The organism is Streptomyces sp. NPDC059454 (assembly GCF_042749965.1).
Taxonomy (GTDB): domain Bacteria; phylum Actinomycetota; class Actinomycetes; order Streptomycetales; family Streptomycetaceae; genus Streptomyces.
Window position 1 is genome coordinate 110,098 of sequence record NZ_JBHYVC010000008.1, and the last position, 57,671, is coordinate 167,768.

Here is a 57,671-nt window from a genome sequence, read left to right on the forward strand (position 1 = left end):
ATCCAGCTGGGAGGCGGCCTCGCCGATCGTCATTTCGGTCATGCCCGCACGATTCCACACGGCGGGCCGTGTCCTCAGCTCTTCCGGTGACCTATCAGCCGGGGCTTCGGCTCCAGCCCGTCCAACCCGTGCCACGCCAGGTTGACCAGGTGGGCCGCCACCTCCGCCTTCTTCGGCTTGCGGACGTCCAGCCACCACTGACCCGTCAGCGCCACCATCCCGACCAGGGCCTGCGCGTACAGCGGGGCCAGCTTCGGGTCGAAGCCGCGGGACTTGAACTCGCGGACCAGGATGTACTCCACCTGGGTGGCGATGTCCGAGATCAGCGAGGCGAAGGTGCCCGTCGACTGGGGGATGGGGGAGTCGCGGACCAGGATGCGGAAACCGTCCGTGTACTCCTCGATGTAGTCGAGGAGCGCGAACGCGGCCTGCTCGCACAGTTCGCGGGGATGGCCGGCCGTCAGCGAGCTCGTCACCATGTCCAGCAGGCGCCGCATCTCGCGGTCCACCACCACCGCGTACAGCCCCTCCTTGCCGCCGAAGTGCTCGTACACCACCGGCTTGGAGACCCCGGCCTTCGCCGCGATCTCCTCCACCGACGTGCCCTCGAAGCCCTTCGCCGCGAACAGGGTGCGGCCGATCTCCAGCAGCTGCTGGCGGCGCTCCACACCGGTCATCCGGGTGCGACGCGCACGCCGCGGCTTGTCATTGCTCGGGGTGCTGCTGGAGTCGGTCGCCACGGCGACCATCATGCCGCCTCGGCGGCTTCCTTCCCCCGCCGGGCGTCGCCTTCCGAGGTGTTACGGCGCGAATCGATACGCGAGCGTGACGGCCACCGCACGTCGTACGCCCAGCCCAACTGCTCGAACCAGCGGATCAGCCGGGCGGACGAGTCCAACTGCCCGCGCTCCACACCGTGCCGCGCGGACGTCGGGTCGGCGTGGTGCAGGTTGTGCCAGGACTCACCGCAGGACAGGACCGCCAGCCACCACACGTTGCCCGAACGGTCCCGTGACTTGAAGGGACGCCTGCCGACCGCGTGGCAGATCGAGTTGATCGACCACGTCACGTGGTGCAGCAGCGCCACCCGCACGAGCGACCCCCAGAAGAACCCGGTGAACGCGCCCCACCAGGACATCGTGACCAGGCCGCCGATCAGCGCCGGCAGGGCCAGGGACAGCGCCGTCCACAGAATGAACTGGCGGGAGATCGCACGGAGCGCCGGGTCTTTGATCAGGTCCGGCGCGTACTTGTCCTGCGGCGTCTGCTCCTCGTCGAACATCCAGCCGATGTGCGCCCACCACAGGCCCTTCATCAGCGCCGGGACCGTCTCCCCGTACTTCCACGGCGAATGCGGGTCGCCCTCGGCGTCGGAGAACTTGTGGTGCTTGCGGTGATCGGCCACCCACCGCACCAGCGGGCCCTCCACCGCCATCGACCCGGCGACCGCCAGCGCGATCTTCAGCGGCCGCTTCGCCTTGAACGAACCGTGCGTGAAGTGCCGGTGGAAACCGATGGTGATGCCGTGGCAGCCGAGGTAGTAGAAGAAGACCAGCAGACCGAGGTCCAGCCAGCTCACCCCCCACCCCCACGCCAGCGGCACCGCCGCCACCAGGGCCAGGAAGGGGACGATGATGAAGAGCAGCAGCGTGATCTGCTCGATGGAGCGCTTGCGCTCGCCGCCCATCGTGGCGGAGGGCACCGCGTCGCCGGACCCGGGTTGTTTCGGAGCTTCGTGCAGCACATCGGAGCCTGAGGTCATGCGTGTTCCCTGTGGGGTATGTGGACGGGGAGCGGGTGCCCGGCCTCCGGAAACGCACTGCGTACCTACGCCTCCGTAACCTACGGCAACGTAAGTATGACAGTGCGTCACCCGGCGGCAAGAGCCCGTGAGCCTGCGCGTCCGGGTCGACACCTATCCTTGAAGTCGGTCGGACAGCGCGGTCCGCTCTGAATTTCTTCCCGGACGTCCGGCCCGCAAGCGGCGCACGCCGCGCGAGACACCGTCCGGGTTCCCTCCCAGACGAGCTTCAACACTGCAAGGAGCCGCACCTGTGAGCAGTGCCGACGACCAGACCACCACGACGAGCAGCGAGCTGCGCGCCGACATCCGCCGACTGGGCGACCTCCTGGGAGAGACCCTGGTCCGGCAGGAGGGCCCGGAACTGCTCGACCTCGTCGAGAAGGTCCGCCGACTCACCCGTGAGGACGGCGAGGCCGCCGCCGAGCTGTTGCGGGGCACCGAACTGCAGACCGCGGCCAAGCTGGTCCGCGCGTTCTCCACCTACTTCCACCTGGCCAACGTCACCGAGCAGGTCCACCGCGGCCGGGAACTGCGCGCCCGCCGCGCCGCCGAGGGCGGGCTGCTCTCCCGCACCGCCGACCGCCTCAAGGACGCCGACCCCGAGCACCTGCGCGAGACGGTCCGCAACCTCAACATCCGGCCCGTCTTCACCGCGCACCCCACCGAGGCCGCCCGCCGCTCCGTCCTCAACAAGCTCCGCCGGATCGCCGCCCTCCTCGACACCCCGGTCATCGCCTCCGACCGGCGCCGCCTGGACACCCGGCTCGCCGAGAACATCGACCTCGTCTGGCAGACCGACGAACTGCGCGTGGTCCGCCCCGAGCCCGCCGACGAGGCCCGCAACGCCATCTACTACCTCGACGAGCTGCACGCCGGCGCGGTCGGCGACGTCCTGGAGGACCTCACCGCCGAGCTGGAGCGCGTCGGCGTCCACCTCCCCGACGACACCCGCCCCCTCACCTTCGGCACCTGGATCGGCGGCGACCGCGACGGCAACCCCAACGTCACCCCCCAGGTCACCTGGGACGTCCTCATCCTCCAGCACGAACACGGCATCAACGACGCCCTGGAGATGATCGACGAACTGCGCGGCTTCCTCTCCAACTCCATCCGCTACGCGGGTGCGACGGAGGAACTGCTGGCCTCCCTCCAGGCCGACCTCGACGCCCTCCCCGAGATCAGCCCCCGCTACAAGCGGCTCAACGCCGAGGAGCCCTACCGGCTCAAGGCCACCTGCATCCGCCAGAAGCTGGAGAACACCAAGCTCCGCCTCGCCAAGGGCACCCCCCACGAGCCCGGCCGCGACTACCTCGGCACCGGCCAGCTCCTCGCCGACCTGCGCATCATCCAGGCCTCCCTGCGCGAACACCGCGGCGGCCTCTTCGCCGACGGCCGCCTCGCCCGTACGATCCGCACCCTGGCCGCCTTCGGCCTCCAGCTCGCCACCATGGACGTACGCGAACACGCCGACGCCCACCACCACGCCCTCGGCCAGCTGTTCGACCGGCTCGGCGAGGAGTCGTGGCGGTACGCCGACATGCCCCGCGAGTACCGCTCCAAGCTCCTCGCCAAGGAGCTGCGCAGCAGGAGGCCGCTCGCCCCCACCCCGGCGCCCGTCGACGCCGCCGGCGAGAAGACCCTCGGCGTCTTCCAGACCGTCAGGCGCGCCCTGGAGGTCTTCGGACCCGAGGTCGTCGAGTCGTACATCATCTCCATGTGCCAGGGCGCCGACGACGTCTTCGCCGCCGCCGTACTGGCGCGTGAGGCCGGGCTCATCGACCTGCACGCCGGGTGGGCGAAGATCGGCATCGTGCCGCTCCTTGAGACCACCGACGAGCTCAAGGCCGCCGACACCATCCTCGAGGACATGCTCGCCGACCCCTCCTACCGGCGCCTCGTCGCGCTCAGGGGCGACGTCCAGGAGGTCATGCTCGGCTACTCCGACTCCTCCAAGTTCGGCGGCATCACCACCAGCCAGTGGGAGATCCACCGCGCGCAGCGGCGGCTGCGCGACGTCGCCCACCGCTACGGGGTGCGCCTGCGGCTGTTCCACGGCCGCGGCGGCACCGTCGGCCGCGGCGGCGGCCCCACCCACGACGCCATCCTCGCCCAGCCCTGGGGCACCCTCGAGGGCGAGATCAAGGTGACCGAACAGGGCGAGGTCATCTCCGACAAGTACCTCATCCCGGCCCTCGCCCGGGAGAACCTGGAGCTGTCCGTCGCCGCCACCCTCCAGGCGTCCGCCCTGCACACCGCACCCCGCCAGTCCGACGAGGCCCTCGCCCGCTGGGACGCCGCCATGGACGTCGTCTCCGACGCCGCCCACACGGCCTACCGGAAGCTCGTCGAGGACCCCGACCTGCCGACGTACTTCCTTGCCTCCACGCCCGTCGACCAGCTCGCCGACCTGCATCTGGGCTCGCGGCCCTCCCGCCGCCCCGGCTCGGGCGTCTCGCTCGACGGACTGCGCGCCATCCCGTGGGTGTTCGGCTGGACCCAGTCCCGGCAGATCGTCCCCGGCTGGTACGGCGTCGGTTCCGGCCTCAAGGCACTGCGCGAGGCCGGTCTGGACACCGTCCTGGACGAGATGCACCAGCAGTGGCACTTCTTTCGCAACTTCATCTCCAACGTGGAGATGACCCTCGCCAAGACCGACCTGCGCATCGCCCAGCACTACGTCGACACCCTCGTCCCCGACGAGCTCAAGCACGTCTTCGACGCCATCAAGGCCGAGCACGAGCTCACCGTCGCCGAGGTCCTGCGCGTCACCGGCGAACAGGAACTCCTGGACGCCGACCCGGTCCTCAAGCAGACCTTCACCATCCGCGACGCCTACCTGGACCCGATCTCCTACCTCCAGGTGGCCCTCCTCAAGCGTCAGCGCGACGCCGCCGGCGCCGACGAACAGCCCGACCCGCTGCTCGCCCGCGCCCTGCTGCTCACCGTCAACGGCGTCGCGGCCGGCCTGCGCAACACCGGCTGACCCGGCGCGACGAAGGGTGCCCCCGGCCTCGTACGGTTGGGGGCACCCCTCGTTTCGGGCGGCTTGTTCCGGACGGCTCGCTTCAGGCAGCCTGTCTCGGGCGGCTCGCTTCGGACGGCTCGCTTCAGACGGCCAGGAAAGCCGCCGTGAGCAGCGCTGCCCCCGACAGGGCCAGCACCCACGCCGCCCGCGTCCGCAGCAGACCGCCGGCCACGACGACAGACGCGAGCAGCAGCGCGCCGCCCAGCGGAACCCACGCGTAGAGAACCCCGGCGGGACCCGAGCGGACGGCGTCCGTGCCGCCCGGCTTCAGCACCACCGTGTACGTCCGCCCCTCCGCCACGGCCACCGAGTTCTCCAGCACGACCTCCGCACGCGGCTGCGACCCCTGCGACAGCGGCGTGTACGGCCCCGCACACGTCTTCGCGCCGCACCGCGTCACCTCCACCGTGCCGCGCTCGCGCCCCTTCGTCAGCATCGCGTGCTGCGCCGTACCCCATGACGCCCACACACCCGCGACCAGGATCAGCGCGGTGACCGTGCCCATCGCCGCGAACCGGCCGAACCGCAGGGCGGAAGAGCCACGGGAGGAGCGGACCGCAGGAGCCATGGCCGAGATCCTTGGCCATGACCTTGCGCTCGGTCAACTCCGGTGGGTCCCGGCGGGCTCCCGCAGAAGGACAAGTCAACCGATGTACCCATCAGCACGTCACGAGTTGTACGTCCCCTGCGCCCGCTCCAGCCCTTCGATCACCAGACACTCCACCGCGTCCGCCGCCCGGTCCACGAAGTAGTCCAGCTCCTTGCGCTCCGCCGACGAGAAGTCCTTCAGCACGAAGTCCGCCACCTGCATCCGCCCCGGCGGCCGCCCGATCCCGAACCGCACCCGGTGGTAATCCCGCCCGAACGCCTTCGTCATCGACTTCAGCCCGTTGTGACCGTTGTCCCCGCCACCCAGCTTCAGCCGCAGCGTCCCGTACTCGATGTCCAGCTCGTCATGGACCGCCACCACGTTCGCCGCCGGCACCTTGTAGAACTCCCGCAGCGCGTTCACCGGCCCGCCCGACAGATTCATGTACGACATCGGCTTCGCCAGGATCACCCGCCGGTTGTCCGGCCCCGGCGGACCGATCCGCCCCTCCACCACCTGCGCCTGAGCCTTGCCGGCCCGCTTGAACCGGCCCCCGATCCGCTCCGCCAGCAGATCCGCCACCATGAACCCCACGTTGTGCCGGTTCATCGCGTACTCGGGCCCCGGATTGCCCAGCCCCGCGATCAGCCACGGGGCACCGGCGTCGGTCGTCACCTGCATGTCTCCCTCGATACGCGCCAGCCGCTGCCCCCGACGGGAAGCAGCGGCTGACGAAAACGGCGTCGGTGCGGATCAGGCCTCGGTGGCGCCCTCGGTGGCCTCCTCGCCCTCCGCGGCCTCCTCCGCCTGCGCGGCCAGCACCTGGATGACGACCGCGTCCCCGTCGACGGCCAGCTTGGCACCCTTCGGGAGGGTGATGTCCTTGGCGAGGACGGAGGCACCGGCCGCCAGACCCTCGACGGACACCGTGACGGCCTCGGGGATGTGGGTGGCCTCGGCCTCGACCGTCAGGGTGCCCAGCACGTGCTCCAGCAGGTTGCCGCCCGCGGCCAGCTCGCCCTCGGTGAGGACCGGGATCTCCACCGTGACGGTCTCGCCGCGCTGCACCAGCTGCAGGTCGACGTGCTCCAGGAAGCCCTTGATCGGGTCACGCTGCACCGACTTCGGGATCGCCAACTCGTTCGACGTGCCGTCGATGTCCAGCGCGATCAGCACGTTCGGCGTACGCAGCGCGAGCAGCAGCTCGTGGCCCGGAAGGGTCAGGTGCAGCGGGTCGGAACCGTGCCCGTACAGCACACCCGGAACCTTGCTGTCACGACGGATACGGCGCGCGGCACCCTTGCCGAACTCGGTGCGCGTCGCGGCGGAGATCTTCACCTCGGACATAATCACTCCTCGAAGTCAGAAACGGACGTGGTCACCCGGCCACGAACGGCCTGCTACGAAGAGCGCGTCGATAACGGACAGCCGAACGCCTCGTGAAAAGCGGAACGGCCTCCCTCGCCGAGCAACTTCAGCAGTCTACTCGGACCAGGAGGCCGCACCCAAAACGATCAACGGGAGACCCCGTGCAGAACCCTTACTGCACGGGTCCGCCGCTCAGGCCTACTGCTCGTCGAACAGGCTCGTCACCGAACCGTCCCGGAACACCTCACGCGCCGCACGCGCGATCGTCGGCGCGATCGACAACACCTTGATCTTGTCGAGGGACTCACTCAACTCGCCCGGCGTCGGCAGCGTATTGGTGAACACGAACTCACTCACCCGCGAGTTCTTCAACCGGTCCGCCGCCGGACCCGACAGCACACCGTGCGTCGCCGTCACGATGACGTCCTCCGCACCGTGCGCGAACAACGCGTCCGCCGCGGCACAGATCGTGCCACCCGTGTCGATCATGTCATCGACCAGGACGCAGATCCGGCCCTCCACGTCACCCACGACCTCGTGCACCGTGACCTGGTTCGCCACGTCCTTGTCCCGGCGCTTGTGCACGATCGCCAGCGGCGCACCCAGCCGGTCGCACCAACGGTCCGCCACCCGCACACGGCCCGCGTCCGGAGACACCACCGTCAGCTTCGAACGGTCCACCTTCGCACCCACGTAGTCCGCGAGGAGCGGCAGCGCGAACAAGTGATCCACCGGACCGTCGAAGAAGCCCTGGATCTGATCCGTGTGCAGATCCACCGCCAGCAGCCGGTCCGCACCCGCCGTCTTCATCAGGTCCGCGATCAGACGCGCCGAAATCGGTTCACGACCCCGGTGCTTCTTGTCCTGCCGCGCGTAACCGTAGAACGGCACGATGACCGTGATGGACCTGGCCGACGCACGCTTCAACGCGTCGATCATGATCAACTGCTCCATGATCCACTTGTTGATCGGAGCGGTGTGGCTCTGGATCAGGAAGCAGTCGGCGCCACGAGCCGACTCCTGATACCGCACATAGATCTCGCCATTGGCGAAGTCGAAGGCCTTCGTCGGCACGACCCCGACATCCAGCTGTTGGGCGACCTCCTCGGCAAGCTCGGGGTGGGCGCGGCCGGAGAAGAACATCATCTTCTTCTCGCCGGTCGTCTTGATCCCGGTCACAGCACAGTCTCCTCAGAGGTGTCGCAGCTGATGGCGGTGCGGAAGTGCACTTATCACGGTACGCCCTGTCCGACAGGGCCGAATCCGGTCAGTCCTCGCCCGCCGGCTCCCGCGAAGCCGCCTCCGCCGCCTTCGCGGCAGCACTCCCCGGACGCTTACGAGCCACCCAACCCTCGATATTCCGCTGCTGGCCACGGGCCACAGCCAGCGAACCCGGCGGCACATCCTTCGTGATCACCGAACCGGCAGCCGTGTAAGCGCCGTCCCCGACCGTGACAGGTGCCACAAACATGTTGTCCGAACCGGTCCGGCAGTGCGATCCGACCGTCGTGTGATGTTTGTCCTGCCCGTCGTAATTGACGAACACACTCGCCGCACCGATGTTCGAAAACTCGCCGATCGTCGCATCCCCCACATACGACAGATGCGGAACCTTCGTCCCCTCACCGATCGACGCGTTCTTCGTCTCGACGTACGTACCCACCTTGGCCTTACGCGCCAACCGCGACCCCGGACGCAGATACGCGTACGGCCCCACACTCGCCTCAGGACCCACCTCGGCACCCACCGCCACCGCGTTGTCCACCCGCGCCCCCGCACCCACCCGCGTATCCGTCAACCGCGAGTTCGGCCCGACCTCACACCCCTCACCGAGATGCGTCGCCCCGTGCAACTGCGTCCCCGGATGAACGACCACGTCCTGCTCGAACGACACGGTCACATCGACCCACGTCGTCGCAGGATCGACCACGGTGACACCCGACAACATGGCAGCGGCCAGCAACCGGTCGTTGAGAATCCGCCGCGCCTCCGACAACTGCACCCGGTTGTTGATCCCCGCGATCTCCCGGTGATCCCCCGCCGCCGACGCACCCACCCGGTGCCCCGCCCCACGCAGGATCCCGAGCACATCCGTCAGATACTCCTCACCCTGACTGTTGTCCGTCCGCACCCTCTTCAACGCGTCCGCCAACAACGCCCCGTCGAACGCGAACACACCCGAGTTGATCTCCCGGATCGCCCGCTGCGCGGCGGACGCGTCCTTGTGCTCCACGATCCCCGTCACGGCACCGCTGTCGTCCCGCACGATCCGCCCGTAACCCGTCGCGTCCGGCACCTCGGCCGTCAGCACCGTCACCGCGTTGCCGTCGGAGGCGTGCGTGGCCGACAACCGCCGCAGCGTCTCACCCGTCAGCAGCGGAGTGTCACCGCACACGACGACGACCGTCCCGTCCACGGAACCGCCCAGCTCCTCCAGCCCCATCCGCACGGCGTGCCCGGTGCCGTTCTGCTCCGCCTGCACGGCGGTACGGACGGACGGGGCGATCTCCGCGAGATGCGCGGTCACCTTCTCGCGGGCGTGACCCACGACGACGACCAGGTTCTCCGGCTCCAGCTCACCGGCCGCGGCGAGCACATGACCCACCAGGGAACGGCCACAGATGTCGTGCAGGACCTTCGGTGTGGCCGACTTCATACGGGTGCCCTCACCCGCTGCGAGAACGACGACGGCTGCCGGGCGACTGGTGCTCACGGGATGCCCTTCGGCTGAATCGGGGAGGGGGGTGGACATCCGCAGGATACCGGGGCGTTTGTGGGGGAAGCATGAGAGCGGGCCCTGACGGAAATGTCAGGGCCCGGACAGAGCAGCTCCCCCATCAGGATTTGAACCTGAACTTAAGGGACCAAAACCCTCAGTGCTGCCTGATTACACCATGGGGGATGAAACTCGACTAAACCGGACATTCGGTTAGGTCGCCGAGTCGGCACCCAACACTATGCCGTACCAAGAGCCTTCGATGCGACGGTACAGGTCGGCACCCTTCAAGACTTTGATCACCAAGCAGCCCCGGTACGAGTCACCCACGTTCTTTCTCACCGTCTTGGGATTGTGCCGCTTGAGCGTCGTCTTGTTGAACGCGCTGCGGTCGGCGTGGACGAGCTCGGCCCAGTACTGCTCCGCGCCTGCCACGTCGGCGTTCTCGTGGATCATGACCGTGAAGCGGAGGCGCTCGCGTTCGACTCCAAGCAGGTCGAGCCAAGCCGGGAAGACCTTGATCATGTCGGGGTCGCTGTTGACGAAGGTGACGTTCTCGCGGCGGTCGTACGGCTTGTCCTTGCTGCCCTCCGCCCAGTACGAGCCGACGCCCACCAGGAACAGCTCGCGGGCCGACAGGTCACCGATCGCCTGCTTGGCCGCTTCCTTGGTGCGCTGCCGCTCCTCGTCCCGGATGCGCAGCTTCGCTTCCCAGCCCCGGCGGGCGATGGCTGCGGCTTCCTCGGGAGTGCGCTTGCGTTCAGGCTTCGGCAGGTCCCGTACCCATGGCGACACCGAGCTTCTGGAGCAGCCCAGCTCGGCCTCGATCTGGTCGTACGTCCACCCCTGGAGCCGTAGCTCCCGGGCCTTGGTCCTGAGGCCGTCCTTCGCGTTGGGGCGTTTCGTCCAGGCCGGCGGTGGTTCCCCCTTCACCAGCTGGTTGAGGATGTCGTTGTTGTAGATCTTCAGTTCGTCGCGGATCTGACGGAGGCTGTGGCCCGCCCGTCGCAGGGCGACCGCCCGCTCCCGCAGGCTCTCGAAGTCGGCGTATTTGCCGGATGCATGTGTCACACGCATACCGTCCGGGTGGAATGGTCGGTTCCCCCCTCGAACGGTGTCCGATTCAACAGTTCGAGGGATTTCGGGCCGTACCGCATCCGAACGGTCACCCTGTGTGGTGTGATCCGGACGTGAAAACTTGCCGGAAAAGCGGCGCTGTGCGCCCGTAGGCTGGACGCATGACCACGACGGGGGAAGAGCGTGTGACGGCCCGGGGAGGGCCGTGGTGGTGGGACAGACGGCGTAGTGCCGTGCTGGATGTGGGGCTCGCGGTGGTGTCCGCGGTGGAGTGCGGGCTGGAGGGGATCCCGTTCGCGTGGGAGGCGGGGCTTCCGGCCGGCGTGGGGGTCGTCTTCGGTGTGCTGGCCGGTTCCGTGCTGCTGGTGCGGCGGAAGTGGCCGATCGCGGTGGTGCTGGTGGCGATCGCGGTGACGCCTGCCGCGATGGGTTTCCTGATGGGCGTCGTCGGTCTGTATTCGCTGGCCGCGTCCGATGTGCCGCGGCGGATCATCGCGTCGCTGGCCGGGATGCAGTCGGTGGGTGTGCTCATCGTGATGTTCGTGCGGATGCGGCAGAACCTGGCGCGGGGGGATCTGGACGTCGGGGACTGGATCGTGCCGTTCGCGTCGATCACGACGGCGATCGGGGTGACGGCGCCGCCGTTGTTACTGGGTCTGTATGTGGGGGCGCGGCGGCGGTTGATGGAGAGTCTGCGGGAGCGGGCGGACAGTCTGGAGCGGGAGCTTCAGTTGCTCGCGGAGCGGGCCGAGGAGCGGGCGGAGTGGGCGCGGGGCGAGGAGCGGACGCGGATCGCGCGTGAGATGCACGACGTGGTGGCGCACCGGGTGAGTCTGATGGTGGTGCATGCGGCGGCGTTGCAGGCGGTGGCGCGGAAGGATCCCGAGAAGGCCGTGAGGAACGCTGCTCTGGTGGGGGACATGGGGCGGCAGGCGTTGACGGAGTTGCGGGAGATGCTCGGGGTGTTGCGTTCCGGTGGGAACGGGGAGCGGCGGCGGGAGCGGGCGTCGGTGCCGTTGGCGGCGGTGGGGGTGGCTGCTGCGGTTGCTGCGTCGCGGGCGGTGGATGAGGGGGAGGGGCCGTGTCTGTCGGAGATCGAGGAGTTGGTGGGGCAGTCGGCGGCTGCGGGGATGGTGGTTGATCTGTCGGTGGTGGGGGAGTCGCGGTCGTGTGCGCGGGAGGTGGAGTCGACGGCGTATCGGGTGGTGCAGGAGGCGCTGACGAACGTGCACAAGCATGCGGCGGGTGCGAAGACGTATGTGCGTCTGGCGTACCGGGTGTCGGAGATCGCGATGCAGGTGGAGAACGAGCCGCCGCCGGAGGCGGCGTCGTCGGCGGGGTTGCCGTCGGGGGGGAACGGTCTGGTGGGGATGAAGGAGCGGGTGTCGGCGTTGGGTGGGGTGTTTGTGTCGGGGCCGACGGACGCGGGGGGGTTCCGGGTGTCGGCGGTGATTCCGGCGTCGTAGCCCGGTCGGCTGTGGGGTTCAGCCGGCGGTGAGGCGTGTGGGTTGGATGCCGGAGACGAGGGTGGTGAGGGCGTGGTCGATGTCGGGGCCGAGGTACCAGTCGCCGGTGTGGTCGAGGGCGTAGACGCGGCCTTGGGTGTCGATGCCGAGGAGGGCTTGGGTGTCGGCCTCGGCGCCGAGGGGGCAGACCTCGGTGTCGAGGGCGCGGCCGAGGTCGCCGAGGGTGCGGGCCAGGTGGAGGCCGTGGAGCGGGTCGAGGTGCAGGGTCGCGGGGGCGATCTGGCGGCCGGGGCCGCCGGGGGTGATGCGGAGTCCGCCGAATTCGGCCCAGGCTTCGACGGCGGCCGGGAAGACGGTGTGGCGGTGTCCTGCGGGTGAGGTGTGGTCGCGCAGGGTGTCGGCCCAGATTTCCGCTTGTTTGATGTCCCAGCGTCCGGGTTGCCAGCCGGCGGCGCGCAGGGCTGCGTCGACGGGTACGGCGAAGCGGGAGGGGGGTCCTCCCGGTCGAGTGGAGCCGAGGCTGGGGGAGGAGGCGCGGTCGGTGTGCATCTGCCCTTTGTTCGTCTTGTTCGTCGAGGTCGTGGGGTGGTGCGGGGCCGGGGTCAGCCGTTGGTGGCGGGGTCGACCGTGCGGACGCCGAAGTGGGCGGTGAGTGCGGCGCAGGCGCGGCAGGGGGCGGCGTAGGCGCCGTGGAGGGGGTCGCCGTCCTCGCGGATGCGGCGGGTGGTGAGTTTGGCCTGTTTGAGGGCTTTGCGGGCTTCGCCGTTGGTCATGGGTTTGCGTGCGGCGCGTTTGCTGCGGGCGGCGTCGGCGGTGGTGATGTGCCGGGAGATGAGGATGGTCTCGGCGCAGCGGCCGGTGAAGCGGTCGCGTTGGTCGCTGGTGAGGGTGTCGAGGAAGTCCTGGACGAGGGGGTGGAGGGCGGGGGGTGTGTCGCCGCGGGCGGCGGTGCCGGTGAGGGTGGTGCCGCGGACGGAGAGGGCCGCGGCGATGGTGGGCAGGATGCCGTCGCGGCGGTGGTGGAGGGTGGGGGTGTGGGTGGTGTCGGCGGCGCTCCAGCCGACGCGGGGGTCACCGGAGCGAGGGTCGCCCGTGGGGCCGTTGTGCGGCCCTGTCTGCGTCACGTTCATGATCATCATCCCCTCCCGAGCATCCCCCGGATGTCACAGAGTGCCAAATGGCGTGGTGGATGCGGAAGCTGGGGCGGGGCGACACGCCCGGGTTTGGGCGGGCTGTCACGGGAGGGTGACGGCTGGTCACGGAAGCGGAGGGGTGGATGACCGGCGCCGGTGACCGGTGTCGTCGTACCGCATAGGCTGTCGGCAGCCGCGATCCATGCGGTGATCCGCGCGGTTGTGTGTGCGGGCGCCGTGGGGGTCGTGGGAGCAAGCAGTCGAGACAGACGTGACAGTCGAATACGTTCCGTAACGGTCCGAAGGCGGGCGGTGCGGGACGTACAGAGTGCCGCAGGGGGCAACCGCCATGACGACAGGTCGGCTCGGGCTGGGTGTGCCTCCCGGCCGCCAGGCCGGGGGACAAGCCGCGCCGCCGAACGCGGCCTATGCCGGGCAGGTCGTGCACTTCCCGGATCCGGTGCGGGCGGCACGTCACCCGAGGGGGGTGCGGGTGGACGAGCGCGGATACCCGGACTTTTCGCCCTATGCGCGCGCGGTCGCGGAGGTCGCGGAGCCGCCGGAGGGTTTCGGTGTCGACGAGTTGCGGTTGACGGACTATGTGTCGGCGAACGCGGCGTTGGCGGCGAGCGGTCACGATCTGTGGGACACGGTGCCGGCGGTGGCGACGCCGCACGGCTGGACGTGGCATCACGTGGTGGGGTCGCGGCGGCTGGAGCTGGTGCCGGTCGAGGTGAAGGCGCTGCTGCGGCACCACGGCGGGGTGGCGACCTCGGCGGTGGACCATGACAAGCGGGGTACGCGGCCGTTGCAGGAGACGCGGCCGGCGCATTTCGGGCTGCCGAAGTCGGGTGTGGCGGTGACGGAGTCGCAGGTCGTGGGGGTGGAGGAGGATCTCGGGTACCGGTTGCCGGGCGCGTACCGGTCGTTTTTGAAGGCGGCGGGTGGTTGCGCGCCGGTGGGGACGGCGTTGGACGCGCAGCTGGGGCTGCTGGTGGACCAGCCGTTCTTCACGGTGCGGGACGAGGCGGCGGTCAACGACCTCGTGTATGTGAACAAGTGTCTGCGTGATCATCTGACCAAGGACTACCTGTGCGTCGCTTTCGTGCAGGGCGGGCTGCTGGCCGTGAAGGTGCGGGGTGAGCGGCAGGGTTCGGTGTGGTTCTGCGCGTACGACGACGCGCGGGACGTGGATCCGTCGTGGCCGCCGGCCGAGCGGGTGGAGCGGCTGCTGTTGTCGTGCGGGGATGATTTCGATGTGTTCCTGTCCCGGCTGGCGGGGTCTCCGCCGGAGCTGGAGACGGTGGCGAATCTGATGGTGGACGGTGGGTTCGCGCGTGCCGTTCCGGTTTCTTCCGCGGGGGAGTGAGCTTCGGCGATGGTGACGTTCGCGCAGGCGCAGGAGCGCGCGGAGGAGTGGGTCAACGGGGATGTGCCGTCGTACCAGCATCGTGAGGTGCGGGTCCGGGAGTTCGACCTCGGGTTCGTGGTGTGGGCGGAGGACCGTGCGGACGGGCCCCGTTCGGACGGGGGTGCGCAGCGGCTGGTGATCGCCCGTGACAGTGGCGAGGCGACGCTGTGGCCGGCGTTGCCGGTGGGTGAGGTGATCCGCCGGTACGAGGAGGAGTACGGCCGTGACGACTCGGCGCCGGAGCCGGTGCCGGCGCCTGCGGCGCGGGTGGATCTGAATCAGACGTCGTTCTTGTTGAGTCCGCCGGAGTGGTTGCAGGAGGCGGCGGACCGGCTGGGTATTCCGGATCGGCGGGGGGAGGATTCGGGGGCGGGTGCGTCTGCGGCTTCGGCCGGCGGTTCGGGTTCGGGTTCGTCCGCGGGGTCCGTGGCCGGTTCGGGTTCGTCCGCGGGGTCTGCTTCGGGTGGGGCGTCGGGCGCCGATGGCGCGGCTTCTGCGTCGGCTGCGGTTTCCGCTTCGGGGGCGGGGGGCGCGTCTGCCGGTTCTCCGGGGGCGTCCGCCGGTTCGGGGGCTCCTGTGCCGGGTGCGGCGGTCGGGGCGGGGAGCGGTGCCGCGTGGCCCGCCGCCGGGGGGAGCGATTCCCGGGCGGGGGCCGGTGCCCCGGCCGGGGCGACTCCGTGGGCCGGTACGGACACCAACGCCGATGCCGGTGAGGACCGTTCCGTGCCGCTGCCGGAGACCGTGTTCGCGCCGCAGCTGGGCGAGTCCGGCGAGGACACTCCGCCGCCCGCGGCTCCGCCGGAGGCGAAGACGGCGCTGCTGTCGGGCGGCAGTGGGCTTCCGCCGACGGCCGTCGCGCCGGCGGTCCAGGATTCCGGTGTGCCGCGGGGAGCGCCGGGTGCGCCGTCGCCCACGCGGGGCGGTGCGCCGTACGGCCCTCCGCACGGGCCCGGTGGTGCGTCCACGCCTCCGCCGGCCGGTCCGGGTGGGCCGGAGCGGCCGCTCGCGCCGAACGCCGGGGACATCGCGGACGCCGCGACCAACAAGGCGGCTCCGCCTGCGCGGCGCGGCTCGGGCGCGACGCCCCCGCCTCCGCCGGGCGCCCCGGGGACTCCGGGTGCGCGTCCGGGTGGCACGCCTGCGCCGCCGTCCGCTCCGGCGGGCGGGTACGTACCGACGCAGATGGCGCCGTCGCTCGGCCTCGACGGGCCGGGGGCGCCGGGTGCTCCGACCCCGCCGCCCGGGACGCCCGCCCCGCCTCCGCCGCCCGGTGGTGCCCACCACGCGGCGACGATGGTCGCGAGTCCGGGCGGCCCCGGGGTGCCCCAGCCTCCGGGACCGCCCGGGGTTCCGGGGGCTCCCGGCGCACCGGGCACCCCGCGGCCGCCGGGTGCGCCCCAGCCTCCCGTTCCTCCCGGGGTCCCGGGTGCCCTTGGCGCCCCGCGGCCGCCGGTCCCGCCTGGTGCTCCTGGTGCGCCCGGCGCTCCCGGGGGCGGGCGCGGGCCCGTGCATCACGCGGAGACCGTGCTGGCCGGGCCGCCGGTGGCCGGGCCCGGTACGCCTCCGCCGCCCGCGCCCCCGGGAATGCCCGGCGGTGCTCCGCCGATGCCGCCCGCTGGGATGCCCCCCGGTACGCCTCCGCCCGGGGTCCCCGTGCCGGGGCAGCCGCCGGCGTACGGCTATCCGCAGCCGCCCGCCGGTCAGCCGACCGTCGGCCCGGGCTACCAGGCCGTGCTGCGCTACCGCGCGCAGGACGGCAGCGAGCAGCAGCTGATCCGGCGTTCGGCGCCGGGCACGCCGCACCCGGAGTGGCAGATCTTCCACGAGCTGCGCGCCATGAACGTGCCGCCGGGCCAGGTGCTGGAGCTGCACACCGAGCTGGAGTCGTGCGAGCTGCCGGGCGCGTACTGCGCGCGGATGATCCGTGAGCAGTGGCCGCAGGCGCGGATCACGTCCATCGCGCCGTACGGCACGGATCACGCGAGCCGGCAGCAGGGCATGCGGCAGCTGCTGGCCCACCAGGGTGAGTTGCATCAGGTGGCGGACGGTCCGGCGCGCCCCGCGCCGGTGCGTGCGCCGGTTTTGCCGGTGCAGCCCGTGCCGCCGGTGCCGCCGGAGGCGGTCGCGCAGGAGCTGGCGGGGGCGTTCGGGCCGGGTGTGTTCCGGTTCGAGCAGGCGGCGGTGTCCCGGCAGGGTGTGCCGCCGGTCGTGGCGCACACCCTGGTGGCGGCGGGGCTGCCGCTGGACATGGGCCCGTTCTTCTGGGCGCAGGCGCAGCCGGGCCGGCCGGTGCCGACGCTGGCGGAGCTGGCGGCGGAGCGGGGGGTGCAGCCTGCCTCGGACGCGGGTTCGTACCTGGTGATGGGCAGCGACTTCGGCAAGGCGATCTGTGTGCAGTACGGCACGGCGAACATCGTCGCGGTGCCGGTGGAGTCCGGGCCGGGCGGTGCGCCCGTGCCGCCGCAGTTCGTGAACACCGGTCTGCCGGAGTTCGCGCGTTGTCTGGCGTTGCTGGGCCGGATGTGGCGGTTGCGGTTCGGGCTGAACCAGGAGCAGGCGGGCCGCTGGACGGTGGACTTCCAGGCGCAGTTGGCCGCGCTGGACCCGGCGGCGCTGGGTTCGCCGGAGAGCTGGTGGTCGGTGCTGCTGGAGCAGATGTGGGACGGACTGCTCTGATCGGTCGTAGCTGAGTCCCGTGTGACGCGAGGAGCCGGGCCCGGTCGTCCTGACGACCGGGCCCGGCTTTTGCGTGCCCTCCTCGCGGAGTGTCGCGTTATGAACACTTCCGTGTCATCCATCAAGATGTGCGCGATTCATCCCATTTCGTGCTCGGTCTTTCGTGCTGGGCTTCGTGTCCGTCGGTGGAGAGGGGTTCCAGGGTGAGCAGCGCATCGGTGTCGTCGCAGGGCTTCGAGGTCGTGCGGGGGCGCGGCTACCGTCCCTTGCAGGTGATCGCGTACGTCGAGGCGCTCTCGGGCCGTCGTGACGCCGCCTGGGAGCGGGCCGCGCGGCTCACCGTCCTCGCCCGGGAGATGGAGGAGGATCTGGAGCTGCTGCGGGTGCGGGTGGCGGGGCTGGCACCGCAGACGTACGAGTCGCTGGGGGAGAGCGCGCGGCGGCTGTTCGCGCTGGCGCGGGAGGAGGCGGCGGCCGTACGGGAGTCGGCGCGGCAGTACGCGCGGGACGTGACGGACCTGGCGGAGGACGACGCGACCGGCGTGCGGGAGGCCGCGCGGGCGTACGCCGGGACCGTACGCGCCGAGGCCGACGAGCACGCCGGGGAGGTGCTGCTGGCGGCCCGCGCGGAGGCCGACCGGATCCGAATCGAGGCCCGGCTCGAGGTGAAGGAGCGGCGCGCGCAGACGCTGGCGGTACTGCGGGAGATGCGGGAGCGCACCTCCGGGATGCTCGCCGAGGCGGCGGGGGAGCAGGCGGAACGGCTGGACGCGGTGGCCCGGGAGGAGGCCGCGCGGGTGACCGCGCTGGAGGCCCGGCACACGGAGGCGGAGGAGCGTGCCGAGCGCGCGCTGGCCGAGGCGCGGCAGGTCTTCGCCGACGCGGAGGAGTCGGCGCGCCGCCGCGCGGAGGAGGCGCGGGAGCGGGCGGCGGAGCTGCTCGCCGAGGCACGTGTCCGCGCGGAGGGCGTCGCGCGGGAGACCGAGCGGGTGCTGCGCGAGCACGCCGGGACGCGGGAGGACGTACAGGCGCAACTGGACCAGGTGTGCGCCGGCCTCAGCGCGCTGACGGGCCGGGCCGTGGAGTGACCCGGCTCCGGGCGTGAGTCCTTTGGCGCGGCTGATGCGGAAGGGGTCGTCCGGGGCGCGGGGCCCGTTCAGTCCTCGAGCACCGGGAACCTGCGCGGCGCGAGGACCAGCAGGACCAGGAACGCCAGTGCCGCCGCGCACGCCGCGCCGAGGTAGACCGCGTGCACGGCGTCCGCGACGGCCCGGCGGGTCGCCTCGGGGACGGTGCCCGCGTCCAGGGCGCGGGTGACGGAGTCCAGGTCGTTCGCGCCGCCGAGGCGCGCGGCCAGGACGCCGTTGGCGACCGCGCCGAAGAGGGCCGCGCCGATGGTCTGGCCGGTCTGCCGGCAGAAGAGGATCGACCCGGTCGCCGTACCGCGTTCCTCCCACTCCACCGACGACTGCACCCCGATGATCAGGGGCAGCTGGAACAGGCCGAGGGCCGCGCCCAGCAGCAGCATCAGCAGGGTCGGCTGCCACGCCTCTCCGGGATAGGGGAGGAAGGTGAACGCGAAGAGGACGATCGCGGCCGTGCCGATGCCGAGCATCGCGGTGCTGCGGAAGCCGATGCGGCGGTACACGTGCTGGCTGAGGGCGGCCGACACCGGCCAGGTCAGCGTCCACGCGGAGAGGACGAATCCGGCGGCCACCGGGGCGAGGCCGAGGACGGACTGGGCGTAGGTGGGCAGGAAGACCGTGGGGGCCACCATCAGCAGGCCCAGGGCGCCGAGGGCCAGGTTGACGGCGGCGATCGTGCGGCGGCGCCACACCCAGCCGGGGATGATCGGCTCCGCCGCGCGGTGTTCCGCCACGACCACGACCGCGAGGAGCGCGGCTCCCGCCGCGAACAGGGCCAGTGACGGTGCGGACAGCCACGGCCAGGCGACCCCGCCCTGCACGAGCGCGGTGAGCAGGACGCCCCCGCAGGCGAAGATCGCGACCGCGCCCGCCCAGTCCACGCGCGCGTGGCGGCCGTTGTCCCGTCGCGGCTCGTAGAGGTGACGGACGATCAGCCACAACGCCACCGTTCCGACGGGCAGGTTGACGAGGAAGATCCAGCGCCAGTCGGCGTAGGAGGCGAGCAGTCCGCCGATGCCGGGGCCGGCCACCGCGGAGAGGGCCCACACGGTGGAGAGGCGGGCCTGGATCTTCGGGCGTTCCTGAAGCGGGTACAGGTCGGCGGCGAGGGTCTGCACCGTGCCCTGGAGGGCGCCGCCGCCCAGGCCCTGCACGATGCGGAACGCGATGAGCGCGGCCATGTTCCAGGCCACGGCACACAGCAGCGAGCCCAGGAGGAACAGGGCGGCGCCCGCGACGAGGACCGGTTTGCGGCCGAAGGTGTCGGAGAGCTTGCCGTAGAGGGGGAGGGTGACCGTCACGGCCAGCAGGTAGCCGGAGAAGAGCCAGGAGAAGTAGGAGAAGCCGCCGAGGTCGCCGACGATCTGCGGGACGGCGGTGGACACGATGGTGGAGTCGAGTGCCGCCAGGGCCATCGCGAGCATCAGCGCGGCGACGACGGCACCGCGCCGCCCGGTCGCGGCGGCTCGCCCGCTGTCGCGTGTCACCGGTCTGGTGCCGTCCACCCGGAGTCCCTTCCTCGCGGTTGATTGTCCCTTGCACCTGTCTGCCGCCGCACAGCTTCGCACTTGACCCTCACGCGGCGGGAGGGCGGATCCTTCATGAGCCTGCGGGTGGAGCGACCCCGAGACGGTGTCCACCCATCGGAGGAGAGCCCTTAGGGGTACCTCCGTACTACGGGTCGGGGAGGGTTCGTACCGACGGAGGACGAGAGGGGGTGGGGGCCGTCCTTAACCTGGCTTTACGCCGCTGGGGGGCGGCGCACCGCACCGGCGGGGGTGGGGTTTTCCTCAGTACAAGACTGCGCTGAACACCAGGGCGCTCGGCCCCTGCCGGCCGCCAGACTGAATCACGTCGCACGAACACGCACGAAGCGGCCGCCGGGTACGACGGGCGGGCGCCGGAGCGCCACTTGCATCTGCTGACCGACATAGGAGACTTACCGTGACATCGGCTGTGACCATTCCCAGGCACGGGGGCACTGGAGGGCGTACGGCCGTTGCCGCGCGGGCGCGGCAGGTCGTGAAGGCGTACGGATCGGGCGAGACCCGTGTCGTCGCCCTCGACCACGTCGACGTGGACATCGCCCGCGGCCGGTTCACCGCGATCATGGGCCCCTCGGGGTCCGGCAAGTCCACGCTGATGCACTGCCTCGCTGGGCTCGACACCGTCAGCAGCGGTCAGATCTATCTGGACGAGACCGAGATCACCGGCCTGAAGGACAAGAAGCTCACGCGGCTGCGCCGGGACCGGATCGGTTTCATCTTCCAGGCGTTCAACCTGCTGCCGACGCTGAACGCGATCGAGAACATCACGCTGCCCATGGACATCGCCGGCCGCAAGCCCGACAAGGCGTGGCTGGACCGGGTGGTGGAGACCGTCGGACTCGCGGATCGGCTCAAGCACCGGCCGACGCAGCTGTCCGGCGGCCAGCAGCAGCGGGTCGCGGTGGCGCGGGCGCTGGCGGCCCGGCCGGAGATCATCTTCGGTGACGAGCCGACCGGGAACCTCGACTCCCGCGCCGGCGCCGAGGTGCTCGGCTTCCTGCGCCGCTCGGTGGACGAACTGGGCCAGACCATCGTGATGGTCACCCACGATCCGGTCGCCGCCTCCTACGCGGACCGGGTGCTGTACCTCGCCGACGGCCGCATCGTCGACGAGATGCACCAGCCGACGGCCGATCAGGTCCTGGACCGCATGAAGGACTTCGACGCCCGGGGGCGCACGTCATGACCGTCCTGAAGACCTCCATGCGCAACTTCTTCGCGCACAAGGGGCGGATGGCGCTGTCCGCGGTGGCGGTGCTGCTGTCGGTGGCGTTCGTGTGCGGAACCCTGGTGTTCACGGACACCATGAACACCACCTTCGACAAGCTGTTCGCGGCCACGTCGTCGGACGTCACGGTCAGCTCCAAGGACGCCTCCGACAGCGGCGAGACGACCTCCGGCAACGGCAGGCCGCCGGTGATACCGGCCTCCCTGCTCGACGAGGTCAAGGGCGCGGACGGCGTGAAGTCGGCCGAGGGCACCGTGTTCTCCACCTCGGTGACCGTCGTCGACGGCGACAAGGACAACCTCTCGCCGACCAGCGGCGGCCCGACCATCGTCGGCAGCTGGAACGCCAACGACGCCCGCACCATGGAGATCACCTCCGGTGCCGCGCCCAAGGGTGCCGGCCAGGTCATGGTCGACGCCGACACCGTCGACAAGCACGACCTGAAGCTCGGTGACGAGATCGGCGTCATCAGCGCCGTCGGCACGCACACCGCGAAGATCTCCGGCATCGCCGACTTCACCGTCACCAATCCCGGTGCCGCGATGTTCTACCTGGACACGAAGACCGCGCAGCAGACCCTGATCGGCGAGGGCGGCGTCTACACCAACGTCAACGTCACCGCCGCGGCCGGCGTCAGCGATGCGCAGCTGAAGAAGAACGTCGTGGCCGAACTCGGCGGCGACTACAAGGTACTGACCGCGGAGGAGACCGCCGAGGCCAACCAGGAGAGCGTCGGCGAGTTCATGAACGTCATGAAGTACGCGATGCTCGGCTTCGCGGGGATCGCCTTCCTCGTCGGCATCTTCCTGATCATCAACACCTTCTCCATGCTGGTCGCCCAGCGCACCCGGGAGATCGGCCTGATGCGGGCGATCGGCTCGTCCCGCAAGCAGGTCAACCGTTCGGTGCTGGTCGAGGCGCTGCTGCTCGGCGTCTTCGGTTCGGTGCTGGGGGTCGGCGCGGGTGTCGGTCTCGCGGTCGGGCTGATGGAGCTCATGGGCCTGATGGGCATGGAGCTGTCCACGGACGACCTCACGGTGGCCTGGACGACTCCGGCGCTCGGACTGCTCCTCGGCGTCGTCGTCACCGTGCTCGCCGCCTACCTGCCCGCCCGGCGGGCCGGGAAGATCTCCCCGATGGCCGCGCTGCGCGACGCCGGTACCCCGGCGGACGCCAAGGCCGGCTGGATACGCGGCGGGATCGGCCTGGTCCTCACCGGCGCCGGCGGCTTCGCCCTCTACCTGGCCGGAACCGCCGACAAGGCCACCGACGGCTCCCTGTGGCTGGGCCTCGGTGTGGTGCTCTCCCTGATCGGCTTCGTCGTCGTCGGCCCGGTGCTGGCGAGCGGCATGGTGCGTGTCCTCGGCGCGATCCTCCTGCGGGCCTTCGGTCCCGTGGGCCGCATGGCCGAGCGCAATGCCCTGCGCAACCCGCGCCGTACCGGCGCGACGGGCGCCGCACTGATGATCGGCCTCGCCCTGGTGGCGTGCCTCTCCGTGGTCGGCTCCTCCATGGTGGCCTCCGCCACCGACGAACTCGACAAGACCGTCGGCACGGACTTCATCATCCAGTCCGACAACGGGCACCTGGTCACCCCGCAGGCCGTCGCGGCCGTGAAGAAGACGCCCGGGCTGGAGCGGGTCACCGAGTACAAGTGGACCGAGGCCGACTTCACCACGCCCGACGGCAAGACCGTCGAAGAGACCGCGATCACCGCGGCCGACCCGACGTACGCGACCGACCTGCGGGTCGAGACCGTCGCCGGGAAGCTCGGCGACGCCTACAAGCCCGACTCGATGTCCGTCCACGAGGACTTCGCCAAGGATCACGACGTCAGCGTCGGCTCGAAGATCGAGGTCGCCTTCAAGGACGGCTCGACGGGCTCCCTGACGGTCCGGGCCATCACCAGCAGTGAGGCCGTCGTCGACGCCGGCGCGATGTACACGTCCATCGACACCCTCGCGAAGTACGTCCCGGCCGAGAAGATGCCGCTGGACCAGCTGGTCTTCGCCTCGGCGAAGGACGGGCAGAAGGACGCCGCGTACACGGCGCTCAAGGACTCCCTGCACGGCTTCCCGCAGTACGAGGTGCGCGACCAGACCGACTACAAGGAGGCGCTGAAGGACCAGATCGGCCAGCTGCTGAACATGATCTACGGTCTGCTGGCCCTGGCGATCATCGTCGCGATCCTCGGTGTGGTGAACACCCTGGCCCTGTCGGTCGTGGAGCGCACCCGGGAGATCGGCCTGATGCGGGCCATCGGCCTCTCGCGCCGGCAGCTGCGCCGCATGATCCGCATGGAGTCGGTCGTGATCGCCCTCTTCGGCGCCCTGCTGGGCCTGGGGCTGGGGATGGGCTGGGGCGCGACCGCCCAGCAACTGCTCGCCCTGGAGGGCCTGAAGGTCCTCGACATCCCGTGGCCGACGATCATCGGCGTGTTCATCGGCTCGGCGTTCGTGGGCCTGTTCGCCGCCCTGGTCCCGGCCTTCCGCGCCGGCCGCATGAACGTGCTGAACGCCATCGCCACCGAGTAGCCACCGCATACGGGGGTTGCGGGGGAAACACCCGGCGCCGGAGAGCCCTTGAGGGCTTTCCGGCGCCGGGTCGTCTCAGCCGGCCCGTCCGGCGTTCGAGGACGAGGACCGTCCGGGACCGGGCGGGGTCCGGGGGCGGAGCCCCTGGGAGCCGGGCACCAGCACCGCCCCCGGTCGACGCACGTTGTCCACAGCCCCGGCACCGAGGGCCGGCAGCGTCGTACGCTGGAGACCCCCGGCCCGTAGCGCGCGTCGGGCCCGTCGTGTTGCACACCCCCGGACGGAAAGCGCCCCGAATGAGCCTGCACGGTCTGCTCGACGCCGTCGTCAAGGACACCGCCCTCGCGGAAGCGATCGCCGCGGCTGCCGACGGCAACCGCATGCACGTCGACCTGGTCGGCCCGCCCGCGGCCCGGCCCCTCGCGGTCGCCGCCCTGGCCCGGGACACCGGCCGCCCCGTGCTGGCGGTGACGGCGACGGGGCGCGAGGCGGAGGACCTGGCGGCGGCCCTGCGCTCCCTGCTCCCGTCCGAGGGAGTCGTGGAGTACCCGTCCTGGGAGACGCTGCCGCACGAGCGGCTCAGCCCTCGCAGCGACACCGTCGGCCGCCGCCTGGCCGTACTGCGCCGCCTGGCCCACCCCCGTCCGGACGACCCCGAGACCGGCCCGGTCTCCGTCGTCGTCGCGCCCGTACGCTCGGTGCTCCAGCCGCAGGTCAAGGGCCTGGGCGACCTGGAACCGGTGTCCCTGCGCACCGGCTCCAGCGCCGACCTGAACGAGATCGTCGAAGCCCTCGCCGCCGCCGCGTACGCGCGGGTGGAGCTGGTCGAGAAGCGCGGCGAGTTCGCGGTGCGCGGCGGCATCCTCGATGTGTTCCCGCCGACCGAGGAGCACCCCCTGCGCGTCGAGTTCTGGGGTGACGACGTCGAGGAGATCCGCTACTTCAAGGTCGCCGACCAGCGGTCCCTGGAGGTCGCCGAGCACGGCCTGTGGGCCCCGCCGTGCCGCGAGCTGCTGCTCACCGACGACGTACGGGAGCGCGCGCGGGCCCTCGCCGAGCTCCACCCGGAGCTCGGCGAGCTGCTCGGCAAGCTCGCCGAGGGCATCGCGGTGGAGGGCATGGAGTCCCTGGCCCCGGTCCTGGTCGACGACATGGAGCTGCTGCTGGACGTACTGCCCAAGGGCGCCATGGCCGTCGTCTGCGACCCGGAGCGGGTGCGCACGCGCGCGTCGGACCTCGTGGCGACGAGCCAGGAGTTCCTGCAGGCGTCCTGGGCGGCCACCGCGGGCGGTGGCGAGGCTCCCATCGACGTCGGCGCCGCCTCCCTGCGGTCCCTCGCGGACGTCCGCGACCGGGCCCGCGAGCTGGACATGATGTGGTGGTCGGTGTCGCCGTTCGCCGCGGACGAGGAGCCTGACGGGGACACCCTGAAGTTCGGTATGCACGCACCCGAGACCTACCGCGGCGACACCGCGCGGGCGCTGGCCGACACCAAGGGCTGGCTCGCCGACGGCTGGCGCACGGTGTTCGTCACCGAGGGCCACGGCCCGGCCGTCCGCACGGTCGAGGTGCTCGGCGGCGAGGGCATCGCCGCCCGCCTCGCAGGGGCCGACGGGAGGACGGGCGACCTCGGTGAGATCACCCCGTCCGTCGTGCACGTCGCCTGCGGCTGCATCGATCACGGCTTCGTCGACCCGGTGCTCAAGCTCGCCGTCCTCACCGAGACCGACCTGACCGGCCAGAAGGCGTCCGGCCGTGAGGGCGCCCGGATGCCGGCCCGGCGCCGCAAGACCATCGACCCGCTCACCCTGGAGGCGGGCGACCACATCGTCCACGAGCAGCACGGCGTGGGCCGCTACATCGAGATGGTGCAGCGCACCGTGCAGGGCGCCACCCGCGAGTACCTGGTCGTGGAGTACGCCCCCGCCAAGCGCGGCCAGCCCGGCGACCGCCTCTACATCCCCACCGACCAGCTCGAGCAGATCACCAAGTACGTCGGCGGCGAGGCCCCCACCCTGCACCGCCTGGGCGGCGCCGACTGGACCAAGACCAAGGCGCGCGCCAAGAAGGCGGTCAAGGAGATCGCCGCCGACCTGATCAAGCTGTACAGCGCCCGCATGGCCGCCCCCGGCCACGCCTTCGGCGCCGACTCGCCCTGGCAGCGCGAACTGGAGGACGCCTTCCCCTACGCGGAGACGCCCGACCAGCTCACCACCATCGCCGAGGTCAAGGAGGACATGGAGAAGTCGGTCCCCATGGACCGTCTGATCTGCGGCGACGTCGGCTACGGCAAGACCGAGATCGCGGTCCGGGCCGCCTTCAAGGCCGTACAGGACGGCAAGCAGGCCGCCGTGCTCGTCCCCACCACGCTGCTGGTGCAGCAGCACTTCGGGACGTTCAGCGAGCGGTACGCGCAGTTCCCGGTGGTCGTGAAGGCGCTGTCCCGCTTCCAGACCGACACGGAGGCGAAGGCGGTCCTGGAGGGCCTGCGCGAGGGTTCGGTGGACGTCGTCATCGGCACCCACCGCCTGTTCTCCTCGGAGACGAAGTTCAAGGACCTGGGCCTGGTCATCGTCGACGAGGAGCAGCGCTTCGGCGTCGAGCACAAGGAGCAGCTGAAGAAGCTGCGCGCCAACGTCGACGTACTGACCATGTCGGCCACCCCGATCCCGCGCACCCTGGAGATGGCGGTCACCGGCATCCGCGAGATGTCGACGATCACCACCCCGCCGGAGGAGCGCCATCCGGTGCTCACCTTCGTCGGGCCGTACGAGCAGAAGCAGATCGGCGCCGCGATCCGCCGGGAACTGCTGCGCGAGGGCCAGGTCTTCTACATCCACAACCGGGTCGAGTCCATCGACCGCGCGGCGGCCCGGCTGCGCGAGATCGTGCCCGAGGCGCGCATCGCCACCGCCCACGGCCAGATGTCGGAGACGGCGCTGGAGCAGGTCGTCGTCGACTTCTGGGAGAAGAAGTTCGACGTGCTGGTGTCGACGACGATCGTCGAGTCCGGCATCGACATCTCCAACGCCAACACCCTGATCGTCGAGCGCGGTGACAACTTCGGCCTCAGCCAGCTGCACCAGCTGCGCGGCCGGGTGGGACGAGGCAGGGAGCGCGGTTACGCGTACTTCCTGTACCCGCCGGAGAAGCCCCTGACGGAGACCGCGCACGAGCGGCTCGCCACCATCGCCCAGCACACGGAGATGGGCGCGGGCATGTACGTGGCCATGAAGGACCTGGAGATCCGCGGCGCCGGAAACCTGCTCGGCGGCGAGCAGTCCGGGCACATCGCGGGCGTGGGCTTCGATCTGTACGTGCGGATGGTGGGCGAGGCGGTCGCGGACTACCGGCGCCAGCTGGAGACCGGTGAGACCGAGGAGGAGCCGCCGCTCGAGGTCAAGATCGAGCTGCCCGTCGACGCGCACGTCCCGCACGACTACGCGCCCGGTGAGCGGCTCCGTCTCCAGGCGTACCGGGCGATCGCCTCCGCGAACTCGGAGGAGGACGTCAAGGCCGTACGCGAGGAACTCGTCGACCGCTACGGCAAGCTGCCGGAGCCGGTGGAGAACCTGCTGCTGGTGGCGGGGCTGCGGATGCTGGCCCGCGCGTGCGGCGTCGGCGAGATCGTGCTCCAGGGCAACAACATCCGCTTCGCACCGGTGGAGTTGCGCGAGTCCCAGGAACTGCGCCTCAAGCGTCTCTACCCCGGCACGGTCATCAAGGCGACCGCGCACCAGGTGCTGGTGCCGCGCCCGAAGACCGCGAAGGTGGGCGGCAAGCCGCTGGTCGGGCGGGACCTGCTGGGCTGGGTCGGGGAGTTCCTGACGTCGGTCCTGGGTTCCTGACCCGCGCATGAGGAACCGTCCACGGCGTGAGGTCGCCGTGGACGGCCCTGGCGGGTGCGCGAGGCCTTACGGCTGGTCGGGACGATCGCGGTCCATGCCGAGCCGGCGTTCGGCCTGCTGCTGCCCGGTGTCGACGTGCTGCTCGTACTTGCCGCCGGTCCTCTCGTTCATCTTCCGCTCCGCGGCGTCCGAAGCTTGCTTGGCCTTGTCGCGCGCCGCCTTGCTGCTCTTGAACTTGTCGAGGATGCCCATGCAGGAGCTCCTTCCGGAGGTGACTCAGAACCGACGATACGCGCGCTTTGCGGCGCATGCCCATATAGCGCAGAATTGGTCTGGACCTCTCACCCGTTACGGTGAGTCCCGGATCGACCCGCCCCCGCCAGGGCAGGGATCGGAAGAGCGAGGGAGGGCGCGGTGAGACGAAACAAGAGGTGGGGCGCACGAGCCCGGCGCACGGGACCGGTGGTGATCGCCGTGGTGGCTCTCCTCGCCGGCTGCGAGGGAGTCCAGGACGCGGGATCCCCGGCCGGCGACGAAAGCGGGAACGCCGCCTCCGACGGACGTGCCGTCAGCCCGCTGGACAACCCCGACGGCACCGAACCGGGCCTCGCGTCCGTGACCGGCGAGTCGGACAGGGCCGAGGCCGTCGCCCTCATCACGAAGGTGACGACCAAGGGCCGCGGGCCGAAGACGGGCTACGACCGTGACGAATTCGGCTACGCCTGGATGGACACGGCCGACGGAGTGCCGCTCGCGAGGAACGGCTGCGACACCCGCAACGATCTGCTGCAGCGCGACGGCCAGGAGGTGCGCTTCCGGTCCGGGTCCGACTGCGTGGTGGTCGCCATGACGCTGGACGACCCGTACACCGGGACGACCATCGAGTGGCGCAAGCAGGAGGCCGCCGAGGTGCAGATCGACCACGTCGTGCCGCTCTCCTACAGCTGGCAGATGGGCGCCTCCCGCTGGTCCGAGGCCAGGCGGGAGCGGCTGGCGAACGACACCCTCAATCTGATGCCGGTCGAGGGCCGGGCCAACTCGGCCAAGGGGGATTCGGGTCCGGCGTCCTGGCTCCCGCCGGACAGGGGCGTACGGTGCGCGTACGCGGTCCGGTTCGCGCAGGTCGCCCTCAAGTACGAGATGCCGGTGACGTCGGCCGACCGGCGGACGATGCTGGAGCAGTGCGGCGGCTGAGCGGCGCCGCTGCAAGTCGCCGGGCGGGCCCGCTCGGGAGCCGAGGTCCAGGACGTCCGCGGGGGCGGCGCCCCGGTCGTGGCCGTGGGGGCCTCTTCGGTGATCCCGCCGCCGGTCGGCCCGGCGGGCGGTGCGGCGCACGGGGGGTTCCCTCCGGGGGATCCTAGAAGCTGCCGTTGCCGATGATCTCGCCGTCGGCGTCGTACACGGTGACGAGGCCGTTGTCGCTCTGCTTCCAGTCGGCGAACGCGGAGGCGATGAGCTTGGCGGGGCCCGTGCCCTCGCCCATGATCCCGCCGGTGAAGTCGGTGTAGACGTCGGCGGCGTCGAGGATGTCGTTCTGCTCGTCCGCGCCCTGCACCTTGGTGACGTGCGAGATCGCTTCCTTCTCCTGCGGTGTCCCGTTCTTCTGCACGAACGCCTTGAACTGCTCGGCCTGGGGCGCCTTCCCGGTGTCCTTGTCCTCGGCGGGCTTCGCGTTCGACCCGCCGTCCGGCTTCGTGTCGCCGGACCGCTGCTCCGCGGACGCCGAGGTGCCCTTGTCGCCGGAACCGCCTTCCGTGTCGCCGGAGTTCGCCGAGACGGCGCCGATGACGACGATCCCCACGACGGCGCCCAGCGCGATCCTGCTCTTCATGCCCATGACTGTGTCCCTCCCGGCGCGGCCACCGCCACATCGGCGGTCACTCGTTCGCGGAGTCAATGAGAGCAGACTCTGTGAATAGAGTCAACGTAATTCACATCGCCACTCATGTATACGTCTGTGAATCCCATGGCTTGCGCGCGTAGGTATGCTCGTGGTCACGCACGGAACAGAGGGAAGCGGGGCGGGGTGCCGGGCATGCAGGACAACGCGACAGAAGTGACCGCCGCCGGGATCGCACGACTGGCCGGTGTCGGCCGCGCCGCCGTCAGCAACTGGCGCCGGCGGCACACCGACTTCCCCGGCCCGGTCGGCGGCACCGGGACCAGTCCCTCGTTCGCGCTGGCCGAGGTCGAGGACTGGCTGCGCAGGCACAGCAAGCTCGCCGAGGTCCCGCTGAGGGAACGCGTCTGGCGGCAGCTCGCCGGTCACCCCGCCGGACCGGTCACCGCCCTCACCCACGCCGGCTGCGTCCTGCTCCTCATCCATGACCGCTCCCCGGTCTGGCTGGAGGTGAGCTCCGGCACCGACGAGCGACTCGCCGCGCTGCTCCCCGCAGCGCTGGAGCAGGTGCTCACACCACGACTCGGCGACGTGAACGGCTCACCTGTGAACACCACGGGCACTGTTCACAGCCCCGCCGCCCCCGGCGCCGCCCTCGTCGCCTCGGTCACCCGAAAAGCCCTCGAACTCCCCACCGCCCTCCAACTGCTCCCCTCCGCCCCCCTCCTCCGCGCCGTCGCCGCCCTCGCCGCCGAACTCGGGGCCCGGCACACCTTCGAGTTCCTGCTCGGCCGGCACCTCGACGCCAACCCGCGCCAGTACGCGCCCACCCCCGCCGACCTCGCCGGTCTCATGGCCGGCCTGGCCGGCGCCGCCCGCACCGTCCTCGACCCGGCCTGCGGCACCGGCGCCCTGCTGCGCTCCGCCGGCAACGGCCCCGGCCGGCGGCTGTACGGCCAGGACAGCGCCCCCGAACTCGCCGCCCTCACCGCGCTCCGCCTCGCCCTGCACACCCGCGCCCCCGTGCACACCGCCACCGGCGACACTCTGCGCGCCGACGCCCACCCGGAGCTGCGGGCCGACGCCGTCCTGTGCCACCCGCCGTTCAACGAGCGCAACTGGGGGCACGACGAACTCGCCTACGACCCGCGCTGGGAGTACGGCTTCCCGGCCCGCACCGAGTCCGAGCTGGCCTGGGTGCAGCACGCGCTCGCCCGGCTGCGGGACGGCGGCACCGCCGTGCTCCTGATGCCGCCCACCGCCGCGTCCCGCCGCTCCGGGCGCCGGATCAGGGCCGACCTGCTGCGACGGGGCGCGCTGCGCGCCGTCGTCGCGCTGCCGGCCGGCGCGGCACCCCCGTACAACATCCCGCTGCACCTGTGGGTGCTGCGCCGGCCCGAACAGGCGCCGACGCAGCCGGAGGTGCTGCTCGCCGACGCCGGAAGGTTCGCCGGTGAGGGGCGCGGCGGGCCCGACTGGCCGGGGGTGCGGGAGACGGTCCTCGACGCCTGGCGCGCCTTCGACCGGGCCGGCCGGCTCGACGAACGGCCCGGACTGGCCCGCTCCGTGCCGGTCCTCGAACTCCTCGACGAAGACGTCGACCTCGCCCCGGGCCGCCGGCTCCCGGCCGCCACGGACGGCGCCGGCCGGCTCGCCGACGTACGCGAACGGCTCGACGAGACGCTGCGCCTGGCCGTCGGCCTCACCCCGCCGCCCGTCGACCCCGCGCCGTCCGTCGCCGGGCGCCCGCCCTTCACCACCGTCGGCGAACTCGCGCGCGGGGGCGCCCTGGTGATGCGTACGGGCGGAAACGGCGGCCACGCGCGCGTGCCCGTCCTCACCGACCACGACGTGCTCTTCGGAACCGGCCCCTCCGGCACTCTCCCGGAGAGCGACGAGGAAGCGGTGCTCACCGAACCCGGTGACGTCGTCGTGCCCGTGCTCGGCGGGAGTGCCGTCGCGCGAGTGATCGACGACGCGACCGCCGGGGCCGCCCTGGGCCGCGACCTCGTGCTGCTGCGCCCCGACCCGGAGGTGCTCGACGCCTGGTTCCTCGCCGGCTTCCTGCGCGGCACCGCCAACCACCGCCAGGCCGGCGGCCACGCGTCCACCGCCACCCGGCTCGACGTACGCCGGCTGCGACTGCCCCGGCTCGCACCGGCCGAGCAGCGGCGCCACGGTGCCTGCTTCCGGGCCCTGGACGAGTTCGAGCGGGCGCTCAGGCAGGCGGGCCGGCTCGGCGAGCAGCTGGTCCGCGGGATGTACGACGGCCTGACCGACGGGTCGATCGCCCCCGGCTGAGCCCGCGGAGCGCCCTCGGCGCGTCTCCGGGACGCCCCGTACGACAACGGTTCGGTACATCCCGGGACCGGTTGTCGCCGTCGGCCTATACGCTCGGACTCCGAGTTCCCATCGGCTACACCTGTCCAGGAGCAGTCATGTACGGCCACGGCGCGGCGCCGCCCGCCCCCAGTGCGGCAATGGTCATCACGCAGCGCGTGCTGTACGCCGCCGCCGGCGTCCTGTGCTGCGGACTGCTGGCGTGCGTGCCGCTGTTCCGGGTCGCGTTCCTGCGGGGGCGGCTGCTCGACTGGGCGGCGGCCTGGGTGAGCATCCCGCTGTCGATAGCCTGCCTGGCGGTGGTCGGTTCGCTGCCGGAGTCGGACCCCCGGACCGACGTGGCCCTGGCCGTCGTCCTGATCCTCGGCGCGAGCGCGGCCGCGTACTACCTGACCGTGGACATCCGCCTGCACCGGCGGCCGCACCCGTACGCGGGCCAGATGCCGCCGTCTCCCCACACCACGACGATGCACGGCCAGGGCTCCGTGCAGGGCCCCTACGGCTATCCGCAGCAGGGCTCGCCGTACGCGCCCACGCCGGTGCCGCAGCCCCGGTCCCCCCACACCCCGGTACCCCACACCCCGGCACCCCCCACCCCCGTACCGCCGCAGTCGTCCCAGCCGCCGCAGCACCCCGGACCGGCCCGGATCGACCAGGTGCGCGCCGAGCTGGACGAACTCAGCGACTACCTGCGCCGCCAGGACGGGCAGCAGGGACAGCACGGCAACCACGAGGGCGGAAGGTGAGCGTGACGACGGGACGTGTCGTCGCCGGCCGCTACGAACTGTCCACGCTCATCGGACAGGGCGGCATGGGACAGGTCTGGACGGCCTACGACAAACGGCTGGACCGGCGCGTGGCGGTGAAGCTGCTGCGCCCGGACAAGGTGGCCGGCCAGGAGGCCGACGAACTGCGCCGCCGCTTCGTGCGCGAGTGCCGGGTGACCGCCCAGGTCGACCACCCCGGCCTGGTCACCGTGCACGACGCGGGCAGCGAGGGCGAGGAACTGTTCCTCGTCATGCAGTACGTCGACGGCGCCGACCTCGGCGACCACCTCGCCGAACACGACCCGTACCCGTGGCAGTGGACCGTGGCGGTGGCCGCGCAGCTGTGCGCCGTGCTGAGCGCCGTGCACGCCGTGCCGATCGTCCACCGCGACCTCAAGCCACGCAACGTGATGGTGAAGCAGGACGGCACGATCACCGTGCTCGACCTCGGTGTCGCCTCCGTCATGGACAGTGACACCACGCGCCTGACGCACACCGGTTCGCCCATCGGCTCGCCCGCCTACATGGCGCCCGAGCAGGCGATGGGCGGCGCGGTCGGCCCGTACACGGACCTGTACGCGCTCGGCGTGCTGATGCACGAGCTGCTCAGCGGCGACGTGCCGTTCGCGGGCTCCACGGCGCTCGGGGTGCTGCACCGGCACCTGTACGAGCCGCCGGTGCCCGTGCGCCGGATCCGCCCGGAGGTCCCCGAGGCCCTGGAGACCCTGGTGCTGCGCCTGCTCGCCAAGGACCCGCAGCACCGCCCGGACTCCGCGCAGGAGGTCTACGAAGACCTGGCGCGGCTGCTCCCCGCGCGGGGCACCCCCACCGGCGCGCCCCTGGACCCCACCCGCCCCTTCCTGCGCCCGCACGCCCCCTGGCCGGACCGTGCCCGCACCCCCGCCCCCCAGCCGGCCCCCGCCGCGCCGCCCGCGCCCGTGGCCGAGAAGGCCGATGTCGCCGCCGCCGTGGACGAGGTGAAACGGCTGCTCGGCGAGGGCCGCATCACCCAGGCCGTCGACATCCTCGGCTCGATCCTGCCCGTCGCCGCCGAGCAGCACGGCGAGCACTCCCCGGTCGTGCGCACCCTGCGCAAGCAGTACGCGGCCACCCTCCTGGACGACGGCCAGTACCGGCGCGCCCTGCCCGAACTGCGCCGCCTCGCCGACGAACGCGCCGCCGAGGCCGGCCAGGCGGACCCGCAGTCCCTGCGCCACCGCTACGAGGCCGCCCAGTGCCTGGAGCAGCTCGGTGAACCGGCGGCGGCGCTCGCCGAGTACCGGACGCTGCTGGCGTACTACGAGAACCAGTACGTGGCCGCCGGCGACCCGCAGCTCGCCCATGACGTCCGCCGCCGCATCGGCCACCTGCTGCTCGCCCTCGGCGACCGGGCCGCCGCGCACGACACGCTGATCCGGCTGCTGCACGACGTGGAGCGCGTGCAGGGACCGGGGCACCCGCTGGCCGCGGACATCCGGCGGACGCTGCAGTGGCTGGGACAGGTACGCGGATAGCGGGACAGCGGGACAGTGGGCCGCTGCGCCGTACGGTGCCGGTGCCGGAAGTCCTTGTGAATCGTTGGTCGAATGGGTTGGCCAGAGCTTGGCCGATGCCTACCATCGATCACCGCAAGACTTTGTGCACCGCCGCACAAGCTCTCCTCAGGAGGTCTCCTTGCACCGCCGCCGTCGCACCGCGCTCCTCCTCACCGCCGCGATCGCCGCAGCGGCGCCCCTGCTCACCGCCTGCGGGAACGACGCGCACCCCGGTGCGGCAGCCGTCGTCGGCGGCGAGCGGATCACCGTGTCGCAGCTGGAGAACCGGGTCGGCGAGGTCCGCGCGGCCCAGCGGGCGGCCGTACCGGACGACGCCCAGTACCAGCAGGCCATCGCCCGCACCGGCAGCCTCACCCGCGACACCCTGCACGGCATGGTCCTGGACCGGGTGCTGGAGCACGCCGCGCGGGACGCCGGCGTGACGGTCACCGACCGCGAGATCCAGCGGATGCGGTCCGGTCTGGAGCAGCAGGCCGGCGGCGCCGAGGCGCTGGAGGCGGCCTGGCTGCAGCAGTACGGCATCCCGCCGCAGCGCCTCGACGCCAACCTCCGCCTCCAGGTCCAGGCCCAGAAGCTCGCCCAGCGGCTCGGCACCGACACCAGCCGGCCCGAGTTCTGGCAGGCGCTGTCCGAGGCGAGCAAGGAACTCGACGTCGACCTCAACCCGCGCTACGGCAGTTGGGACGTGGAGAAGAGCAGCCGGGTCGACGCCAGGACGCCGTGGGTACGGGACGTCACGGCGACCGGGGTGCCGCAGACGCTCTGACCGGGCCGCCTGTGGACAACCGGCCTGTGGACAACTCGGGGACTGTCGGCGCAGTGGGCTAGTTTCGGGGTGTGAACGCAACCAGCCCCGCGCCGACCTCCGAGGCCGCCCCCGGCCGTGTCGTCCTGCTCACCACCAGCCACCGTGTCGCGCCCGGCCTGCTGTCCTGGCCGGCCTGGCAGGCCCTGCACGCGGCCGACAGGGTGCTGTGCGCGGACGGCGCCCACCCGCAGCTGCCGTATCTGCGGGAGGCGGGGATACCGGTCGAGGAGGCGGCACCGACCGCCGAGGAGATCGTCGACGCCTGTGCCGGCGGGCGGACGGTGGTGGTCGTCGCCACCGGTGAGGGCGAGCCCGTCCTGACCGACGGACTGGCCCGGCTGGCCGGGACCGGCCGGGTCCGGATGCCCGAGCTCGAACTGCTTCCCGCCTCCTACGACCTGCCGGGCGCCCGGCTGCTCGACCTCGTGCAGGTCATGGACCGCATCCGCGCGGAGTGCCCGTGGTCGTCCCGGCAGACCCACAAGGGCCTGGCGAAGTACGGCATCGAGGAGGCGTACGAACTCGTCGAGGCCATCGAGGAGGGCGACCGGGACGAGCTGCGCGAGGAGCTGGGGGACGTGCTGCTCCAGGTCGTCTTCCACGCGCGGATCGCCGAGGAGCACCCGGAGGAGCCGTTCTCCGTCGACGACGTGGCGGGGGGCATCGTGGCCAAGCTGATCCACCGCCACCCGCACGTCTTCGGCGGGGAGACCGCGGACACGCCGGAGGACGTCAAGGCGCACTGGCTGCGGACCAAGGCGGAGGAGAAGCGGCGCAGCTCGGTGACGGAGGGGGTGCCGCTCGGGCAGCCCGGGCTGGCGCTGGCGGCGAAGCTGGGGTCGAGGGCGCGGACGGCGGGGCTGGACGTGCCGGTGCCGGTGGGGGAGGGGGTCGGCTACGAGCTGCTGGGGCTGGCGGTGCGGGCGGAGGCGGCGGGGGTCGATCCGGAGGCGGCGTTGCGGGCGGCGGCGCGGGTGTATCGCGACGCGATACGAACCGCGGAAGGGCAGAGCGGGGACTGAGCGCGGGGTGCGGGGCAGGAGTTTCCTCACCCCGCCGGCCCTTCCCGTCACTTCCGGGGCTCCGCCCCCGGACCCCGTTCGCGCGGTTCCCCGCGCTCCTACAGGTCCGCGCCCTGCTCGCCCCGCCCGTTAGGGTCACCGCATGCATGACCAGCCCACCCCTCCTGCTCCGCCGGGACCCACTCCCGAGTTGTTCAGCCGGGAGTTCGCCACCGATCCCTACCCCGCCTACGCCTGGCTGCGTGAGCACGAGCCCGTGCGCAGGACGCGGCTGCCCAGTGGGGTGGAGGCCTGGCTGGTCACGCGGTATGCCGATGCCAAGCAGACCCTCGCCGACAACCGGCTCTCCAAGAACCCCGCGCACCACGACGAGCCCGCCCACGCCAAGGGCAAGACCGGTATCCCCGGGGAACGCCAGGCGGAGCTGATGACGCATCTGCTGAACATCGACCCGCCGGACCACACCCGGCTGCGCCGGCTGGTCAGCAAGGCGTTCACCCCGCGCCGGGTCGCCGAGTTCGCGCCCCGCGTGCAGGAGCTCACCGACGGGCTCATCGACCGGTTCGCGGACAGCGGCTCCGCCGACCTCATCCACGAGTTCGCCTTCCCCCTGCCCATCTACGCCATCTGCGACCTGCTCGGCGTCCCGCGCGAGGACCAGGACGACTTCCGGGACTGGGCGGGCATGATGATCCGTCACGGCGGGGGTCCGCGCGGAGGGGTCGCCCGGTCCGTGAAGAAGATGCGCGGCTATCTCGCCGAGCTGATCCACCGCAAGCGCGAGGCGCTCCCCGCCGAACCCGCCCCCGGCGAGGACCTCATCTCCGGCCTCATCCGCGCCTCCGACCACGGTGAGCACCTCACCGAGAACGAGGCCGCCGCGATGGCGTTCATCCTGTTGTTCGCCGGTTTCGAGACGACCGTCAATCTCATCGGCAACGGCACCTACGCCCTGCTCACCCACTCCGGCCAGCGCGAGCGGCTGCAGCGGGCCCTCGCCGCCGGGGAGCGCGGGCTGCTGGAGACCGGTGTCGAGGAGCTCCTGCGGTACGACGGCCCCGTGGAGCTCGCCACCTGGCGGTTCGCCACCGAGCCGGTCACCATCGGCGGGCAGCACATCGCGGCAGGCGACCCCGTCCTCGTCGTACTCGCCGCCGCGGACCGGGACCCGGAGCGGTTCGCCGGCCCGGACGTGCTCGACCTCGGCCGGCGCGACAACCAGCATCTGGGATACGGCCACGGCATCCACTACTGCCTGGGCGCCCCGCTGGCCCGCCTGGAGGGCCAGACCGCGCTCGCCACCCTGCTGACGCGTCTGCCGGACCTGCGGCTCGCGGTGGAACCGGCCGAACTCCGCCGGCGGGGCGGGCTCATCATGCGCGGACTGCGCACGCTCCCGGTGGAGTTCACTCCTCCGCGGAAGTGACGGGCCGGGCCGCCGTCCGCTGTGCCCCCGAGCGGGCCAGCGCAAACATGACACGCGCTCAACTCTGTGATCTTCACGTGATCTGCGCGGCATTAACTTGTGACAAGTGATCGTCTGCGGATACGTTCACCCATCAAGTGCGGTGCATCGGTCTCGGTTCGCCGCGCGGGTCATTGCTGTCTTGCGAAAGGTCTCCGCATGCTCTCCGGGAACGGTCGGCACCGCCGCCCCCGCCAGGCTCCGGCTCTCCTCGTCGCGGCCGGGGTGACCGGCTCCGCCATCGCGATCCCGCTCCTCGGAGCCGGCAGCGCCAGCGCGGCCGACGGTGCGACCTGGGACCGGGTCGCCGAATGCGAAAGCGGCGGCTCATGGAGCCAGAACACCGGCAACGGCTACTACGGCGGCCTGCAGTTGACCCAGGACGACTGGGAGAACTACGGCGGCCTGGACTACGCGGCCAGCGCCGACCAGGCCAGCCGCGGCCAGCAGATAGCCGTGGCCGAGAGAATCCTCGCCGACCAGGGGGTCGGCGCGTGGCGCACCTGCGGACTGACGGCGGGGCTGAACCAGGACTCGGCGTCGGCCGGCGTCGACACGGGCGTGGCTGGGGACTCCACCTCGGACACGTCCGACTCCTCCGGTTCGTCCGACTCGTCCGGGTCGTCGGACTCCGGCGGTTCATCCGCTTCGCCCTCCCCGTCGGCCACGTCCGGCCCGTCGTCCGGCGCCGAGGAATCGGAGGACGGCGAGGGTGCGGCCGGCGAATCGGCCAACTCCGACAAGTCGAGCGACTCGGACGCGGATTCGGACACCGGCTCCGGCGACGGATCCGGCACCTCCCCCTCCGTCTCGGCCACTCCCAGGGGTGATGAGTCGGACAAGTCCGGCCAGACCACCGGCTCTTCCGAAGCCTCCGACGCCGAAGGCACCGGTACCGGTCGTCACCGCGGCTCCAGTGCCGAGGAGGACCGTACGTCGGAATCGTCCGGCCGGCATGCCTCGCGCGGCACCGATGCCTCGCGCGACGCCGCCGACGGCTCGTACACCGTGCGCATCGGCGACAGCCTCTCGTCCATTGCCGACTCCCTTGAGTTCGACGGCGGATGGCGGTCGCTCTACGCCGAGAACGAGCAGGTCGTCGGCGTCGACCCGGACCTCATCCTGCCGGGTCAGGAGCTCGAGGTCGGGGTCGAACCGGGCGAAAAGTGACGCTCGAAAGGGCGTGGATCCGGCGGCGGTTGGCGTCATGTTTCGCGGCGAATGTCCGGTTTAAAGGCTGTGAGAGATAGGTCTCAGAAGCCCTGATCGTCTTTGAAATTCCGTGGATCGCGTGTCTACGGTCGTGACCGCTCGCCATCGCGGGCCCCGGCTGCCGCCACGCCGAATCCTGCCAGTGGCAGCACGGGAACAGTCGTCGCGTCATGCGCCGTAGGCAGGAGCGGGGGACCCAAGGTAAGTGCCCCTTCCGGTGATTGACACCGGATCGGGCTTGGGGTGAAGCCGCGTCCCGTGAGGGGCGTGGCCGGGCAACTCAACCGGCCCGAACCCGACAGCTCACCTCGCAGGCGTCGGTGAGGGGATCCAACCATGCTGTTTTCCGGCAAGGGCAAGCACCGTCGTCCGTCCAAGGCCACCCGCGCGATCGCCGTCGCCGGTGTCGCCTCCGCCGCCGTCGCCGCCCCGCTGATGGCGGCCGGCAGCGCCTCCGCCGCCACCGCCTCCGAGTGGGACGCCGTCGCCCAGTGCGAGTCCGGCGGCAACTGGTCCATCAATACCGGCAACGGTTACTACGGCGGTCTGCAGTTCTCCGCCTCCACCTGGGCCGCGTACGGCGGCACGCAGTACGCCGCCACCGCCGACCAGGCCGGCAAGGCCCAGCAGATCGAGATCGCCGAGAAGGTCCTCGCGGGCCAGGGCAAGGGCGCCTGGCCGGTCTGCGGCACGGGCCTGTCCAACACCGCCTACACCGGCTCCTCCTCGAACGACACCTCGAACGGCTCCTCGCAGAGCACCGGTTCCACCGAGACCCGTGAGGCCGAGCAGAAGGCCTCCCGCTCCGCCGAGCGCCCGGCCGCCGAGCAGAAGGCCGAGGAGAAGACCGTCACCACCCCGACCGGCGAGAAGGTCGAGAAGGGCGACGGCGAGTACAAGGTCGTCAAGGGCGACACCCTCAGCTCCATCGCCGCCGAGCGCGACGTCAAGGGCGGCTGGGCCGAGCTGTTCGAGCTGAACGACGACATCGTCGACGACGCCGACCTCATCTACCCGGGCCAGCAGCTGCACCTGAAGTAAGCGGCTGTCCCCCTGCTACCCGCCCCGGTGCGTCTTCCCCCGTGCGCGCCGGGGCGGGGTTTTTTACGGCCGGGTTTCCGGAAACAGCTTTGTTCCGTTCGGAAACAATTTACTCTCGGTTCTGTCCACGGGGCGGGCGACCGGCTGGCCGATCGTCCGGAGCCGGTTAGGCTCGGACTCGCAAGACCCTCCGGGGTCCTGCTCGCCCGCGTCACATCCAAGAAGGAGATGCTCGTGCCGTCCATCGACGTCGTCGTAGCCCGGGAAATCCTGGACTCCCGAGGCAACCCCACGGTCGAGGTCGAGGTCGGCCTCGACGACGGCAGCACGGGTCGTGCCGCCGTCCCGTCCGGCGCCTCCACCGGCGCCTTCGAGGCCATCGAACTCCGTGACGGCGATGCCAACCGTTACCTGGGCAAGGGTGTCGAGAAGGCCGTCCTGGCCGTCATCGAGCAGATCGGCCCGGAGCTCGTCGGCTACGACGCCACCGAGCAGCGCCTGATCGACCAGGCGATGTTCGACCTGGACGCCACCGACAACAAGGGCTCCCTCGGCGCCAACGCCATCCTCGGCGTCTCGCTCGCCGTCGCCCACGCCGCCTCCGAGGCGTCCGACCTCCCGCTCTTCCGCTACCTGGGCGGCCCCAACGCGCACCTGCTGCCGGTGCCGATGATGAACATCCTGAACGGCGGCTCGCACGCCGACTCCAACGTGGACATCCAGGAGTTCATGATCGCCCCGATCGGCGCGGAGTCCTTCTCCGAGGCCCTGCGCTGGGGCGCCGAGATCTACCACACCCTGAAGAAGGTCCTGAAGAGCAAGGGCCTGGCCACCGGCCTCGGCGACGAGGGCGGTTTCGCCCCGAACCTCGGCTCCAACCGCGAGGCCCTCGACCTCATCCTCGAGGCCGTCAAGGAGGCCGGCTACACCCCCGGCGAGCAGATCGCGCTGGCGCTCGACGTCGCCGCGTCCGAGTTCTACAAGGACGGCGTCTACACCTTCGAGGGCAAGGAGCGCTCCGCCGCCGAGATGACCGAGTACTACGCCGAGCTCGTCGACGCGTACCCGCTCGTCTCCATCGAGGACCCGCTGTTCGAGGACGACTGGGAGGGCTGGAAGACCATCACCGCCAAGCTCGGTGACAAGGTCCAGCTCGTCGGCGACGACCTGTTCGTCACCAACCCCGAGCGCCTCGCCCGCGGCATCGAGGAGGGCGCCGCCAACGCGCTCCTCGTCAAGGTCAACCAGATCGGCTCGCTGACCGAGACCCTGGACGCCGTCGAGCTGGCCCAGCGCAGCGGCTTCAAGTGCATGATGTCCCACCGCTCCGGCGAGACCGAGGACGTCACCATCGCCGACCTGGCCGTCGCCACCAACTGCGGCCAGATCAAGACCGGCGCCCCGGCCCGTTCCGAGCGCGTCGCCAAGTACAACCAGCTGCTGCGCATCGAGGAGATCCTCGACGACGCCGCGGTGTACGCCGGCCGCAGCGCGTTCCCGCGCTTCAAGGGCTGACCCGCCCCGTAAGAGGCAGCGTCGTACGTACGTCCCCGTACCCGGTCCCGTACCGTGTGCGGGGACGTACGCACGTATGAAGGCGAACCGGAGGCGGAACATGGCGGTCAGGGACCGGGACCGTTTCTCCACCGCGACCAGGATCCGGCTGATCGGTGAGCAGACCGCGGCCCGGGTCTACCGCTCGCAGACCAAACGCCAGGCCCGCCGCTCCCGGCTGACCGGCCGGGCCGCGCTGCTCGCCCTGGTGGTCTGCTCCCTGATCGTCGCCCTCGCCTATCCCATGCGGCAGTACGTCTCCCAGCGCGCGGACATCGCCGACCTCCAGCAGGAGCAGGACGAGACCCGCCGACGGGTCGAACGGCTGCGCGACATGAAGGCGCGCTGGCAGGACGACGCGTACGCCGAGCAGGAGATCCGCCGGCGGCTGCACTACGTCATGCCCGGCGAGACCGGCTACATCGTCATCGACCCGGGTACGGCGAAGAAGTCCCGCACGGATCTCGAAGCCGCCGACCGCCCCTGGTACGCGAACGTCTGGGACGGCGTCGACAAGGCCGACGCCGCCGACCAGTGACCCTCATGGAAAGCCGCAGAAAGACACGTATGGACACGCCCGCCCGCCGCCCGGACACCACCTCCCAGGAACAGCGCTCCGCGCTGACCTTGTTCGATCTGCCCACGACCCCCCGCACCGAGCCCACCGACGCGGACGTCGAGGCCTTCAAGCAGCAGCTCGGGCGGCCCCCGCGCGGGCTGCGCGCCATCGCGCACCGCTGCCCCTGCGGACAGCCGGACGTGGTGGAGACCGCGCCGAGGCTGCCCGACGGCACCCCCTTCCCGACGCTCTACTACCTCACCTGCCCGAAGGCGAACTCCGCGATCGGGACGCTGGAGGCGAACGGCGTGATGAAGGAGATGACGGAGCGGCTGGCGACCGACCCGGAGCTGGCGGCCGCGTACCGCGCGGCGCACGAGGACTACATCCGGCGCCGCGACGAGATCGAGGAGCTCAGGAACTTCCCCAGCGCGGGCGGCATGCCGGACCGCGTGAAGTGCCTGCACGTGCTGGTCGCCCACTCGCTGGCCGCGGGCCCCGGGGTCAACCCGCTGGGCGACGAGGCGCTGGCGATGCTGCCTCAGTGGTGGCGCAAGGGCGCCTGCGTGACGCTGCCCGCGAAGGAGGACGGCCAGTGACCCGGGTCGCCGCCATCGACTGCGGTACGAACTCCATCCGGCTGCTGGTGGCCGACGCCGACCCCGGAACCGGTGAACTCACCGATCTGGACCGGCGGATGACGATCGTCCGGCTCGGCCAGGGCGTCGACCGCACGGGCCGGCTGGCGCCCGAGGCGCTGGAGCGGACGTTCGCCGCCTGCCGTGAGTACGCGGAGATCATCAAGGAGCACGGCGCGGAGCACCTGCGCTTCGTCGCCACCTCCGCCTCCCGCGACGCCGGGAACCGCGACGCGTTCGTGCGCGGGGTGCTGGACGTCCTGGGCGTGGAGCCCGAGGTCATCACCGGTGACCAGGAGGCCGAGTTCTCCTTCACCGGGGCCACCAAGGAACTGACGGGCCGGACCGATCTGCACCGCCCGTTCCTGGTCGTGGACATCGGCGGCGGTTCGACCGAGTTCGTCGTCGGTGACGACCACGTCCGCGCCGCCCGCTCCGTGGACGTCGGCTGCGTACGGATGACCGAGCGGCATCTGGTGCGGGACGGGGCCGTGACGGACCCGCCGACCGAGGAGCAGATCGCGGCGATGCGCGCCGACATCGAGGCCGCCCTCGACCACGCCGAGGAGACGGTCCCGTTGCGCGAGGCGCACACCCTGGTCGGCCTGGCCGGCTCGGTCACGACCGTGTCGGCGATCGCCCAGGAGCTCCCCGGGTACGACTCCGAGGCCATCCACCACTCCCGCGTCTCCCGCGACCGCGTCCGCGAGATCACCGGGTGGCTGCTGCGCTCCACCCACGCCGAGCGCGCGGCGGTGCCCTCCATGCACCCGGGCCGGGTCGACGTGATCGGCGCCGGGGCCCTGGTGCTGTTGGCGATCATGGAGCGGATCGGCGCGGAGGAGGTCGTGGTGTCGGAGCACGACATCCTCGACGGCATCGCCTGGTCCGTGGCCTGAGTCCGCTTCGCGTACCGATCGGTAGCACTCTGCTGAGCAGCCGGTATGGCGTTTGAGCGAGGTTCGGGGGGCTCTTGCGGGCCCCTCGACGGAGCTCTGCCGGGAAAGTTCGTGAAGTTCTTCACAAGGAATTGGCCCCGGGAGAACGAAGAACTGAATCCGGTTGACCCGTTCGGGCGCCCAACACCCCTTTGAACGCGTTCAGAAGCTGGTGACGGGTGCCTTGTCGGGGATTGTCGCGACGACTCGCCGACCGGCCTCACGGCGCCTTCCGGCGGACAGAGAGGCAGCTCACGCGGCATTGACAACGTCTCGTGCGGGGTGCCGGTTCCCACTTCGCACTGTGATCTGGATCAAGAAGCGGGGGATGGTAACACAGGCCCTGTTGAAGCTTGTGAAGGGGCGCACGAGGTACCCCCCTGAGGCGGGTGGATACTCGATGGCATGAGCACCACGGAGCGTCCCAGGATCCTCGTAGTAGGCGGTGGGTACGTAGGCCTGTACGCAGCTCGGCGCATCCAGAAGAAGATGCGTTACGGCGAGGCGACCGTCACCGTCGTCGACCCGCGGTCGTACATGACCTACCAGCCCTTCCTCCCCGAAGCCGCCGCCGGCAGCATCTCCCCCCGGCACGTCGTCGTCCCGCTGCGACGCGTGCTTCCCAAGGCGGAGGTCCTCACCGGCCGGGTCACCACCATCGACCAGGACCGCAAGGTCGCCACAGTCGCCCCGCTGGTGGGCGAGGCGTACGAGCTGCCCTTCGACTACCTGGTGATCGCGCTGGGCGCGGTCTCCCGGACCTTCCCGATCCCCGGCCTCGCCGAGCAGGGCATCGGCATGAAGGGCATCGAGGAGGCCATCGGCCTGCGCAACCACGTCCTCGAGCAGCTCGACAAGGCCGACTCCACCACGGACGAGGAGATCCGGCGCAAGGCGCTCACCTTCGTCTTCGTGGGTGGTGGCTTCGCCGGCGCGGAGACCATCGGCGAGGTCGAGGACATGGCCCGCGACGCCGCCAAGTACTACAAGAACGTGTCCCGCGAGGACATGCGCTTCGTCCTCGTCGACGCCGCCGACAAGATCCTCCCCGAGGTCGGTCCCAAGCTCGGCGCGTACGGCAAGGAGCACCTCGAGAGCCGCGGCGTCGAGGTCTACCTGTCCACGTCGATGGACTCCTGCGTCGACGGCCACGTGGTGCTGAAGAACGGCCTCGAGGTCGACTCCAACACGATCGTGTGGACGGCGGGCGTCAAGCCGAACCCGGCCCTGTCCCGCTTCGGCCTGCCGCTGGGTCCGCGCGGTCACGTCGACACCGAGCCGACGCTCCAGGTCAAGGGCACCGACTACATCTGGGCCGCGGGCGACAACGCCCAGGTCCCGGACCTCGTGGGCCGCAAGGCAGGCAACGAGAACGCCTGGTGCCCGCCGAACGCCCAGCACGCGCTGCGCCAGGCCAAGGCCCTCGGCGACAACGTGGTCTCCGGGATGCGGGGCTTCCCGCAGAAGGAGTACAGCCACGCCAACAAGGGCGCGGTGGCGGGCCTCGGCCTGCACAAGGGCGTGGCGATGATCGTCATGGGCAAGATGAAGATCAAGCTCAAGGGCCGGCTCGCCTGGTACATGCACCGTGGCTACCACGGCATGGCCATGCCGACCTGGAACCGCAAGATCCGCGTCTTCGCCGACTGGACCCTCGGCATGTTCCTCAAGCGCGAGGTCGTGTCCCTGGGCGCGATCGAGTCGCCGCGCGACGAGTTCTACGAGGCGGCGAAGCCGGCGCCCGCGCCCGCGGCCGCCCAGCAGGAGCCGAAGAAGACCGAGGCCAAGGCCTCCTGACCCCCGGTCACCCCTGAAGGGGCCGCCCGCCATCCGTGGTGCGGGCGGCCCCTTCGGCGTTCCCGAGGGGCCGATCGGTGCGGGTGCGCTGTGGCTGCGCCCGACGTTCCTGCCCACCCGCCCGACTCGATGGGCTGAAAGGCCCCGCCGGGTCCGCGCCCCCCAGCCCTGAGGGCTCCCGAGTGCCCCGGTCTCTCCCGGAGCCCTCAGGGCTCCCGAGTGCCCCGGTCTCTCCCGGAGCCCTCAGGCCTCCCCTTCCGAGCCCGGCGCGCCCGCTCTCCCTTCGCGCCCTCGCTCTCCCCTTGCGCGCCCGCTCTCCCCTTGCGCGCCCGCTCTCCCCTTGCGCCCCCGCACCTGGAACCGGCCCGCACGCCACGACGTATCCGCACACGACGACGGGCCCCGCTCCACCCGGAAACGGGGCCCGCACCACAGCCGTGGTCGTGACTCCTACTCGGCCTTGATCGCCTGGAGCATGTTCAGCCGGGCCGCCCGCCGCGCCGGCCACAGCGCCGCGAGCACGCCCACCACCGCGGCCAGCAGCAGGAAGATCCCCATCCGTGCCCAGGGCAGGACCAGTTCGTATGTCGCCATCCCCGCCCCCACCAGCTCACCGGCCGCCCAGCCGAAGAACACGCCCAGACCGAGGCCGAGCACCGCGCCGAACAGCGAGATCACCAGGGACTCCAGCCGGACCATCCGCTTGATGCCCTTGCGGTCCAGGCCGATCGCCCGCAGCATGCCGATCTCCTGGGAACGCTCGAACACCGACATCGCCAGGGTGTTGACGACGCCGAGGACCGCCACGACCACCGCCATCGCCAGCAGGCCGTAGACCATGTTCAGGATCAGGGTGAACATCTTCGCGATCTCGTTGGAGAGGTCCTGCTTGTCCTGGACCTTGATCACGGGGCTGCTGCCGAGGGCCTTCTCCAGCGCGTCCTTCGCCGCGTCGGACGTGCCGTCGGCGGTCTTCACCATGACCATCATGTCGTCCGGTTCCGACTCGGCCGGTTCCGGCTCGTGCGGGTCGAGGACCGCGGTGTCGATCATGATGCCGCTGATCATCTCGTTGGCCTGGTAGACACCGGAGACCGTGAGCTTCTGCTTCTCGCCGTCCTCGTAGGCGACGGTGAAGGCCGAACCGGCCTTCCAGCCGTACGACTTCGCGGTGTCCTCGTCCACGACGACCCGCGTGCCGCCGACCTCGAAGGCGCCCTGCGTGACCGGGAACTCGGTCAGTTCCCCGATCGTGGCGCCGTTCACGCCGGTCAGGTACTCGTATTCACCGTCGATGCTGGCGTACGCGTTGCGCATCGGGCTGGTGGCGGTGACGTCGCCGGCCTGCTTCAGCTTCTTCTCGACGTCCGGCGACAGCGGATGCCCGTTCGCCATGGACACCATGTAGTCCGCCTCGATCGCGGAGGCCGCCATCTTGTCGATGGACTTCTGCAGGCTGCCGGCCATCACCGTCATCCCGGTGATCAGGGTGAGCCCGATCATCAGCGCGGACGCGGTGGCGGCGGTACGGCGCGGGTTGCGCACCGAGTTCTGCCGGGCCAGCTTGCCCGAGACCCCGAAGACCCGCAGCACCGGAGCCGCGGCGGCGATCAGCGGCCGGGACAGCAGCGGGGTCAGGACGAAGACGCCGATGATCAGCAGCACCGCGCCGAGACCCATCGGGGCCTGGCCGTCGGAGCCGTCCATCGTCGTGGCCGCGAGGACCACCGCGACACCGGCCGCCGAGAACAGCGCGCCCAGCGTGTTGCGCAGCACCAGTGACTTGGTGGTCGCCTGGGCGTGCAGCGAGCTCATCGCCGCGACCGGCGGGATCTTCGCGGCCCGGCGGCCGGGCAGCCACGCGGCGAGCATGGTCACCAGGATGCCGACCGCGAACGCGGAACCGATCGTGCCCGCACTGATCACCAAGGGCCCGTCGGGCATGGGCGCGTCCAGCGTCCCCATCAGGGAGCGCAGCCCCGCGCCGATGCCGACACCGGCGACGAGTCCGGCGACGGCGGCGACCGCGCCGACCACGAACGCCTCGATCAGCACCGACCGCGTGACCTGGCGCCGGGAGGCGCCGACCGCGCGCATCAGGGCCAGTTCCTTGGTGCGCTGGGCGACCAGCATGGTGAAGGTGTTGGCGATGATGAACGTACCGACGAACAGCGCGATGCCGGCGAACACCAGCAGGCCCTGCTTCAGGCCGCTCATCGAGGAGGCGATCGCCTCGGCCTGGTCGTCGGCGAGCCGCGTGCCCGTCGTGGTCTCCACGACGTCGGAGGGCAGCGCCTTCTCCAGCTGGTCCCGCAGCGCGGTGTCGCTGACGCCGTCCTTCGCCTTGACGGCGATCTCGTCGAAGGTGCCCGGCTCGCCGAGCAGCTTCTGCGCGGTCGCCGTGTCGAACAGGGTGAGGCTGCCGCCGGCCGCGACATTGCCGTCGTCGGTGGTGAAGATGCCGGTGATCTCCGGCTCCAGGACGGGCCCGTCGACCGACATCCTCACCGTGTCACCGACCTGGTAACCGGACCGCTCGGCGGTCTCGGAGTCGATGAGGATCTCGCCCTCGCCCTTCGGCGCGCGCCCGTCGACCAGCGGGTACCGGGGGTCCTCGGTACCCCAGTAGTTGCCGCCCTGCGACTGGAAGCCGTCGCCGACCAGCTTGCCGTCCTTGCCGGCGAGCGCGGTGAAGCCCTGGACGGTACCGATGGCCTGCGCGGCGCCGGGCACGGCGGCACTGTCGTCGACCAGTTCGCGGGTCAGCTTCCCGTACTCGCCTGCCTTGTCGCCCTCGCCCTCCTTCCACTGGGGGGTGACGGCGACGTCGACGTGGTCGAATCCCTTGGCGGACTGCTTCTGCAGGGCGTCGGAGAGGCTGTTGGTGAAGACCAGGGTTCCCGACACGAAGGCCACGCCGAGCATCACGGCGAGCACGGTCATCAGGAGCCGGGCCTTGTGCGCGGAGACATTGCGCAAGGCGGTACGGAACATGGAAGTTTTCTCGAGTCCAGACGTACGAGGGGGAGGGGCGGGCGGAGACGTGCGGGGCGGGTGTCAGCTGGTGCGGCCCTTGGCGTCGAACTGCTTCATGCGGTCGAGCACCGAGTCGGCCGTCGGCCCGTGCATCTCGTCCACGATCCGGCCGTCCGCGAGGAACACCACCCGGTCCGCGTAGGCGGCGGCGACCGGGTCGTGGGTCACCATGACCACCGTCTGCCCCAGCTCGCGCACGGAGTTGCGCAGGAAGCCCAGCACCTCGGCACCGGAACGGGAGTCGAGGTTCCCGGTGGGCTCGTCGCCGAAGATGATGTCGGGCCGGGAGGCCAGCGCCCGTGCCACGGCGACCCGCTGCTGCTGACCGCCGGACAGCTGCGAGGGCCGGTGGCTCAGCCGGTCCGAAAGGCCGACCATCCGGATCACGGTGTCCAGCCACTCCTTGTCCGGCTTGCGGCCCGCGATGTCCATCGGGAGGGTGATGTTCTCCAGCGCGGACAGCGTCGGCAGCAGGTTGAACGCCTGGAAGATGAAGCCGATCTTGTCCCGGCGCAGCCTGGTCAGCTGCTTGTCCTTCAGCGAGCCCAGCTCGGTCTCACCGATCCGCACGGAACCGGAGGAGAAGGTGTCGAGACCGGCCACGCAGTGCATCAGCGTGGACTTGCCGGACCCGGACGGGCCCATGATCGCGGTGAACTCGGCCTGCCGGAAGGCGACGGAGACCCGGTCCAGGGCGACCACCTGGGTCTCGCCCTGGCCGTAGATCTTCGAAAGCTCCGTGGCGCGCGCGGCCACGGCGGTGGTCCGGTCGGCGAGGGATGCGGTGGTCACGGGATGGACGCTCCTGTCGGGACGACGTGTTCTCGGGGGACGTCGTCCATCGTTCCGCCGCTTCACCGCCGTGTAGTCACCCGCTGCTCCGGTTCCGGGGGGCGACTCGGGAGGGACCGCCGGGCGCGGTGTCATACCTGGGGATGATGGCGGACCCTGAGCCGGGGGCGCGCGGAACAGGTGGAGCGCCCCTGTTCGGACGGTGAAATTCCGTCATTCCGCGTGCGTGACGGAGCGTCACACGCAAGGCTGTCGGCACGTGCTGACGGCGAGTTCCGAGGACTGATGCTCCCTCAGGCGCCAATAAAATAAGACAAGATCGGCCCCTCCCGCCGCTGTCCGCGGGAGGGCCACCGATAGGCTCGGAACCGCTAAGCGGAGCCCATGGCCTGCCCGGATGGTGGAATGCAGACACGGCGAGCTTAAACCTCGCTGCCCCTGAGCGGGCGTGCCGGTTCGAGTCCGGCTCCGGGCACCACCACGTATGCCGCTCCCGCGCGGCGACCGCCGCGCAAGGGCCCGGCCGGGAGCCCGGCACTCCTGGCAGTTGATCATCATCTGCGCGCCCCCTCGGTGACGGACGCTCCGGTGTGATCGCGCGTGCGCGCACTCGGGTCGGGCGGGGAGGACCGAGCAGGAGCACGCATGCCGGCCGGCGCGCGCCCCACCACCCGGGCCCGCCCCGGACGCCCCGGGGCGCCGCGCGATCGCCCAAGCGGGTGACCGGGGCCGGCGCGGGTACCGGACAGGTACCGGGCGGGTACCGGCTCGGTCATGGTTCGGGTCCTGGGAGTGAAGGGAATCACCCGACCGCGTAGCGTGTTGGGCAGCACAACGAGGGAAAGATCCTCCCCAAGCATTAGGGTCATTCCTTTGCCTACCTATTACTCTTGAGCCAAGGCCGCGTCGTGTGGCCATGGAGGAGTGAAATGAGGAGCAGTAACCCGGTCTTCTCGCGACGGGGGTTCGGCCGCGACAACGGCTACGCGGGCTTCAACACCGCGCCGCAGGCCGGGGGTCCCGCTGTCGCCACGCAGGCCAACCCGTACGCGCAGCCGACGGGCAACCCGTACGCCCAGAACCCCTACGCACAAGCGGACCTGCAGTACGGCGCACCGCCGCAGGCGCCGGCCACCACCGGCCGGATGACCATCGACGACGTCGTCATGCGCACGGGCACCACGCTCGGCGTGCTCATCGTCACCGCCGCGCTCTCCTGGGCGCTGCTGCCGGTCGACGACGCCAACATCAGCCGGTCCTACGGCATCGGCATCGGCGCCGCGCTGATCGGCATGGTCCTGGCGCTCGTGCAGTCCTTCAAGCGCAAGCCCACGCCGGCGCTGATCCTGACGTACGCCGCGTTCGAGGGTGTCTTCCTCGGCGTCATCTCCAACATCGTCGACAACCGCATCGCCGACGGCGCGGCCATGCAGGCCGTGATCGGCACCATGGCGGTCTTCGCCGGTGTGCTGGTGGCGTACAAGGCGGGCTGGATCCGCGTCAACCGCCGCTTCTACGGCTTCGTGATGGCGGCCGCGCTCGGCTTCATCCTGCTGATGGCGGTGAACCTGCTGTTCGCGGTGTTCGGCGGCGGTGACGGCCTCGGCTTCCGCAGCGGCCCGCTCGGCATCATCTTCGGTGTCGTCGGCATCATCCTCGGTGCCTGCTTCCTCGCCCTGGACTTCAAGCAGGTCGAGGACGGTATCGCCTACGGTGCCCCGCGCGAGGAGGCCTGGCTCGCCGCCTTCGGCCTCACGCTGACGCTGGTGTGGATCTACATGGAGTTCCTGCGGCTCATCGCGATCTTCAACAGCAGCGACTGACATCCCAGCAGTCCCAGGAGTACGGCCAAGGGCCCCGGGTTCTCATCCGGGGCCCTTCGTCGTGCCGGCGCGCGTCAGAGCAGTTTGCGCGCGGCCCTCCTCAGGTCGTACTCGTGGACGATCGCCTTGGCATGGCCGTACGCCAGGTCGTACTCGTGCCGGAGCCAGCTGACCTTCTCCTCGAAGCGGAAGAGCGACGGGCCTTCTTCGACGGTGCGCAGCCAGTCGGAGATCTCACGACCGGTGCAGTGGGGGATGCGGGCGAGCATGTTGCGATGGGTCTCCGCGGAGAAGACTTGGGACATCGGCGCCTCCGGACGCATGGGGTGTGAGCCGGTCCTTCAGGTCACCGTGCCTGAGCGTTCGCCCGTTGGCAACAGTCCTGCCGCGCCGCGTACGCTCACCGCGTGGTTGATACGACGCCCTTCACCCGTGCCGTGGATCATTTCGCCGACCGCCTGCGGGCCGCGCCGCAGAGCAGGCTGCAGCGGGGCGGGGCCGCCGAGGCGCTCGCCCTGGCCAGGGACTTGGCGCGGCGCACCCAGCTCGTCGAGGAGCCGGGCACCGAGCCCCGTGAGATGCCCGACGCGGGCATGTTCGCCGCCGCCGACCAGATCACCGTCGCCGGCCACGACCTGGCGCTCGTACTGAAGAGCGAGGACGAGGTACGGGAGGCCGTACGGCTGGTGGAGGAGGCGCGCGAGCGCGCCGGGGTCTAGCCGCCCGGAGGTCCGGAGCCGCCCCGGCGTCAGAGGGACGCGATGACGCGGTCCGCCAGGATGTAGACGTTCTCCTCGCCGCAGGAGAACGTCAGCGTGTACGCCCCCGAGATGCCGGAACCGCCCAGCAGGAACGGGGTCTCGCCCGCACGCAGGGCCGCGGCCAGGCGCTCCGCGGTCTCGCGGTGGCCCGGCGTCATGCACAGCGTCGTCCCGTCGGCGAAGACGTAGACGTCGAGGGTGCCCAGCGGGCCCGGGCGGACGTCGGTCAGCTCGGTGCGGGCGGCGGCCAGCTCCTCCAGGGTGGTCACCGTGCGCTCGTGGTCGTTCACGACCGGCGAGGGGTTCGGTACGAAGTCCGGGTGCGAGGGATGACGGCGGCGGGCCGCGGCCAGCTCCGGGGAGTCCCCGGAGTGCTCCTCGGCGTCCACGCCCGGCTCGGTCACCGGCTCCAGTCCCACGAAATCGGCCTGCCGGGGCAGGAACAGCTCACTGTCGGCCAGCCCCAGCAGGGACGGCGCGTCGGACGCGTCGCGGGCCTCCTGGGCGGCCCAGAAGGCCCGCGCCTCGGCGAGCTCACGCTCCCGCTCCTCGGCGAGCGCCTCCGCCACGGCGGCGCGTATCTCGTCGGCGCCGGCCGTGCGGGCGGGCGGAATGTGCGCGCGCGTGGTCGAGGCACCGCCCTCGGCCAGCGCGGTGTGCAGGGCCGCGACCTGTCGGCGCAGCACCATGATGCTGCGCAGGACGGCGACGCCCACGGCGCCGGTGGCGGCCGTGGTGATCAGCAGGGCGATCGGCATGGCGCTCACTGACGTACTCCCGGTTCAAAGTCGACCCCCGACTTCCTACATCAGCTTGAAGGGCGGACTAACCATCTGTCAGTGCGTAACATCACGAAACGGACAGGCCTTTGATGGTGCGCCTGAAAGGGGTCCGGTTCTGACCTGCGTGAATCCCCCTGCCGAGGGAGATAGGTCACATCCTGGGGGAGATTGGATCACGAAACGACCCGGACCCCCGGAGCTTCCGGGGGTCCGGGCCTCGACCTCACCGACCGTACCGCGACGGCTACGGTGCGCCCGCGGTGCGGGGTTCAGCTGAGGCGCTCGATGACCATCGCCATGCCCTGGCCGCCGCCGACGCACATCGTCTCCAGGCCGAACTGCTTGTCATGGAACTGGAGGGAGTTGATGAGCGTGCCGGTGATGCGGGCGCCGGTCATGCCGAAGGGGTGGCCGACGGCGATGGCACCGCCGTTGACGTTCAGCTTCTCCAGCGGGATGCCGAGGTCGCGGTAGGAGGGGATCACCTGGGCGGCGAACGCCTCGTTGATCTCGACCAGGTCGATGTCGTCGACGGTGAGGCCGGCGCGGCCCAGGGCCTGCTTGCTCGCCTCGACCGGGCCGAGGCCCATGATCTCGGGGGAGAGGCCGGAGACGCCGGTGGAGACGATCCGGGCGAGCGGGGTGAGGCCGAGCTCGCGGGCCTTGGTGTCGCTCATGATGACGAGCGCGGCGGCGCCGTCGTTGAGCGGGCAGCAGTTGCCGGCGGTGACGAGCCCGTCCGGGCGGAAGACCGGCTTGAGGCCCGCCACACCCTCCATGGTGACGCCGGCGCGGGGGCCGTCGTCCTTGCTGACGACCGTGCCGTCGGGGAGCGTCACCGGGGTGATCTCGCGCTCCCAGAAGCCGTTCTTGATGGCCTCCTCGGCGAGGTTCTGCGAGCGGACGCCGAACTCGTCCATGTCCTGGCGGGTGACGCCCTTGAGGCGGGCCAGGTTCTCCGCGGTCTGTCCCATGGCGATGTACGGGTCGGGCACCAGGCCGTCCTCGCGCGGGTCGTGCCAGGTGGAGCCCTCCGACCCGGCGACGGCGGCGGTACGGGCCTCGGCCTCGGCGAACAGCGGGTTGCGGGTGTCCGGGAGGCTGTCGGAGTTGCCCTTGGTGAAGCGGGAGACCGTCTCGACGCCGGCCGAGATGAACACGTCGCCCTCGCCGGCCTTGATGGCGTGCAGGGCCATGCGGGAGGTCTGCAGCGAGGAGGAGCAGTAGCGGGTGACGGTACAGCTGGGGAGGTGGTCCATCCCCATCTGTACGGCGACCACGCGGCCGAGGTTGTTGCCCTGCTCGCCGCCGGGGAGGCCGCAGCCGAGCATCAGGTCGTCGATGTCCCGCGGGTCCAGCTCGGGGACCTTGGCGAGGGCGGCCTGGATGATCGTGGCGGTCAGGTCGTCCGGGCGCAGGTCCTTCAGGGAACCCTTGAAGGCGCGGCCGATGGGGGAGCGGGCGGCAGAGACGATCACGGCTTCGGGCATCACGGCTCCAGAGATGAGGGGCGGCGCGTAGCGCCTCGTCGAGGGGTGGCGGTCGGGAGACGGGGGCGTACCAGATGGTCGGTGCGGGGCTTCCTGGGAAGTTACCCGGCCGTACGGACGGGGTCACGGGTGGCGCGATGTGACATGGGCCGCAATTGTCCAAGCGCTTGCTTAGGTGGTGGTCGCGGACGGCCGTGCCTCCTCCGGTGCCTTGACGGTCCGGGAGGTGCCCCCTGGGGCGGTGGGGGTGCCTCCCGCTCGGGCGGAGCCGGGAGCGGGAAGGCGCCCCGTGAGCGCCGGACCGCGCGACACCCCGGCCCCGCACCGGCACCGCCGACCGGTGCCCGCGGCCGCGTCGGCCGCCCGTTACGACGGCTGGGCCGAAGGCTCCGGTTCCGTCTCCGTGACCCTGCGGCGCCGACGCCGCTTCAGGAGGGCCCACGGCCCCCGCGGCCCCGCCGGCATCGCCGCGGTGACCTCCGTGCCCGCCTCGGCCGCCGCCTCGGCCGCCGCCCGGGCCACCGGCAGGAACCCCTCGCGGCGGGCGGCGTCCGGGCGCTCCTCCTCCGCCGGCCACAGCCCCAGCGCCGCGCACACCGTCGGCAGCACCGCCATCGCGGCCGTGGCGTACCCCTCCACCGAGGGGTGATAGCTGTCCGGCCCGAACAGCTCGCGCGGGTGCGCGGCGAACTCGGGCCCCAGCAGATCACCCAGCGACACCGTGCGCCCGCCCTGCTCGACGGCCCCGATCGTCTGTGCCGCCGCCAGCTGCCGCGAGGCCCGGCGGGCCAGCCAGCGCAGCGGCTGCCGCACCGGCTCGAGCGTGCCGAGGTCGGGGCAGGTGCCGACGACCACCTCCGCCCCGGCCGTCCGCAGCCGTCGTACCGCCGAGGACAGATGGCGTACGGACTGGGTGGGCGGCATGCGATGGGTGACGTCATTGGCGCCGATCATGATCACGCAGATGTCGGGCACCCGGGACGGATCCGCCAGCGTCCTCGTCACCTGCCGGTCCAGGTCGTCGGAACAGGCCCCGGGCACCGCGACCGTGCTCAGCCCCACCGGACGTTCCGCGACCGCCGCGACGCCCGACGCCAGCAGCGCGCCCGGCGTCTGCCCGGCCCGGTGCACGCCCTGCCCGACCGCCGTGGAGTCGCCCAGCATCGTCAGCCGCAGCGCCGGTTCGCCCGGCACCGTGTACGCCGCGCCGTACAGCCCGTCCGCGTTCGGTACGTGAGGAGTCGTGCCGTTGCCCACGCGGCGCCGCGCCAGCTGGGCCTCGGCCATCAGGAGCCCCACGGTGGCCGCCCCGGCCAGACCGATCCCCCCGCCGCCGTACGCCGCGCCGGCCGCGATCCGCCGGGCCACCCTCGCCCTCGACAAGCCCGTCATGCCTCGCCGCCACCTCCTCGAACCCGTACACCCAGTGCTTGCCCCGTACGGACCGTGGTCCAATCCCCACGGCGAGTGAACGACCCGGCCGGGTTCGGACCGGTGAGGGCCTAGGCTGGCATCACCACTACGACCACCTCTTTTGCAGCATCCGGAGACAACGGTGCAATTCCACGACTCGATGATCAGCCTCGTCGGCAACACCCCGCTGGTGCGGCTCAACAGCGTGACCAAGGGCATCAGGGCGACCGTCCTGGCCAAGGTGGAGTACTTCAACCCGGGCGGCTCCGTGAAGGACCGCATCGCCCTGCGCATGATCGAGGCGGCGGAGAAGAGCGGGGAACTGAAGCCCGGCGGCACCATCGTCGAGCCGACCAGCGGCAACACCGGGGTCGGGCTCGCCATCGTGGCCCAGCAGAAGGGCTACAAGTGCATCTTCGTCTGCCCGGACAAGGTGTCCACGGACAAGATCAACGTACTGCGGGCCTACGGGGCCGAGGTCGTCGTCTGCCCGACCGCCGTGGACCCCGAGCACCCCGACTCCTACTACAACGTCTCCGACCGGCTGGTGCGCGAGACTCCGGGGGCCTGGAAGCCGGACCAGTACTCCAACCCCCACAACCCCCTCTCCCACTACCACTCCACCGGCCCCGAGCTGTGGGAGCAGACCGAGGGGAGGATCACCCACTTCGTGGCCGGCGTCGGCACCGGCGGCACCATCTCCGGGACCGGGCGCTACCTGAAGGAGGCCAGCGACGGCGGCGTGCGGGTGATCGGCGCCGACCCCGAGGGCTCCGTGTACTCCGGCGGCTCCGGGCGGCCGTACCTGGTGGAGGGCGTCGGTGAGGACTTCTGGCCGACCGCGTACGACCGTGACGTCGCGGACGAGATCGTCGCCGTGTCCGACAAGGACTCCTTCCAGATGACCCGCCGGCTCGCCAAGGAGGAGGGCCTGCTGGTCGGCGGCTCCTGCGGCATGGCGGTCGTGGCGGCGCTGGAGGTGGCCTCGCGGCTCGGTGAGGACGACGTGGTCGTCGTCCTGCTGCCGGACAGCGGCCGCGGCTACCTCAGCAAGATCTTCAACGACGAGTGGATGGCCGACTACGGCTTCCTGGAGGACGCCGGCCCCAGCGCCCGCGTCGGCGACGTCCTGAACGACAAGGAGGGTGGCCACATCCCCTCCCTCGTCCACATGCACCCCGACGAGACGATCGGCCAGGCCATCGAGGTGCTGCGCGAGTACGGCGTCTCGCAGATGCCGGTGGTCAAGCCGGGCGCCGGTCACCCGGACGTGATGGCCGCCGAGGTCGTCGGCTCGGTGGTGGAGCGGGAGTTGCTGGACGCGCTGTTCAGCAAGAGCGCCTCGCTCGACGACCCGCTGGAGAAGCACATGTCCGCGCCGCTGCCGCAGGTCGGCTCGGGTGAGCCCGTCGCGGACCTGATGGCCGTCCTGGGCAGGGCGGACGCGGCGATCGTCCTCGTCGAGGGCAAGCCGACCGGTGTGGTCAGCCGCCAGGACCTGCTGTCCTTCCTCGCCGGGACCGGGAAGTGACGACGCGTCGGAGCGACCACCGGTGAGCCCGCCGTGAACGGCCGGGTGCCGACGCAGTGATGATCTTCGTGGACTTCGCGGAAGTGGTACGAGCGTGTCACGTCCGCGCAGCACTCGCTTAACACGCGTCCGGCAGATTGGTGGGTGTCGGCAGGGACGGGAGCGGCTCCCCGTTCCGGCCGGCGCCGAACGGCGTCGAAGGACCTCCGGAGCGGCTCCCGGACCTCCACGGACGCCTCGGACGCGCGGCCCGCCTCAACGGGCGCGCGTCCCCCGCGGGGACCGCCGTCGTCCCGCCCCCCGGCGACGGGGGTGCGGCGGTCCCCGCGTAACACGGCCTCAGTCGTCCCAGTCGCTGTCCCGGGTCGGTTCACGGCGGCCGAACAGGCCCGGGTTGGTCCGGGCGGCCTGGACGACGTTGACGCCGACGATGCCCAGCCAGGCAACCACCAGACCGGGCAGATGGCCCACGCCCCCGCCGATGGCGGACAGCGGCACCGCCAGGACCAGCGAGACGATGCCGAAGCCGAAGCGCTCGCCCCAGGTGTCCGTGGCCTGCGGCGACCGCGAGTCCCGGGCCACCGTCATCTGCTGCTCGGCGAACTGCCGGCGCACCCGGCGCTCCACCGCGCCGTCGATGCGCTGGTCGACCTTCTCCAGGAACGAGTCGACCAGCGCGGACTCGTACTCCTCGCCCAGCTCCCTGCGGGCCTGCAGGGAGGCGTCGAGTTCCTTCTTCAGCTCGGTGTCCCGCGCGTCCATTCCCGTCATGCGTCCCACGGTAGGGAGACGGGAGGCCGGTGGCACTGGGGGTAACCCCCCGCTCGGTCTCGGGTTCGCCGCACCGCTACTTCTTGCACATCTCCTCGTCGGCGTGGGACTGGCCGACGTCGACCTTCTTCGGCGGCGCGACGGGGACGCCGGCCTCCGTGAAGTCGG

The 57,671-nt window shown here is 71.2% G+C and carries 46 protein-coding genes, 1 tRNA gene and 1 riboswitch (1 of these 48 running past the window's edge); of the genes, 26 read left to right on the forward strand and 21 right to left on the reverse strand.

The genetic code is table 11. The features are described from left to right. Window positions 1-74 precede the first annotated feature (74 nt). Both ACFXAE_RS08365 and ACFXAE_RS08370 read right to left on the reverse strand, forming a co-directional pair. Entirely contained in the window at window positions 75-752 is a 678-nt protein-coding gene (locus tag ACFXAE_RS08365) for a TetR family transcriptional regulator (RefSeq protein WP_384709934.1), read from the reverse strand. Further along, entirely contained in the window at window positions 749-1,762 is a 1,014-nt protein-coding gene (locus tag ACFXAE_RS08370) for an acyl-CoA desaturase (RefSeq protein WP_384709937.1), read from the reverse strand. Before ACFXAE_RS08370 ends, ACFXAE_RS08365 begins: the two co-directional genes overlap by 4 nt. A 292-nt stretch (window positions 1,763-2,054) precedes the next feature. On the opposite strand from ACFXAE_RS08370, the gene ppc reads away from it, so the two are divergent. Then, window positions 2,055-4,787, forward strand: coding sequence for a phosphoenolpyruvate carboxylase (gene ppc / locus ACFXAE_RS08375; RefSeq protein ID WP_384709939.1), 2,733 nt, complete (start codon window positions 2,055-2,057; stop codon window positions 4,785-4,787). A 124-nt stretch (window positions 4,788-4,911) separates the two neighbouring features. Here the strand turns inward: ppc and ACFXAE_RS08380 are convergent, their stop codons facing one another. The 6 genes from ACFXAE_RS08380 to ACFXAE_RS08405 all read right to left on the reverse strand — a co-directional run bounded on the left by ACFXAE_RS08380 (window position 4,912) and on the right by ACFXAE_RS08405 (window position 10,573). After that, a complete protein-coding gene (locus ACFXAE_RS08380; RefSeq protein WP_384709942.1) occupies window positions 4,912-5,397 on the reverse strand; it encodes a hypothetical protein in 486 nt (161 codons plus the stop codon). A 99-nt stretch (window positions 5,398-5,496) separates the two neighbouring features. After that, a complete protein-coding gene (pth, locus tag ACFXAE_RS08385) occupies window positions 5,497-6,099 on the reverse strand; it encodes an aminoacyl-tRNA hydrolase (RefSeq protein ID WP_384709945.1) in 603 nt (200 codons plus the stop codon). 72 nt (window positions 6,100-6,171) lie between these two features. Then, the gene (locus ACFXAE_RS08390) at window positions 6,172-6,765 is read right to left on the reverse strand and encodes a 50S ribosomal protein L25/general stress protein Ctc (RefSeq protein ID WP_384709948.1); all 594 of its coding nucleotides are present in this window, start codon (window positions 6,763-6,765) and stop codon (window positions 6,172-6,174) included. 219 nt (window positions 6,766-6,984) lie between these two features. Further along, entirely contained in the window at window positions 6,985-7,965 is a 981-nt protein-coding gene (locus tag ACFXAE_RS08395; protein WP_384709951.1) for a ribose-phosphate diphosphokinase, read from the reverse strand. A gap of 88 nt (window positions 7,966-8,053) precedes the next feature. Further along, window positions 8,054-9,499 carry a bifunctional UDP-N-acetylglucosamine diphosphorylase/glucosamine-1-phosphate N-acetyltransferase GlmU gene (gene glmU / locus ACFXAE_RS08400; RefSeq protein ID WP_384709954.1) on the reverse strand — a complete coding sequence of 482 codons (1,446 nt, stop codon included), beginning with the start codon at window positions 9,497-9,499 and terminating at the stop codon, window positions 8,054-8,056. A gap of 216 nt (window positions 9,500-9,715) precedes the next feature. After that, window positions 9,716-10,573 (reverse strand): hypothetical protein, encoded by an 858-nt coding sequence (locus ACFXAE_RS08405; RefSeq protein ID WP_384709957.1) that lies wholly within the window; start codon window positions 10,571-10,573, stop codon window positions 9,716-9,718. Between the two features lie 167 nt (window positions 10,574-10,740). Here ACFXAE_RS08405 and ACFXAE_RS08410 point away from each other — a divergent pair, with 167 nt between their 5' ends. Continuing rightward, complete coding sequence (locus tag ACFXAE_RS08410) at window positions 10,741-12,045, forward strand: sensor histidine kinase (RefSeq protein WP_384709960.1); 1,305 nt, start codon at window positions 10,741-10,743, stop codon at window positions 12,043-12,045. An 18-nt stretch (window positions 12,046-12,063) separates the two neighbouring features. Here the strand turns inward: ACFXAE_RS08410 and ACFXAE_RS08415 are convergent, their stop codons facing one another. Together ACFXAE_RS08415 and ACFXAE_RS08420 are read right to left on the reverse strand one after the other, a co-directional pair. Beyond that, window positions 12,064-12,594, reverse strand: a complete 531-nt coding sequence (locus ACFXAE_RS08415) for an SUKH-3 domain-containing protein (protein WP_384709963.1) — start codon at window positions 12,592-12,594, stop codon at window positions 12,064-12,066. Window positions 12,595-12,647: 53 nt separating this feature from the next. Beyond that, window positions 12,648-13,175 (reverse strand): YwqJ-related putative deaminase, encoded by a 528-nt coding sequence (locus tag ACFXAE_RS08420; protein ID WP_384709965.1) that lies wholly within the window; start codon window positions 13,173-13,175, stop codon window positions 12,648-12,650. 352 nt (window positions 13,176-13,527) lie between these two features. Here ACFXAE_RS08420 and ACFXAE_RS08425 point away from each other — a divergent pair, with 352 nt between their 5' ends. From ACFXAE_RS08425 to ACFXAE_RS08435, 3 genes are all read left to right on the forward strand, one after another. After that, window positions 13,528-14,547 carry an SMI1/KNR4 family protein gene (locus ACFXAE_RS08425; protein WP_384709968.1) on the forward strand — a complete coding sequence of 340 codons (1,020 nt, stop codon included), beginning with the start codon at window positions 13,528-13,530 and terminating at the stop codon, window positions 14,545-14,547. Between the two features lie 9 nt (window positions 14,548-14,556). Then, window positions 14,557-17,265 carry an SUKH-4 family immunity protein gene (locus ACFXAE_RS08430; RefSeq protein WP_384709971.1) on the forward strand — a complete coding sequence of 903 codons (2,709 nt, stop codon included), beginning with the start codon at window positions 14,557-14,559 and terminating at the stop codon, window positions 17,263-17,265. Between the two features lie 203 nt (window positions 17,266-17,468). Further along, window positions 17,469-18,353, forward strand: a complete 885-nt coding sequence (locus ACFXAE_RS08435) for a cellulose-binding protein (protein WP_384709973.1) — start codon at window positions 17,469-17,471, stop codon at window positions 18,351-18,353. Between the two features lie 68 nt (window positions 18,354-18,421). Here the strand turns inward: ACFXAE_RS08435 and ACFXAE_RS08440 are convergent, their stop codons facing one another. Then, window positions 18,422-19,915, reverse strand: a complete 1,494-nt coding sequence (locus ACFXAE_RS08440) for an MFS transporter (RefSeq protein ID WP_384709976.1) — start codon at window positions 19,913-19,915, stop codon at window positions 18,422-18,424. A 439-nt stretch (window positions 19,916-20,354) separates the two neighbouring features. Here ACFXAE_RS08440 and ACFXAE_RS08445 point away from each other — a divergent pair, with 439 nt between their 5' ends. From ACFXAE_RS08445 to mfd, 3 genes are all read left to right on the forward strand, one after another. After that, complete coding sequence (locus ACFXAE_RS08445) at window positions 20,355-21,143, forward strand: ABC transporter ATP-binding protein (protein ID WP_384709978.1); 789 nt, start codon at window positions 20,355-20,357, stop codon at window positions 21,141-21,143. Beyond that, window positions 21,140-23,719 (forward strand): ABC transporter permease, encoded by a 2,580-nt coding sequence (locus tag ACFXAE_RS08450; RefSeq protein WP_384709981.1) that lies wholly within the window; start codon window positions 21,140-21,142, stop codon window positions 23,717-23,719. Before ACFXAE_RS08445 ends, ACFXAE_RS08450 begins: the two co-directional genes overlap by 4 nt. Window positions 23,720-24,015: 296 nt before the next feature. Then, window positions 24,016-27,567 (forward strand): transcription-repair coupling factor, encoded by a 3,552-nt coding sequence (gene mfd / locus ACFXAE_RS08455; protein ID WP_384709984.1) that lies wholly within the window; start codon window positions 24,016-24,018, stop codon window positions 27,565-27,567. A 66-nt stretch (window positions 27,568-27,633) separates the two neighbouring features. Here mfd and ACFXAE_RS08460 read toward each other — a convergent pair whose 3' ends face one another. Continuing rightward, entirely contained in the window at window positions 27,634-27,819 is a 186-nt protein-coding gene (locus ACFXAE_RS08460) for an antitoxin (protein ID WP_384709987.1), read from the reverse strand. A 162-nt stretch (window positions 27,820-27,981) separates the two neighbouring features. Between ACFXAE_RS08460 and ACFXAE_RS08465 the strand changes: the two genes are divergently transcribed. Then, window positions 27,982-28,761 carry an HNH endonuclease family protein gene (locus tag ACFXAE_RS08465; RefSeq protein WP_384709990.1) on the forward strand — a complete coding sequence of 260 codons (780 nt, stop codon included), beginning with the start codon at window positions 27,982-27,984 and terminating at the stop codon, window positions 28,759-28,761. A 163-nt stretch (window positions 28,762-28,924) separates the two neighbouring features. Here ACFXAE_RS08465 and ACFXAE_RS08470 read toward each other — a convergent pair whose 3' ends face one another. Then, a complete protein-coding gene (locus ACFXAE_RS08470; protein ID WP_384709993.1) occupies window positions 28,925-29,404 on the reverse strand; it encodes a hypothetical protein in 480 nt (159 codons plus the stop codon). A 198-nt stretch (window positions 29,405-29,602) separates the two neighbouring features. Here ACFXAE_RS08470 and ACFXAE_RS08475 point away from each other — a divergent pair, with 198 nt between their 5' ends. The 13 genes from ACFXAE_RS08475 to ACFXAE_RS08535 all read left to right on the forward strand — a co-directional run bounded on the left by ACFXAE_RS08475 (window position 29,603) and on the right by ACFXAE_RS08535 (window position 45,104). Next, a complete protein-coding gene (locus ACFXAE_RS08475; protein ID WP_384709997.1) occupies window positions 29,603-31,708 on the forward strand; it encodes an N-6 DNA methylase in 2,106 nt (701 codons plus the stop codon). 137 nt (window positions 31,709-31,845) lie between these two features. After that, on the forward strand, window positions 31,846-32,493 hold the full coding sequence (locus tag ACFXAE_RS08480; RefSeq protein WP_384710000.1) for a hypothetical protein: 648 nt from the start codon (window positions 31,846-31,848) through the stop codon (window positions 32,491-32,493). A 38-nt stretch (window positions 32,494-32,531) separates the two neighbouring features. Continuing rightward, window positions 32,532-34,028 carry a protein kinase gene (locus ACFXAE_RS08485; RefSeq protein WP_384710129.1) on the forward strand — a complete coding sequence of 499 codons (1,497 nt, stop codon included), beginning with the start codon at window positions 32,532-32,534 and terminating at the stop codon, window positions 34,026-34,028. Window positions 34,029-34,188: 160 nt separating this feature from the next. Then, the gene (locus tag ACFXAE_RS08490) at window positions 34,189-34,836 is read left to right on the forward strand and encodes a SurA N-terminal domain-containing protein (RefSeq protein ID WP_384710003.1); all 648 of its coding nucleotides are present in this window, start codon (window positions 34,189-34,191) and stop codon (window positions 34,834-34,836) included. 71 nt (window positions 34,837-34,907) lie between these two features. Continuing rightward, window positions 34,908-35,900: a nucleoside triphosphate pyrophosphohydrolase gene (locus tag ACFXAE_RS08495; RefSeq protein WP_384710006.1), complete on the forward strand. Its 993-nt coding sequence runs from the start codon at window positions 34,908-34,910 to the stop codon at window positions 35,898-35,900. 142 nt (window positions 35,901-36,042) lie between these two features. Continuing rightward, a complete protein-coding gene (locus tag ACFXAE_RS08500) occupies window positions 36,043-37,326 on the forward strand; it encodes a cytochrome P450 (RefSeq protein ID WP_384710008.1) in 1,284 nt (427 codons plus the stop codon). 198 nt (window positions 37,327-37,524) lie between these two features. Further along, window positions 37,525-38,535 (forward strand): transglycosylase family protein, encoded by a 1,011-nt coding sequence (locus tag ACFXAE_RS08505; protein WP_384710010.1) that lies wholly within the window; start codon window positions 37,525-37,527, stop codon window positions 38,533-38,535. Between the two features lie 205 nt (window positions 38,536-38,740). Continuing rightward, window positions 38,741-38,909, forward strand: a riboswitch (cyclic di-AMP (ydaO/yuaA leader). A 4-nt stretch (window positions 38,910-38,913) separates the two neighbouring features. Next, on the forward strand, window positions 38,914-39,618 hold the full coding sequence (locus ACFXAE_RS08510) for a transglycosylase family protein (protein WP_384710013.1): 705 nt from the start codon (window positions 38,914-38,916) through the stop codon (window positions 39,616-39,618). A 234-nt stretch (window positions 39,619-39,852) separates the two neighbouring features. Next, the gene (eno, locus tag ACFXAE_RS08515) at window positions 39,853-41,133 is read left to right on the forward strand and encodes a phosphopyruvate hydratase (RefSeq protein WP_384710016.1); all 1,281 of its coding nucleotides are present in this window, start codon (window positions 39,853-39,855) and stop codon (window positions 41,131-41,133) included. A 100-nt stretch (window positions 41,134-41,233) separates the two neighbouring features. Next, on the forward strand, window positions 41,234-41,710 hold the full coding sequence (locus tag ACFXAE_RS08520; RefSeq protein ID WP_384710019.1) for a septum formation initiator family protein: 477 nt from the start codon (window positions 41,234-41,236) through the stop codon (window positions 41,708-41,710). Between the two features lie 29 nt (window positions 41,711-41,739). Then, window positions 41,740-42,330 carry a DUF501 domain-containing protein gene (locus ACFXAE_RS08525; protein WP_384710022.1) on the forward strand — a complete coding sequence of 197 codons (591 nt, stop codon included), beginning with the start codon at window positions 41,740-41,742 and terminating at the stop codon, window positions 42,328-42,330. After that, window positions 42,327-43,268 (forward strand): exopolyphosphatase, encoded by a 942-nt coding sequence (locus ACFXAE_RS08530; protein ID WP_384710025.1) that lies wholly within the window; start codon window positions 42,327-42,329, stop codon window positions 43,266-43,268. Before ACFXAE_RS08525 ends, ACFXAE_RS08530 begins: the two co-directional genes overlap by 4 nt. A gap of 444 nt (window positions 43,269-43,712) precedes the next feature. Further along, window positions 43,713-45,104, forward strand: a complete 1,392-nt coding sequence (locus tag ACFXAE_RS08535) for an NAD(P)/FAD-dependent oxidoreductase (RefSeq protein ID WP_384710028.1) — start codon at window positions 43,713-43,715, stop codon at window positions 45,102-45,104. 450 nt (window positions 45,105-45,554) lie between these two features. Here the strand turns inward: ACFXAE_RS08535 and ACFXAE_RS08540 are convergent, their stop codons facing one another. Together ACFXAE_RS08540 and ACFXAE_RS08545 are read right to left on the reverse strand one after the other, a co-directional pair. Further along, window positions 45,555-48,098, reverse strand: a complete 2,544-nt coding sequence (locus tag ACFXAE_RS08540; RefSeq protein ID WP_384710031.1) for an ABC transporter permease — start codon at window positions 48,096-48,098, stop codon at window positions 45,555-45,557. Window positions 48,099-48,161: 63 nt separating this feature from the next. Then, window positions 48,162-48,932 (reverse strand): ABC transporter ATP-binding protein, encoded by a 771-nt coding sequence (locus ACFXAE_RS08545; RefSeq protein WP_384710034.1) that lies wholly within the window; start codon window positions 48,930-48,932, stop codon window positions 48,162-48,164. A 391-nt stretch (window positions 48,933-49,323) separates the two neighbouring features. Here ACFXAE_RS08545 and ACFXAE_RS08550 point away from each other — a divergent pair. Next, a tRNA-Leu gene (locus tag ACFXAE_RS08550) sits at window positions 49,324-49,410 on the forward strand. Between the two features lie 451 nt (window positions 49,411-49,861). Further along, entirely contained in the window at window positions 49,862-50,755 is an 894-nt protein-coding gene (locus tag ACFXAE_RS08555; protein WP_384710037.1) for a Bax inhibitor-1/YccA family protein, read from the forward strand. A gap of 74 nt (window positions 50,756-50,829) precedes the next feature. Here ACFXAE_RS08555 and ACFXAE_RS08560 read toward each other — a convergent pair whose 3' ends face one another. Further along, window positions 50,830-51,060: a DUF4287 domain-containing protein gene (locus ACFXAE_RS08560; RefSeq protein WP_037939887.1), complete on the reverse strand. Its 231-nt coding sequence runs from the start codon at window positions 51,058-51,060 to the stop codon at window positions 50,830-50,832. A 102-nt stretch (window positions 51,061-51,162) separates the two neighbouring features. Here ACFXAE_RS08560 and ACFXAE_RS08565 point away from each other — a divergent pair, with 102 nt between their 5' ends. Beyond that, window positions 51,163-51,474 carry a hypothetical protein gene (locus ACFXAE_RS08565; protein WP_384710040.1) on the forward strand — a complete coding sequence of 104 codons (312 nt, stop codon included), beginning with the start codon at window positions 51,163-51,165 and terminating at the stop codon, window positions 51,472-51,474. Window positions 51,475-51,503: 29 nt separating this feature from the next. On the opposite strand, the gene ACFXAE_RS08570 is transcribed toward ACFXAE_RS08565, so the two are convergent. The 3 genes from ACFXAE_RS08570 to ACFXAE_RS08580 all read right to left on the reverse strand — a co-directional run bounded on the left by ACFXAE_RS08570 (window position 51,504) and on the right by ACFXAE_RS08580 (window position 55,180). Beyond that, on the reverse strand, window positions 51,504-52,283 hold the full coding sequence (locus tag ACFXAE_RS08570) for a hypothetical protein (RefSeq protein ID WP_384710043.1): 780 nt from the start codon (window positions 52,281-52,283) through the stop codon (window positions 51,504-51,506). Between the two features lie 284 nt (window positions 52,284-52,567). Beyond that, window positions 52,568-53,788 (reverse strand): acetyl-CoA C-acetyltransferase, encoded by a 1,221-nt coding sequence (locus ACFXAE_RS08575; RefSeq protein WP_384710045.1) that lies wholly within the window; start codon window positions 53,786-53,788, stop codon window positions 52,568-52,570. A 366-nt stretch (window positions 53,789-54,154) separates the two neighbouring features. After that, window positions 54,155-55,180, reverse strand: a complete 1,026-nt coding sequence (locus tag ACFXAE_RS08580) for an SGNH/GDSL hydrolase family protein (protein WP_384710048.1) — start codon at window positions 55,178-55,180, stop codon at window positions 54,155-54,157. 163 nt (window positions 55,181-55,343) lie between these two features. Between ACFXAE_RS08580 and ACFXAE_RS08585 the strand changes: the two genes are divergently transcribed. Next, on the forward strand, window positions 55,344-56,732 hold the full coding sequence (locus tag ACFXAE_RS08585) for a cystathionine beta-synthase (protein ID WP_384710051.1): 1,389 nt from the start codon (window positions 55,344-55,346) through the stop codon (window positions 56,730-56,732). Window positions 56,733-57,071: 339 nt separating this feature from the next. Here ACFXAE_RS08585 and ACFXAE_RS08590 read toward each other — a convergent pair whose 3' ends face one another. Then, entirely contained in the window at window positions 57,072-57,494 is a 423-nt protein-coding gene (locus ACFXAE_RS08590) for a hypothetical protein (protein WP_384710132.1), read from the reverse strand. A gap of 85 nt (window positions 57,495-57,579) precedes the next feature. Beyond that, on the reverse strand, window positions 57,580-57,671 hold the final stretch of the coding sequence (locus ACFXAE_RS08595) for an LCP family protein (RefSeq protein WP_384710054.1). The gene runs 1,618 nt beyond the window's last position; 92 of the gene's 1,710 nt are visible here — the last part of the coding sequence; the start codon falls outside the window, past its right edge; the stop codon is at window positions 57,580-57,582.

Bases quoted from the DNA above. Each gene is read 5' to 3' on its own strand.
- ACFXAE_RS08365 (WP_384709934.1), bottom strand. From the start codon at position 752: ATGATGGTCGCCGTGGCGACCGACTCCAGCAGCACCCCGAGCAATGAC.
- ACFXAE_RS08555 (WP_384710037.1), top strand. From the start codon at position 49,862: ATGAGGAGCAGTAACCCGGTCTTCTCGCGACGGGGGTTCGGCCGCGAC.
- ACFXAE_RS08450 (WP_384709981.1), top strand. From the start codon at position 21,140: ATGACCGTCCTGAAGACCTCCATGCGCAACTTCTTCGCGCACAAGGGG.
- mfd (WP_384709984.1), top strand. From the start codon at position 24,016: ATGAGCCTGCACGGTCTGCTCGACGCCGTCGTCAAGGACACCGCCCTC.
- ACFXAE_RS08505 (WP_384710010.1), top strand. From the start codon at position 37,525: ATGCTCTCCGGGAACGGTCGGCACCGCCGCCCCCGCCAGGCTCCGGCT.
- ACFXAE_RS08430 (WP_384709971.1), top strand. From the start codon at position 14,557: ATGGTGACGTTCGCGCAGGCGCAGGAGCGCGCGGAGGAGTGGGTCAAC.
- ACFXAE_RS08390 (WP_384709948.1), bottom strand. From the start codon at position 6,765: ATGTCCGAGGTGAAGATCTCCGCCGCGACGCGCACCGAGTTCGGCAAG.
- ACFXAE_RS08425 (WP_384709968.1), top strand. From the start codon at position 13,528: ATGACGACAGGTCGGCTCGGGCTGGGTGTGCCTCCCGGCCGCCAGGCC.
- ACFXAE_RS08480 (WP_384710000.1), top strand. From the start codon at position 31,846: ATGTACGGCCACGGCGCGGCGCCGCCCGCCCCCAGTGCGGCAATGGTC.
- ACFXAE_RS08525 (WP_384710022.1), top strand. From the start codon at position 41,740: ATGGACACGCCCGCCCGCCGCCCGGACACCACCTCCCAGGAACAGCGC.
- ACFXAE_RS08520 (WP_384710019.1), top strand. From the start codon at position 41,234: ATGGCGGTCAGGGACCGGGACCGTTTCTCCACCGCGACCAGGATCCGG.
- ACFXAE_RS08420 (WP_384709965.1), bottom strand. From the start codon at position 13,175: ATGAACGTGACGCAGACAGGGCCGCACAACGGCCCCACGGGCGACCCT.
- ACFXAE_RS08500 (WP_384710008.1), top strand. From the start codon at position 36,043: ATGCATGACCAGCCCACCCCTCCTGCTCCGCCGGGACCCACTCCCGAG.
- ACFXAE_RS08540 (WP_384710031.1), bottom strand. From the start codon at position 48,098: ATGTTCCGTACCGCCTTGCGCAATGTCTCCGCGCACAAGGCCCGGCTC.
- ACFXAE_RS08535 (WP_384710028.1), top strand. From the start codon at position 43,713: ATGAGCACCACGGAGCGTCCCAGGATCCTCGTAGTAGGCGGTGGGTAC.
- ACFXAE_RS08470 (WP_384709993.1), bottom strand. From the start codon at position 29,404: ATGGGCATGAAGAGCAGGATCGCGCTGGGCGCCGTCGTGGGGATCGTC.
- ACFXAE_RS08370 (WP_384709937.1), bottom strand. From the start codon at position 1,762: ATGACCTCAGGCTCCGATGTGCTGCACGAAGCTCCGAAACAACCCGGG.
- ACFXAE_RS08580 (WP_384710048.1), bottom strand. From the start codon at position 55,180: ATGACGGGCTTGTCGAGGGCGAGGGTGGCCCGGCGGATCGCGGCCGGC.
- ACFXAE_RS08475 (WP_384709997.1), top strand. From the start codon at position 29,603: ATGCAGGACAACGCGACAGAAGTGACCGCCGCCGGGATCGCACGACTG.
- ACFXAE_RS08575 (WP_384710045.1), bottom strand. From the start codon at position 53,788: ATGCCCGAAGCCGTGATCGTCTCTGCCGCCCGCTCCCCCATCGGCCGC.
- ACFXAE_RS08510 (WP_384710013.1), top strand. From the start codon at position 38,914: ATGCTGTTTTCCGGCAAGGGCAAGCACCGTCGTCCGTCCAAGGCCACC.
- pth (WP_384709945.1), bottom strand. From the start codon at position 6,099: ATGCAGGTGACGACCGACGCCGGTGCCCCGTGGCTGATCGCGGGGCTG.
- ACFXAE_RS08415 (WP_384709963.1), bottom strand. From the start codon at position 12,594: ATGCACACCGACCGCGCCTCCTCCCCCAGCCTCGGCTCCACTCGACCG.
- ACFXAE_RS08590 (WP_384710132.1), bottom strand. From the start codon at position 57,494: ATGGACGCGCGGGACACCGAGCTGAAGAAGGAACTCGACGCCTCCCTG.
- ACFXAE_RS08410 (WP_384709960.1), top strand. From the start codon at position 10,741: ATGACCACGACGGGGGAAGAGCGTGTGACGGCCCGGGGAGGGCCGTGG.
- ACFXAE_RS08460 (WP_384709987.1), bottom strand. From the start codon at position 27,819: ATGGGCATCCTCGACAAGTTCAAGAGCAGCAAGGCGGCGCGCGACAAG.
- ACFXAE_RS08560 (WP_037939887.1), bottom strand. From the start codon at position 51,060: ATGTCCCAAGTCTTCTCCGCGGAGACCCATCGCAACATGCTCGCCCGC.
- ACFXAE_RS08380 (WP_384709942.1), bottom strand. From the start codon at position 5,397: ATGGCTCCTGCGGTCCGCTCCTCCCGTGGCTCTTCCGCCCTGCGGTTC.